Source organism: Lelliottia nimipressuralis (genome assembly GCF_004402045.1).
Taxonomy (GTDB): Bacteria; Pseudomonadota; Gammaproteobacteria; order Enterobacterales; family Enterobacteriaceae; genus Enterobacter; species Enterobacter chinensis.
Genome location: NZ_SOMG01000011.1, coordinates 401,841 through 459,511 on the forward strand (window position 1 = coordinate 401,841; position 57,671 = coordinate 459,511).

46 protein-coding genes and 1 riboswitch (1 of these 47 only partly in view) are annotated in these 57,671 nt (G+C 56.0%); of the genes, 28 read left to right on the plus strand and 18 right to left on the minus strand.

Annotated elements, in window-relative coordinates:
* The first annotated feature begins 57 nt into the window (after positions 1–57).
* Positions 58–1,299: an MFS transporter gene (locus E3U32_RS05125; RefSeq protein ID WP_134347891.1), complete on the plus strand. Its 1,242-nt coding sequence runs from the start codon at positions 58–60 to the stop codon at positions 1,297–1,299.
* 16 nt (positions 1,300–1,315) lie between these two features.
* Positions 1,316–2,749 carry a glycoside hydrolase family 32 protein gene (locus E3U32_RS05130; protein ID WP_134347892.1) on the plus strand — a complete coding sequence of 478 codons (1,434 nt, stop codon included), beginning with the start codon at positions 1,316–1,318 and terminating at the stop codon, positions 2,747–2,749.
* A 186-nt stretch (positions 2,750–2,935) separates the two neighbouring features.
* On the opposite strand, the gene E3U32_RS23740 is transcribed toward E3U32_RS05130, so the two are convergent.
* The 3 genes from E3U32_RS23740 to E3U32_RS05145 all read right to left on the minus strand — a co-directional run bounded on the left by E3U32_RS23740 (position 2,936) and on the right by E3U32_RS05145 (position 4,983).
* Positions 2,936–3,415 (minus strand): hypothetical protein, encoded by a 480-nt coding sequence (locus E3U32_RS23740; protein WP_286164170.1) that lies wholly within the window; start codon positions 3,413–3,415, stop codon positions 2,936–2,938.
* Between the two features lie 262 nt (positions 3,416–3,677).
* Entirely contained in the window at positions 3,678–4,559 is an 882-nt protein-coding gene (locus E3U32_RS05140) for a YadA C-terminal domain-containing protein (RefSeq protein WP_134347893.1), read from the minus strand.
* Entirely contained in the window at positions 4,537–4,983 is a 447-nt protein-coding gene (locus tag E3U32_RS05145; protein WP_134347894.1) for a hypothetical protein, read from the minus strand. The genes E3U32_RS05140 and E3U32_RS05145 overlap by 23 nt, the downstream gene beginning before the upstream one ends.
* A gap of 817 nt (positions 4,984–5,800) precedes the next feature.
* A riboswitch (TPP riboswitch) is annotated at positions 5,801–5,897 on the plus strand.
* A 35-nt stretch (positions 5,898–5,932) separates the two neighbouring features.
* Between E3U32_RS05145 and thiM the strand changes: the two genes are divergently transcribed.
* From thiM to E3U32_RS05160, 3 genes are read left to right on the plus strand one after another with little or no spacing between them, the layout of a single operon-like run.
* Entirely contained in the window at positions 5,933–6,703 is a 771-nt protein-coding gene (gene thiM, locus E3U32_RS05150) for a hydroxyethylthiazole kinase (RefSeq protein WP_134347895.1), read from the plus strand.
* Positions 6,700–7,500 (plus strand): bifunctional hydroxymethylpyrimidine kinase/phosphomethylpyrimidine kinase, encoded by an 801-nt coding sequence (gene thiD, locus E3U32_RS05155; protein ID WP_134347896.1) that lies wholly within the window; start codon positions 6,700–6,702, stop codon positions 7,498–7,500. Before thiM ends, thiD begins: the two co-directional genes overlap by 4 nt.
* A gap of 42 nt (positions 7,501–7,542) precedes the next feature.
* Positions 7,543–8,289, plus strand: a complete 747-nt coding sequence (locus E3U32_RS05160; RefSeq protein WP_025760289.1) for a GntR family transcriptional regulator — start codon at positions 7,543–7,545, stop codon at positions 8,287–8,289.
* Here E3U32_RS05160 and E3U32_RS05165 read toward each other — a convergent pair.
* From E3U32_RS05165 to E3U32_RS05175, 3 genes are read right to left on the minus strand one after another with little or no spacing between them, the layout of a single operon-like run.
* Positions 8,263–9,216 carry a PfkB family carbohydrate kinase gene (locus E3U32_RS05165; protein ID WP_134347897.1) on the minus strand — a complete coding sequence of 318 codons (954 nt, stop codon included), beginning with the start codon at positions 9,214–9,216 and terminating at the stop codon, positions 8,263–8,265. The genes E3U32_RS05160 and E3U32_RS05165 overlap by 27 nt on opposite strands.
* Positions 9,213–10,217 (minus strand): ADP-ribosylglycohydrolase family protein, encoded by a 1,005-nt coding sequence (locus E3U32_RS05170; RefSeq protein ID WP_134347898.1) that lies wholly within the window; start codon positions 10,215–10,217, stop codon positions 9,213–9,215. Before E3U32_RS05170 ends, E3U32_RS05165 begins: the two co-directional genes overlap by 4 nt.
* Positions 10,214–11,491 carry a nucleoside permease gene (locus E3U32_RS05175; protein ID WP_134347899.1) on the minus strand — a complete coding sequence of 426 codons (1,278 nt, stop codon included), beginning with the start codon at positions 11,489–11,491 and terminating at the stop codon, positions 10,214–10,216. Before E3U32_RS05175 ends, E3U32_RS05170 begins: the two co-directional genes overlap by 4 nt.
* 250 nt (positions 11,492–11,741) lie before the next feature.
* Between E3U32_RS05175 and fbaB the strand changes: the two genes are divergently transcribed.
* On the plus strand, positions 11,742–12,794 hold the full coding sequence (gene fbaB / locus E3U32_RS05180; protein ID WP_047346516.1) for a class I fructose-bisphosphate aldolase: 1,053 nt from the start codon (positions 11,742–11,744) through the stop codon (positions 12,792–12,794).
* A 53-nt stretch (positions 12,795–12,847) separates the two neighbouring features.
* On the opposite strand, the gene yegS is transcribed toward fbaB, so the two are convergent.
* Entirely contained in the window at positions 12,848–13,747 is a 900-nt protein-coding gene (yegS, locus tag E3U32_RS05185) for a lipid kinase YegS (protein ID WP_134347900.1), read from the minus strand.
* Positions 13,748–13,888: 141 nt separating this feature from the next.
* Here yegS and E3U32_RS05190 point away from each other — a divergent pair, with 141 nt between their 5' ends.
* Positions 13,889–14,389 (plus strand): DUF523 domain-containing protein, encoded by a 501-nt coding sequence (locus E3U32_RS05190; protein ID WP_134347901.1) that lies wholly within the window; start codon positions 13,889–13,891, stop codon positions 14,387–14,389.
* A gap of 161 nt (positions 14,390–14,550) precedes the next feature.
* Here E3U32_RS05190 and yegQ read toward each other — a convergent pair whose 3' ends face one another.
* The 9 genes from yegQ to yegD form a co-directional block, all read right to left on the minus strand.
* A complete protein-coding gene (gene yegQ / locus E3U32_RS05195; protein WP_134347902.1) occupies positions 14,551–15,912 on the minus strand; it encodes a tRNA 5-hydroxyuridine modification protein YegQ in 1,362 nt (453 codons plus the stop codon).
* Positions 15,913–16,066: 154 nt separating this feature from the next.
* The gene (locus tag E3U32_RS05200) at positions 16,067–16,399 is read right to left on the minus strand and encodes a YegP family protein (RefSeq protein ID WP_134347903.1); all 333 of its coding nucleotides are present in this window, start codon (positions 16,397–16,399) and stop codon (positions 16,067–16,069) included.
* A 134-nt stretch (positions 16,400–16,533) separates the two neighbouring features.
* The gene (baeR, locus tag E3U32_RS05205; protein ID WP_047346507.1) at positions 16,534–17,256 is read right to left on the minus strand and encodes a two-component system response regulator BaeR; all 723 of its coding nucleotides are present in this window, start codon (positions 17,254–17,256) and stop codon (positions 16,534–16,536) included.
* Positions 17,253–18,656: a two-component system sensor histidine kinase BaeS gene (baeS, locus tag E3U32_RS05210; RefSeq protein ID WP_134347904.1), complete on the minus strand. Its 1,404-nt coding sequence runs from the start codon at positions 18,654–18,656 to the stop codon at positions 17,253–17,255. Before baeS ends, baeR begins: the two co-directional genes overlap by 4 nt.
* Complete coding sequence (locus E3U32_RS05215) at positions 18,653–20,068, minus strand: MFS transporter (protein WP_134347905.1); 1,416 nt, start codon at positions 20,066–20,068, stop codon at positions 18,653–18,655. The genes baeS and E3U32_RS05215 overlap by 4 nt, the downstream gene beginning before the upstream one ends.
* The gene (mdtC, locus tag E3U32_RS05220) at positions 20,069–23,146 is read right to left on the minus strand and encodes a multidrug efflux RND transporter permease subunit MdtC (protein WP_134347906.1); all 3,078 of its coding nucleotides are present in this window, start codon (positions 23,144–23,146) and stop codon (positions 20,069–20,071) included.
* Positions 23,147–26,269 (minus strand): MdtB/MuxB family multidrug efflux RND transporter permease subunit, encoded by a 3,123-nt coding sequence (locus tag E3U32_RS05225; RefSeq protein ID WP_134347907.1) that lies wholly within the window; start codon positions 26,267–26,269, stop codon positions 23,147–23,149.
* The gene (locus E3U32_RS05230; RefSeq protein ID WP_134347908.1) at positions 26,269–27,471 is read right to left on the minus strand and encodes an MdtA/MuxA family multidrug efflux RND transporter periplasmic adaptor subunit; all 1,203 of its coding nucleotides are present in this window, start codon (positions 27,469–27,471) and stop codon (positions 26,269–26,271) included. Before E3U32_RS05230 ends, E3U32_RS05225 begins: the two co-directional genes overlap by 1 nt.
* Positions 27,472–27,677: 206 nt before the next feature.
* On the minus strand, positions 27,678–29,030 hold the full coding sequence (yegD, locus tag E3U32_RS05235) for a molecular chaperone (protein WP_134347909.1): 1,353 nt from the start codon (positions 29,028–29,030) through the stop codon (positions 27,678–27,680).
* Positions 29,031–29,160: 130 nt separating this feature from the next.
* On the opposite strand from yegD, the gene alkA reads away from it, so the two are divergent.
* Positions 29,161–30,033, plus strand: a complete 873-nt coding sequence (gene alkA / locus E3U32_RS05240) for a DNA-3-methyladenine glycosylase 2 (RefSeq protein ID WP_134347910.1) — start codon at positions 29,161–29,163, stop codon at positions 30,031–30,033.
* Here alkA and E3U32_RS05245 read toward each other — a convergent pair.
* Positions 29,998–33,327 carry a diguanylate cyclase gene (locus E3U32_RS05245; RefSeq protein WP_134347911.1) on the minus strand — a complete coding sequence of 1,110 codons (3,330 nt, stop codon included), beginning with the start codon at positions 33,325–33,327 and terminating at the stop codon, positions 29,998–30,000. The genes alkA and E3U32_RS05245 overlap by 36 nt on opposite strands.
* A gap of 343 nt (positions 33,328–33,670) precedes the next feature.
* Here E3U32_RS05245 and udk point away from each other — a divergent pair, with 343 nt between their 5' ends.
* The 3 genes from udk (at position 33,671) to asmA (ending at position 36,858) form a co-directional block, all read left to right on the plus strand.
* Positions 33,671–34,312: a uridine kinase gene (udk, locus tag E3U32_RS05250; RefSeq protein ID WP_033145985.1), complete on the plus strand. Its 642-nt coding sequence runs from the start codon at positions 33,671–33,673 to the stop codon at positions 34,310–34,312.
* A gap of 91 nt (positions 34,313–34,403) precedes the next feature.
* Positions 34,404–34,985 (plus strand): dCTP deaminase, encoded by a 582-nt coding sequence (dcd, locus tag E3U32_RS05255; RefSeq protein ID WP_028016363.1) that lies wholly within the window; start codon positions 34,404–34,406, stop codon positions 34,983–34,985.
* Between the two features lie 22 nt (positions 34,986–35,007).
* On the plus strand, positions 35,008–36,858 hold the full coding sequence (gene asmA, locus E3U32_RS05260; protein ID WP_134347912.1) for an outer membrane assembly protein AsmA: 1,851 nt from the start codon (positions 35,008–35,010) through the stop codon (positions 36,856–36,858).
* Between the two features lie 90 nt (positions 36,859–36,948).
* Here the strand turns inward: asmA and E3U32_RS05265 are convergent, their stop codons facing one another.
* Positions 36,949–38,532, minus strand: a complete 1,584-nt coding sequence (locus E3U32_RS05265; RefSeq protein ID WP_134347913.1) for a TerC family protein — start codon at positions 38,530–38,532, stop codon at positions 36,949–36,951.
* 692 nt (positions 38,533–39,224) lie between these two features.
* Here E3U32_RS05265 and E3U32_RS05270 point away from each other — a divergent pair.
* The 17 genes from E3U32_RS05270 to wzxC all read left to right on the plus strand — a co-directional run.
* The gene (locus E3U32_RS05270; RefSeq protein WP_134347914.1) at positions 39,225–40,364 is read left to right on the plus strand and encodes a polysaccharide export protein; all 1,140 of its coding nucleotides are present in this window, start codon (positions 39,225–39,227) and stop codon (positions 40,362–40,364) included.
* Positions 40,365–40,370: 6 nt separating this feature from the next.
* Positions 40,371–40,814 (plus strand): low molecular weight protein-tyrosine-phosphatase Wzb, encoded by a 444-nt coding sequence (gene wzb, locus E3U32_RS05275; protein ID WP_134347915.1) that lies wholly within the window; start codon positions 40,371–40,373, stop codon positions 40,812–40,814.
* Positions 40,815–40,816: 2 nt separating this feature from the next.
* Positions 40,817–42,979 (plus strand): tyrosine-protein kinase Wzc, encoded by a 2,163-nt coding sequence (gene wzc / locus E3U32_RS05280; protein WP_134347916.1) that lies wholly within the window; start codon positions 40,817–40,819, stop codon positions 42,977–42,979.
* A gap of 66 nt (positions 42,980–43,045) precedes the next feature.
* A complete protein-coding gene (gene wcaA, locus E3U32_RS05285) occupies positions 43,046–43,888 on the plus strand; it encodes a colanic acid biosynthesis glycosyltransferase WcaA (protein ID WP_134347917.1) in 843 nt (280 codons plus the stop codon).
* Positions 43,888–44,379: a colanic acid biosynthesis acetyltransferase WcaB gene (wcaB, locus tag E3U32_RS05290; RefSeq protein WP_059311144.1), complete on the plus strand. Its 492-nt coding sequence runs from the start codon at positions 43,888–43,890 to the stop codon at positions 44,377–44,379. Before wcaA ends, wcaB begins: the two co-directional genes overlap by 1 nt.
* A complete protein-coding gene (gene wcaC, locus E3U32_RS05295) occupies positions 44,376–45,593 on the plus strand; it encodes a colanic acid biosynthesis glycosyltransferase WcaC (protein WP_134347918.1) in 1,218 nt (405 codons plus the stop codon). Before wcaB ends, wcaC begins: the two co-directional genes overlap by 4 nt.
* Positions 45,568–46,788 carry a colanic acid polymerase WcaD gene (gene wcaD, locus E3U32_RS05300; protein WP_047346492.1) on the plus strand — a complete coding sequence of 407 codons (1,221 nt, stop codon included), beginning with the start codon at positions 45,568–45,570 and terminating at the stop codon, positions 46,786–46,788. The genes wcaC and wcaD overlap by 26 nt, the downstream gene beginning before the upstream one ends.
* 16 nt (positions 46,789–46,804) lie before the next feature.
* On the plus strand, positions 46,805–47,551 hold the full coding sequence (gene wcaE, locus E3U32_RS05305; RefSeq protein WP_134347919.1) for a colanic acid biosynthesis glycosyltransferase WcaE: 747 nt from the start codon (positions 46,805–46,807) through the stop codon (positions 47,549–47,551).
* Positions 47,552–47,566: 15 nt separating this feature from the next.
* A complete protein-coding gene (wcaF, locus tag E3U32_RS05310) occupies positions 47,567–48,121 on the plus strand; it encodes a colanic acid biosynthesis acetyltransferase WcaF (RefSeq protein ID WP_134347920.1) in 555 nt (184 codons plus the stop codon).
* Positions 48,122–48,142: 21 nt separating this feature from the next.
* Complete coding sequence (gene gmd / locus E3U32_RS05315; protein WP_063144525.1) at positions 48,143–49,264, plus strand: GDP-mannose 4,6-dehydratase; 1,122 nt, start codon at positions 48,143–48,145, stop codon at positions 49,262–49,264.
* 2 nt (positions 49,265–49,266) lie between these two features.
* A complete protein-coding gene (gene fcl / locus E3U32_RS05320; protein WP_134347921.1) occupies positions 49,267–50,232 on the plus strand; it encodes a GDP-L-fucose synthase in 966 nt (321 codons plus the stop codon).
* Positions 50,233–50,234: 2 nt separating this feature from the next.
* Complete coding sequence (locus tag E3U32_RS05325; protein WP_134348077.1) at positions 50,235–50,714, plus strand: GDP-mannose mannosyl hydrolase; 480 nt, start codon at positions 50,235–50,237, stop codon at positions 50,712–50,714.
* Positions 50,711–51,934, plus strand: a complete 1,224-nt coding sequence (gene wcaI / locus E3U32_RS05330) for a colanic acid biosynthesis fucosyltransferase WcaI (RefSeq protein ID WP_134347922.1) — start codon at positions 50,711–50,713, stop codon at positions 51,932–51,934. The genes E3U32_RS05325 and wcaI overlap by 4 nt, the downstream gene beginning before the upstream one ends.
* A 3-nt stretch (positions 51,935–51,937) precedes the next feature.
* Positions 51,938–53,374, plus strand: coding sequence for a mannose-1-phosphate guanyltransferase (gene cpsB, locus E3U32_RS05335; RefSeq protein ID WP_134347923.1), 1,437 nt, complete (start codon positions 51,938–51,940; stop codon positions 53,372–53,374).
* A gap of 111 nt (positions 53,375–53,485) precedes the next feature.
* Positions 53,486–54,856, plus strand: coding sequence for a colanic acid biosynthesis phosphomannomutase CpsG (cpsG, locus tag E3U32_RS05340; RefSeq protein WP_134347924.1), 1,371 nt, complete (start codon positions 53,486–53,488; stop codon positions 54,854–54,856).
* A gap of 46 nt (positions 54,857–54,902) precedes the next feature.
* Complete coding sequence (gene wcaJ, locus E3U32_RS05345) at positions 54,903–56,297, plus strand: undecaprenyl-phosphate glucose phosphotransferase (protein ID WP_134347925.1); 1,395 nt, start codon at positions 54,903–54,905, stop codon at positions 56,295–56,297.
* 1 nt (position 56,298) lies between these two features.
* Positions 56,299–57,671: the 5' portion of a colanic acid undecaprenyl disphosphate flippase WzxC gene (wzxC, locus tag E3U32_RS05350; RefSeq protein WP_134347926.1), read on the plus strand. It continues 106 nt past the right edge of the window; 1,373 of the gene's 1,479 nt are visible here — the first part of the coding sequence; its start codon is at positions 56,299–56,301; its stop codon lies beyond the right edge, outside the window.

Here is a 57,671-nt window from a genome sequence, read left to right on the forward strand (position 1 = left end):
TGAGCAGGCTTTAATGTTAACGTTACCATCACACCATTACTCCAACATGAGAATGTCATGATGAAAACGCATCACTCTCACAGCTACCCATTATTGAGCGCATTACTGTTTTTCTTTTTTGTCACCTGGTCTTCCTCCGGCTCTTTGCTTTCCATCTGGCTCCACCAGGAGGTGGGCTTAAAAGCGGGCGACACCGGCATTATCTATGCCGTGCTTTCTGTCTCCGCGCTTTTCGCTCAAATCTGCTATGGATTCATTCAGGACAAACTCGGTCTGCGCAAAAACCTGCTCTGGTTTCTGACCAGCCTGCTCATTCTTTCTGGTCCGGCCTTTTTGCTGTTTGGTTATCTGCTGCAGATTAACGTTTTACTCGGCAGTATTTTCGGCGGGATTTATATCGGCCTGACGTTTAACGGCGGGATAGGGGTACTGGAGTCCTATACCGAGCGCGTGGCCCGCCAGAGCCAGTTTGAGTTCGGCAAGGCGAGGATGTGGGGATCGCTTGGCTGGGCGGTGGCAACCTTTTTTGCGGGGCTCCTGTTTAACATTAATCCGAAGCTGAACTTCGCCGTCGCGAGTTGTGCGGGGCTGGTGTTTTTTGTTTTGCTGGCGCGTCTCAGGGTCTCTTCCGCCCCGCACGCCATGCAGGAAGCGGTATCCGGCGGTAAGGTCACGCTGGAAGATGCATTGCGCCTGCTGACGCTGCCGCGGTTCTGGGCGCTGGTGTTTTTCGTTATCGGCACCTGTATTTACGGCGTTTACGACCAGCAGTTCCCGGTCTATTTCTCCTCCCAGTTCCCGACGTTACAGGAAGGGAACGCCATGTACGGCTATCTCAACTCCTTCCAGGTTTTCCTTGAGGCGGCGGGTATGTTCTGCGCGCCATGGCTGGTGAATCGCCTTGGCGCGAAGAATGGCCTGATTTTCGCGGGCATGGTGATGGCGATGCGCATGGTGGCATCGGGTCTGGTTGAGGGGCCGGTGCTGATCTCCATTACCAAGCTACTGCACGCGGTTGAGCTGCCCGTATTGCTGGTCTCAATCTTTAAATACAACAGCTTACATTTTGATAAGCGGCTCTCTTCCACCCTCTATCTGGTGGGCTTTGCCTGTACAAGCTCGGTAATTGCCTCGGTCCTGTCGCCGCTGGCCGGTTACAGCTATGAGAAATACGGCTTTGCCCAGTCCTATCTCATTATGGGGCTGTTAGTTTTCAGCACCACGTTTATCTCCATCTTCCTGTTGCGCTCGGGTAAGTCCTCTTCCGACCCGCTCATGCCGCAACCTTCCACCATCTGAACGAAAGAGTAGAGAAATGACGTATTCCATTACGAAAGCAGAGCGGGAACTTCAGTCCAGACGCGAAGGGATTAACCTGCGCTGGTATCCGCGTTACCACCTCGCTGCACGCGCTGGCTGGATGAACGACCCAAATGGCCTGGTCTGGTTTGACGGCTGGTATCACGCTTTTTACCAGCATCATCCGTATTCGACCCAGTGGGGCCCGATGCACTGGGGCCATGCGCGCAGCAAGGATTTAGTTCACTGGGAGCACCTCCCGGTTGCGCTGGCGCCGGAAGGGCCAGAAGACAAGGACGGCTGTTTTTCCGGCTCGGCGGTGGTGGATGGCGATACGCTGGCGCTGATTTACACCGGACATAAATTCCACGGCGATCCCGATGACGAGGCGAATCTCTACCAGGTGCAGTGCCTGGCGACCAGCCGTGACGGCATTCATTTTGCCCGGCAGGGAATAATCGTTGACACGCCGCCTGGCCTGCATCACTTCCGCGACCCGAAAGTATGGCGTGAAGGGGAGAGCTGGTACATGGTTGTCGGCGCGCGTGACGGCGAGACGGGCCAGGTGCGCGTTTATCGTTCTGCCGATCTGCGCGAGTGGCAGGATATGGGCGTGCTTGCGGTGGCTGAAAAAGAGATGGGCTACATGTGGGAATGCCCGGACTTTTTCACTCTCAACGGCAAACGCGTGCTGATGTTTTCGCCTCAGGGGCTGGCTGCCGAAGGATTCAAAAATCGCAATCTTTTCCAGAGCGGCTATCTGGTGGGCGAGTGGCAGCCCGGTCAGCCTTTTGTGCGAGAAGGTGAGTTTGTGGAAATGGATTGCGGGCATGATTTCTATGCGCCACAAAGTTTCCTGACGCCGGATGGCCGCCGTATCGTTATCGGCTGGCTGGACATGTGGGAATCTCCCCTGCCGGAACAGGAGGACGGCTGGGCAGGCATGCTCTCTTTACCGCGCGAACTGACGCTTAGCGCGGATAACCGTCTGCAAATGCGGCCGGCCCGAGAGGTAGAAAGCCTCCGGGGAGCGTGGTTCCACTGGCCGGTAAGTACGCTGACAAATCAGCAGATGGCTCTGGTTGAACGCTGCGACGCGCTGGAGGTTATTCTGCAGTGGGATTGCGCTAGCAGCACTGCGGAACAATACGGCATCCGTCTTGGAGCGGGCCTACGCGTCTATGTTGATGCGCAGATGCAGCGCCTGGTGCTGGAGCGACACTATCCGCAGTATGCCCTGTGCGGTACACGTAGCGTCGCGCTCGATTTGAGCGGCACGCTAAACCTGCGCCTGTTCTTTGACAGCTCTTCCGTAGAGGTGTTTGTTAATGACGGAGAAGCCTGTCTTAGCAGCCGCATTTACCCTGATGCTGAGGACCGCGAGCTGGCGCTGTTTGCCTGGACCGGGACTGCGTCGCTTATCAATGCCGGGGCCTGGCAATTAGGCTAACACGGGTTATGTCAGGATAAGGGCATGCGGCGTTTCAGCCATGCCAGAAATTAAAAAAGGCGACCGGAGTCGCCTTTTTTAGCTATGATTTTTTTGCTCTTAAGTAATGTAATTGAAAAAACGCCCATCTGTTAAGGGCGGCTTTAGCAATACACTAAAGGCTTAATGAATGTGAGATATTAGAACTTATTTTGAAAGTTGAGCATTCAATACTTTCTCATTTTCAACCACAAGCGTTAATGTGTAGACTGATTTTTTCCATACTCCGTTATTAGGTTTCCAGTCTTTAGAAAGAAGATATTCAGCAGCATCAGAGATGGGCTTATTTATTACATGATCTGCTTCACTGGAAAACTGCTTAAAGCTATTGCTTGTCTTCGCTGGCTTAACATCACATTGTCCGTTTGCATCCATAACCTGGGTGCAACCTTTAGGAAGATGTTTGTATGCTGATTGAGCATGTTGTAGAGCGTTAGCAGCATTTTCAAGAGCCTGTTTTTCAGCAGCAGCATTGATAGTTGCCGTGCGGTTTTGTTCTGCTATATAACAAGCATCTTTACTAACTCCTTGTGCTTCACACTTAGCCATTCTATCAGCAGGTGAAGAACATGCAGAAAGCAGGGAGGAAATACCCGCTAACACCGCTATCATCATTAACTTTTTCATTATTACCTCATAAATTACAGTTATACGTATATGTATCTAACATCAAACCGATCCATACCCCTAACGCTATAAGACTCATGTACAGAACAGCAGAAAGAAAAACATACTTTGCCATGGTCGATATCATCAGTGTAATTAGCTGTAGCCAGTTAAATAAAATTCATGCGGTGAGTTTGTAGCTTTATCGGCGGTTAACTGGCTTCTTTATTTCAAAACTCTTAGTCAGAACCTCTAAGAAAGAGGCTGGAATTAAAAACTTTCATCACCATCCGATCGAAGCTGACGCCGCTACAATTTCATCGCCGTTAGATGTACCTGATGTAGAGAGGGTCGCGGCTACATTTTCAGCGAACTTATGACGATAGCCGATTGCGTAACCTTGTGCATCCTTGAAGTTCGCAGCACCGACAGCAACAGCGTTATCTGTATTAACGTAATGCAAACCAGCGATAGAAGCAGCACCTGCGATACCTGCACGATATTCTTTTCGATCCTCATTCTGCTGATTTTCTAAAGAAGAGAATTTAGCGTTGTTTTGATTTTCTAAAGTTGTAATACGTTGCTCATGATTTGCTAATTGTGCACTGTGATTTTGAATAGTGGTTTCTTGTGCTTGCTGGCGTGACTGAACGTTAGCAACAGCAGCTTTATTAGCTGCGGATACTGTTTCTGCGTCAACAGCTAAAGATTGAGCATATACTCCCGTATTATATCCCTGAGTAGCTTTATCAGATGTAGCTTGTATTGTCTTATCTTGTCGATCTTGATCGGCATTAAAAGTGTTTGTATCTACCTTAGTTGCTATAGCAGCGGTGTTAGCGTCTGCTTTATTGTTTGCATCGGTAGCAGTGATTTCCGCATGTTCAGCAGCTGCTTTAGCCGATGTTGCTAAGGTATTAGCAGTAGTAGCTTTAGCATCTGCAGCAAGAGCGTTAGTATTAGCTATGGTAGCTAAGGTAGTAGCAGAATTGGCTTTAGCATCTACAGCAACAATATCAGCGCCATTTTTAGCTACACCCTGTAAAGCTGTGTCTGCTTTGTTATTGGCTGTAGCTGAAAGTGCCCCCGCTTGTTTAGCTTCCTGGTCAACACTAGAAATATCGGTTTTTAGATTGCCGACATCAGTTTGCAATGTTAGAGCCATTCACAACGTTTTGTTGTAAAGCCTGATCAGCTTTATTTTCAGTGTCATTAATCAAAATATCTTGCTTGCTATCAGTGATAGTTTGACCTGCTGTGTTATCGTCAACTTTCTGATTCAGAATAGTAATAAGTTGTGCATTAGCATTAACACCAGTTTGAGCAGCATCAGCTTTAACAGCAGCGTTTTTAATTGCATCATCACGCAATAAATTTTCATTCTGCATGTTAATAATGTCAGTGCGATTAGTACCGATATCAATGCGGTTTGCATCGTCACGATCATAGTTTTGCTGATTGATTTGGGTTTGAGTCCAGCCTAAAGAATCTACAACATCATCAGTGCTTATCGTAGCAGCATTAGCTACACCAGCGCATACAACACCAAATACAAAAACAGCAATCGCTGGTTTATTTAAATATTTCATTTGTTAACTCTCATCATCAATGCAAGTAAAAATTAAAGTAAGGGCGCTATCCTGGCGTGAAGATATAACTTCTTGTAATATCTCGATAATCTGGGGATTTTGATTTAATAACTTATTTCGTGACGTGTAGTAACTATCTATGAATGTGTAGTTTTGATTATTGATCTATATCAAAAATAGCATCTATAGATAATTTGGTTTGCTGTGATGAAAATAAATTTATCTCAACAAATACAGTTAGTTATGTTTTCATTGGCATGTTGTGTGAAAAAAATCCGAAACATAAATCTATTAGTGTATCTTAAGTATTTTGGCGGAAAATGATGCAAAATGTATAAAACAGTTAATGCAAATTTATAGATTTTTTTACATTCATTATTATCGAATTCATTTTGTGTTTTGAATGAAAGCAATATTGAACCTAATAATATTTTCAGTGGGCGCTTGTAAAAAATATTTATATTGAAAATTCTATTAAAAATGTATCTCGCTTAAATTGCTATGGCTGAGTAAAAAAGATGTTACAGATAATGATAATTAAACCTGCAAACTTTAATGTAAACACTAAATAAAACTTACATAGAGGAAGGGGGAATGTATAGTGGTGAACAGGGGAATCTTATAAGAGAATCATCCTCTCTGTTTACACTGAACGGAATACAAGCGGATGCGCATACTTCTTGTGAGTCTTTACGTGATTAAGATATCCCCAGAATGATAACTGCTGTGATAAATCGAAAAATCTTGCACCCTGCCTGCGGCCCCGGTTACACTAAACGCTTACATATAGTTAATGTGTAAATGATTGTTTTAAAAGTATTTTGACTCGGGGTGCCCTTCCTTGTGAAGGCTGAGAAATACCCGTATTACCTGATCTGGATAATGCCAGCGTAGGGAAGTCAGATGCCTTCCCGGTCATCGCTTCTTCACGCAAGGCAGGAGCGAAACCATGCAGCCTGACCTGCTCGATTTACACGTTTTACACCACTTCCGAACCCGTTCTCCGCTTACCCACTGTATGACCAACGATGTCGTGCAGACCTTTACGGCCAACGTTTTGCTGGCGCTTGGCGCATCCCCCGCGATGGTGATTGAGGCCGAAGAGGCAGAACAGTTTGCCGGGATAGCCGATGCGCTGCTGATTAACGTTGGCACGCTGACGTCGCCGCGCGCCCAGTCGATGCGCCGGGCGATTGAGAGTGCGGTGGCGGCAGGCAAACCCTGGACGCTGGACCCGGTTGCCGTGGGCGCCCTGGCGTTCCGCACCCGTTTTTGCCATCAAATTCTCGCCCTGAAGCCGGCGGCCATTCGCGGCAATGCCTCCGAAATTCTGGCCCTTGCCGGCATGAGCGCGGGCGGGCGCGGTGTCGATACCACCGACACCGCCGCCAGCGCGGTGCCTGCTGCCGAGGCGCTGGCCCGCCAGATTAATGCCATCGTGGTCGTCACCGGTGAGGTGGATTACATCACGGACGGACAGCGAACCCGCACGGTCACGGGCGGTGACCCGCTGATGACGCGCGTGGTGGGCACCGGGTGCGCGCTCTCTGCCGTTGTGGCGGCGAGCTGCTCGCTGCCGGGCGATCGGCTGGATAACGTCGCTGCCGCCTGCGGATGGATGAAGCGCGCCGGAACGGTCGCCGTTGCACAGTCTCGTGGCCCGGGCAGTTTTGCCAGCGCGTTTCTGGATGCGCTCTACACGCTGGAGGAGCAGGCATGAAGCGGATTAACGCTCTGACCATTGCCGGCACCGATCCTAGCGGCGGTGCCGGTATCCAGGCCGACCTGAAAACGTTCTCGGCTCTTGGCGCGTACGGCTGCTCGGTCATTACCGCGCTGGTGGCGCAAAACACGCGTGGCGTGCAGTCGGTCTACCGTATCGAGCCTGATTTTGTCGCCGCGCAGCTGGATTCGGTGTTCAGCGACGTGCGCATCGACACCACCAAAATCGGCATGCTGGCCGAGACGGACATTGTTGAAGCGGTGGCGGAACGGCTTAAACGCTATCAGGTGCAAAACGTGGTGCTGGATACCGTCATGCTGGCAAAAAGCGGTGACCCGCTGCTCTCTGCTTCCGCCGTTGAGACGCTGCGCAAAAAGCTGCTGCCGCAGGTGGCGCTCATTACGCCAAATCTGCCCGAAGCCGCCGCGCTGTTGGGTGCGCCGCACGCGCAAACTGAACGCGAGATGAAAGAGCAGGGGAATGCCCTGCTGGCGATGGGCTGCGGGGCGGTGCTGATGAAGGGCGGGCATCTGGATGACGCGGAAAGCCCGGACTGGCTCTTCACCCGCGATGCCGAGCTACGTTTTACCGCGCCGCGGGTGCAGACCAAAAATACCCACGGCACCGGGTGCACGCTCTCTGCCGCGCTGTCGGCGCTGCGTCCACGGCATGAAAACTGGGCCGATACGGTGCGCGAAGCGAAAACCTGGCTTTCGGCGGCGCTGGCAAAAGCGGATAGTCTGGAGGTCGGTCACGGTATTGGGCCGGTTCACCATTTTCATGCGTGGTGGTAGGCCTTATACTGGCAGGACACACCACGCCTGAGAAAAACAGAGATGGAACAAGCGCATACCCGGTTAATCGCTCAACTGAATGAACGGATCGCCGCGCCCGATAACACGCCGCTGTACCTGAAGTTTGCCGAAACGGTAAAAAACGCGGTGCGCAGCGGGGTGCTGGAGCACGGGAATATTTTGCCCGGCGAGCGGGATCTGAGTCAGTTAACCGGCGTGTCGCGTATCACCGTGCGTAAAGCGATGCAGGCGCTTGAGGAAGAGGGTGTGGTGACGCGTGCCCGCGGCTATGGCACGCAAATTAACAACATCTTTGAATATTCCCTGAAAGAGGCGCGCGGTTTTTCCCAGCAGGTGGTGCTGCGTGGTCAAAAGCCGAACACGCTGTGGGTTAACAAGCGGGTGGTGAAGTGTCCGGAAGAGGTGGCGAATCACCTTTCAATTCCCCCGGAGAGCGAGGTGTTCCTGCTAAAACGTATTCGCTACGTGGACGAGGACGCCGTCTCGATTGAGGAGTCCTGGGTGCCGGTCGGGTTAATTCCCGATCCGGATGCGATAGGCATTTCGCTCTACGATTACTTCCGCAGCCAGAATATCTTCCCGCAGCGTACCCGCTCGCGCGTCAGCGCCCGCATGCCGGACAGCGAGTTTCAGGCGCACATCAAGATGGATGAAAAAATACCGGTGCTGGTGATCAAGCAGGTCGCGCTCGATCAGCAACACCGGCCGATTGAGTACAGCATCAGCTACTGTCGCAGCGATCTATACGTCTTTGTGTGCGAGGAGTAATGCCTCGCGAGTGGGGGCGCAATCACCGCCACGGTGGCTGACTACCCAGGCGGCGACCGCATTGCCGAGTTGCACCGCGTCCGCCAGTGACCATCCTGCCGCCAGCCCGGCAATCGTGCCGCCCGCATGGCTGTCGCCTGCGCCAATGGTGTCCACGACCGTAGCCGGGAATGCCGGAATAACGCCCGACGCGTCGCCGTCATACCAGGTTGCACCGTCTTTATCATGCCGCACAATCAGCGCGGCGCCGTAGCGCTGCAGCCACTGTGCTCCTAACGTTTCGACCTCTACGCCAAGCCGTTCAGCGGCAAGTTGCGCCTCCTGACGATTAAGCGAGACAATTGGCCTGCAGGCCATAATCCGCGCCATCAGCACGTCGGGGATGTCCGCGATGCGAGGGCCGAAATCGATAAACGCCGTCACGTCCCGCAACCCTTCCAGCCAGCCCGTCAGCAGCTCGCCGCACGGCGAGGCCAGCTGGTAGCCGGACAAATAGACCAGGCTGTTTTGCGGAACATGAAGCGCATCAAGCCAGCGCTGCTGCCACTGGTTTTCCACCCCGCTAAAGGACATAAAGGTGCGCTCGCCGTCAGGCTCCACCAGCGCCAGACACCAGCCGTTATCGCCGGTCTCGGCTTCCACCGCGCTGTGCAGATCCTGCTTTGCCATCGCGTTACGGATAATATCCGCCCACACGCCGTGGCCGACGGGCAGGGCGTTTTGCGCAGCGATCCCGAGCCGTTTCAGGGCGATGGCAATGTTCAGCGCGCAGCCGCCAATATTCACGCCCTGCTGTTTTAACTCGATGTCACACCCGCGCCAGGGCAGGGCGTAGGCGTCAGCGATGACGTCGATCACCGCCGCGCCCAGCACCGTGACCGGGCGCGTGGCGTGCAGGGTTTCGAGACGTTGGGCAAATGAGTTCATGCGCCCTCCCTTTGCTCCCGGTAGTGCAGGAGTTTTTCGCAGTAATGGCCGAAATCGAGCTTGTTAACGGTGTCGAGCTCGGCTTTGAGCGCCGGGTCAATGGCCTGCACGCCGTGGAGCGCCCCGCAGATGGCCGTCGCCATTGCGCCAATGGTGTCGGTGTCCCCGCCCAGGTTGGCGCATAACACCGCGCAGCGGTTCGGGTCGGTTCCCGCCAGTTCAACCATTGCGATGGCCGCCGGAACGGACTCAATGGTGCTGGTTCCCGCGCCAATAAGCTGATAAATCTGCTCGCTGGCCGAGTCTATACCGTTGGCTTCACGCACGGTCTTAAGCGCCAGCTCAATACGTGCCGCCAGCGACGCGCTGAAGGTGGTGGTTTTCGCTTCCTGCGCGTAGCGGGCGATGCCCGGCAGGGCATCGACGATGCTCTGCCAGCTTTCCCCGTCGATAGCGCGTGAAATCGCCCAGGCAATTACCACCGCGCCGGCAATCGCGAGGTCCGCTTTATGGGTCGGGCTGGAGGCCAGCGCCACCTGCGCCACAAAGTGTTCCAGCCGCGTCGCCGGAAGCAGGCAGCCCAGCGGGGAGGCACGCATCGCCGCCCCGTTGGTCACACCGTTGTTTTCCAGCTCGCTGACCGGTTTCCCGTCACGAATCGCGTTAAGCGCGATTTTTGACGTCGGGCCGAGCACGTTCTTGTTAAAGGCGTCGAAATCGAGCGCCCAGCGCAGAATATGTTTGCCGATAACATCCGCGTTAATTTCCCCCTCGCACTCAATAATCGCATCCGCCAGGCACAGCGCCATTGAGGTATCGTCGGTGAACTCTGCCCGCCTGAAATAACAGGCCGCATTATTCTCAGCCGGCCCGGGTAAGAAGCGGTCGATCCAGCCGAAGTGCGCTTTAACGCGCTTTCTCGGCCACAGTTCCGACGGCATACCCATCGCATCCCCTAACGCCTGCCCGTAAAGGGCACCGAGAATACGTTCTTGTTTCATTTAACTTCCCCTTGTGTCAGCGCAGCATCGCCATCAACCACTTCAATTGCAGTGATCTCTTTGTCCGATTCGCGGAAAAACAGCATAAACAGCACGGCAATCACGGCAATCATGATCCCGCCGAATGCCCACATTCCGGCCCAGTTGAAGGTCAACCCATTCACCGGCTCTTTGTATGCGAACATTTTTTCCATCATTACGCCGCCGAGGCGGTAGCCCAGCAGGCTACCAAACCCCTGACAGCACAGCGTAATCAAGCCTTGCGCGGCGGTGCGCATGTGCACCGGCGCTTTTTTATCCACGTAGATATACGCGGTTACGTAGTAGAAGTCGTAGCTCACGCCATGCAGCAAAATACCGAGGAACAGCAGAGCGTAGGTGAAGTACTGCTCCGCACCACCGTAAACAAAGAAACCGTAGCGGATAGCGGCGGTGATCAAGCCCAGCAGTAAGACCTTCTTAATACCAAAGCGTTTGGTGAAGAACGGCAGCGCCAGCATAAAGAAGATTTCAGAGAACTGGCCGAGCGTCATCCAGCCGGTGGCATTTTTCATCCCCACTTCGGTGAGATAACCGTTGGCGAAGATGTAGTAGAAGGCCAGCGGCATGGCGAACAGAAACGAGCAGAAGAAGAACACCAGAAAGTTTTTGTCACGCAGCAGGATCAGCGCATCCAGCCCCAGCATCACTTTAACATCCAGCTTGCCGGTACTTTTTGGCGGCGTGTTCGGCAGGAACAGGGCAAATACGCCGAGCAGGGCAGAGCTGGCGGCCGTCATCAGCAGCGGAATATTGGTATCGGAAATATCGCTATAGCCCAGCATCTGCGGCAGGAAGCCGCACGCCAGCCCGGAGGCGATCCAGCCGATAGTGCCCATCACGCGGATGCGCGGGAAATCGGCCTCGACGTCGTCCACGTTCGCGAAGGCAATACTGTTGGTCAGCGCGATAGTGGGCATATAGGTCAGGGAGTAAACCAGCAGCAGCGGGAAGAAGGTGCTGAACTGGGTTTGCTGCGCGGCGAAGTACATCAGAATCGCGCCGGCAAACATCAGTACCGCCAGCACTTTTTGCGCGGCAAAGAAGCGGTCCGTCAGCGAGCCGACAAGAATAGGTGAGAGGATTGCGGCAATCGCGGTACAGGCATAAGACCAGCCGATTTCCCCGGCGGTAAACCCGCTTTTGCTCAGCCACAGCCACAGCGGCACGAACCAGGCTCCCCAGATAAACCATTCAACAAACATCATGAATGACAGTTGGACTTTCGTTTTCATTTTTTAATCCTGCATGTCAGAGAGGGTACGCCTTTAACATACCACTGAATAATACCTTTTAAATACCTTTGTGGCGATTGTTTGATCAATGTAACAGTTTTGTTGTACACGAATCGAGCCAGCAGATTGTGCTGAAAAAAAATACAAATGGTGGAAAATCTGTTAAGTCGGTACCAAGCTTAGTCTGCCCCTAAAGAATGGGACTGGATAAACACACACCGACACGACGTCGGACTTACGGGAGTATCACATGACTGATATTGCGCAGTTGCTTGGCAAAGACGCCGACAGCCTTTTACAGCATCGTTGTATGACCATTCCAGCTGACCAGCTGTATCTGCCTGGTCACGACTACGTTGACCGCGTGATGATTGATAACAACCGTCCGCCTGCGGTCCTGCGAAACATGCAGACGCTCTACAACACCGGGCGGCTCGGCGGCACCGGGTATCTCTCTATTCTGCCGGTAGACCAGGGCGTTGAGCACTCGGCGGGCGCGTCTTTCGCGGCGAATCCACTCTATTTTGATCCGAAGAACATTGTTGAACTGGCGATTGAAGCGGGCTGTAACTGCGTGGCGTCCACCTACGGCGTGCTGGCGTCCGTCTCGCGTCGCTATGCCCACCGCATTCCGTTCCTCGTGAAGCTGAACCACAACGAAACCCTCAGCTACCCAACCGAATATGACCAGACCCTCTACGCCAGCGTCGAACAGGCGTTCAATATGGGCGCGGTGGCGGTCGGGGCGACGATTTACTTCGGCTCTGAACAGTCTCGCCGTCAGATTGAAGAGATCTCTGCGGCGTTTGAGCGCGCGCACGAGCTGGGCATGGTGACCGTGCTGTGGGCGTACCTGCGTAACAATGCGTTCAAAAAAGACGGCGTGGATTACCACGTGTCGGCAGACCTCACCGGGCAGGCGAACCATCTGGCGGCCACCATCGGCGCGGATATTGTGAAGCAGAAAATGGCCGAGAATAACGGCGGCTATAAAGCGGTGAACTTTGGTTATACCGATGACCGCGTTTACAGCAAGCTGACCAGCGATAACCCGATCGACCTCGTACGCTACCAGCTGGCGAACTGTTATATGGGCCGTGCCGGGCTGATTAACTCCGGCGGGGCAGCGGGCGGTGACACTGACCTGTCAGACGCGGTGCGTACGGCGGTTATCAACAAACGCGCGGGCGGCATGGGGCTGATCCTTGGCCGTAAGGCGTTTAAGAAAACGATGGCCGACGGCGTGAAGCTGATCAATGCGGTTCAGGACGTCTATCTGGACAGTAAAGTGACGATTGCCTAACCTGAGGGCGAAACGTAGGCCGGGTAAGGCGTAGCCGCCACCCGGCAATACATTCAGCGCAAAAGCATACAGTCAGGCGGCAGCCGACACTGCAGCGCGCCGGGCAAGACCTCAATATGGAACTGCGTCCCGCTCAACGGTTCCCCGTCGAGGTTAAACGTCATCCCGTGCGGGGCATTCACTTCAAACCATGCCGATTTTCCGGCGATGATATTCGGGCTCTCTTCCGGCTGCGTCAGCGTGGTAAACAGCGCGGGCAGCAGGCCGTCGCCCGTGAAAATACGCAGCTGTAGCTGACCGTCATTGATCAGCGCCTCCGGGCATAGCTGCTGCCCACCGCCTGCCTGACGGCCATTGCCAATGCCAATCACCAGCGCGTCACCCTGCCACTGAAAATCCTCGCCGCGAATTTCGCAGCGGTCAGGCTTAAGAGTATCCATGCGCATCAGACCGTGGATCAGATATGACACGCCGCCCAGCGCCGCCTTCAGTTTTTCGGGCGTTTCGCTGGTGATGCGCGTGCCGAACCCGCCGGTTGCCATATTGATAAAGCAGGTTTTGTCATTCACCTGAGCAATATCCACGGCGGTGGCTTTGCCGAGGATCGCCAGCTGGAGCGCTTTTTCTAACTCCTCCGGGATCCCGGCGCTGGTGGCAAAATCATTGGCGGTGCCGAGCGGTAAAATGCCCATTACCGGGCGGTCTGCCGTGGGCAGGTCGATAAGCGCAGAGGCGATCTCATTGATGGTGCCATCCCCGCCGCCGGAAATGATGGTCTTGACGCCTAACGTTATGCCTTCCTCGATATAGCGGGCGGCATCACCTTTTTCCCAGGTTACCCGTACGTGGATGCGAGCGCCGTCGTCACGCAAACCCTGAATTGCCTGGCGCAACAGATCGTTGCCTGCACTTTTGCCATTGAGAATCAATAAACTGTCTGGATAGGTTGCCATCCGCGCTGCTCCCTTTTTTAGCGTTAGTAAGAGTGTATAGCAGAGAGGAAAAAAGCGGGTAAGAACAGGATGAAAGGGAAAAAATAGGCACGAAAGCGCGTTATAATTCAGCGATGAGATTCATGTAATCACAAAAAAGCGATGATAAATAAAATTCTGGTAAGCGCATGCCTGATGGGTTTCAAAGTCCGCTATAACGGTAGTGAAAAATCCCGAATGAACGAGCAGCTCGCTCGCTGGGAACAGGAACAACGTCTGGTAATTCACTGCCCTGAACTTGCTGCCGGGCTGCCTGTACCGCGTCCTCCGGCAGAGATTATCTCTGCTGATGGTAAAGACGTCATGCACGGGCAAGCAAGAATAATTGAAAATACAGGGCAGGATGTGACTGAGCAATACCGGCTTGCAGCGTGGCTCGCGCTGCGTACCGCTCAGGAATCAGGCTGTAGCGCCGCGTTGTTAACTGATGGCAGCCCAACATGTGGCAGCGTGGTGATTTATGACGGTTCTTTTAGCGGTATACGCAAGACGGGTATGGGGGTTGCGGCATCACTACTCTCAGAGCATGGGATAGCGGTGTTTTCAGAGAAGCAAATCGACGAGCTTATTGCCTGGGTTGAGGAAAGAGAAGGCAAAAAATAAGCCCGCGTAAGGGAGATTACGCAGGCTAAGGAGGTGGTTCCTGGTACAGCTAGCATTTATGGGTTATGTTTTTCAGCGGGGGGATAATACCCTTATTGAACGAAGCGGTATGTGATCCGATTCTAAGAATTATCCCAGCTTGAAAAAATTTCCCTGATTGACTATTTGCTGTGTGGATTTCGCGTGCTTTCACCCTTGAAATTACGCATCAGCAGCGCGAACTTCAGCTCCACCTCTTCCGGAACCGGCAGCCAGACGGTATGGCCGTCACCTGGCGCCACCTCAATCATTTCGCCTTTGCCGTTTTCCAGATGCTCCAGCGTAAAGTTCATGTTGCCCTGCGGGGTCATCAGCTCCAGGCTGTCGCCTTTGGTGAATTTGTTTTTCACCGCCACAGCCGCCAGCGCACCTTTGCGCTCGCCGGTGAAGTCACCGACAAACTGCTGGCGCTCAGATACGGAGTAGCCGTGCTCATAGTTCTGGTAGTCGTCATGGGTATGACGGCGCAGGAAGCCTTCGGTATAGCCGCGGTGCGCCAGGCCTTCCAGGGTTTCCAGCAGGCTGGTATCGAACGGTTTACCCGCTGCCGCATCGTCGATGGCTTTGCGGTACACCTGCGCGGTACGCGCGCAGTAGTAATAGGATTTGGTACGGCCTTCGATTTTCAGGGAGTGCACGCCCATCTGGGTCAGACGCTCGACGTGGGCGATGGCGCGCAGATCTTTTGAGTTCATGATGTAAGTGCCGTGCTCGTCTTCAAAGGCGGTCATGTACTCGCCCGGACGTTTGGCTTCTTCAATCATAAACACGCTGTCGGTTGGCGCGCCAATGCCCAGCGTAGGCTCAACGTTGGTCACCGGGATCGGCTCGTGCTTGTGCACAATGTTGCCGATGTCATCTTCTTTGCCTTCCTGGACGTTATATTCCCAGCGGCAGGCGTTGGTACAGGTGCCCTGGTTCGGGTCGCGCTTGTTGATATACCCGGAGAGCAGGCAGCGGCCAGAGTAGGCCATGCACAGCGCGCCGTGAACGAAGATTTCGATTTCCATATCCGGCACCTGGGTGCGGATCTCTTCGATCTCTTCCAGCGAAAGCTCGCGAGACAGAATGACGCGGGTCAGCCCCATCTGCTTCCAGAACTTCACTGTCGCCCAGTTGACGGCGTTAGCCTGTACGGAGAGGTGAATATCCATCTCCGGGAAGTTCTCCCGAACCAGCATGATTAAACCCGGGTCCGACATGATCAGCGCGTCCGGCCCCATATCCACCACCGGCTTCAGGTCACGGATGAACGTCTTCAGCTTGGCGTTGTGCGGCGCGATGTTGACCACCACGTAGAATTTTTTACCCAGAGCATGCGCTTCGTTGATGCCGAGCTGCAGGTTCTCGTGGTTGAATTCATTGTTGCGCACGCGCAGCGAGTAGCGAGGCTGGCCCGCGTAGACAGCATCGGCACCATAGGCGAAAGCGTAACGCATATTTTGCAGCGTTCCCGCCGGGGAAAGGAGTTCCGGTTTAAACATGTTTGTTCTCGTTCTGATGACAGGTCAGATCCGCGTGCACCTGGTGCAGCGGTAAGGGGAGATCCCCCACTTTAAGGGCGGGCATTGTAGCGCTGCGGGGCGGGGAGGTAAAGCGCCGGGTCGCGTCACCGCTCTCCCGGCGCGCGTCGTGCTGTCAGGTGTTGTCTTTTACCGTCTGGACAGAACCGTTGGTTTTGACCGAGGCGATACCCTTATCACGCGATTGTTCCGTCGCATAAAGCTGGCTGCTGCCAATCACCTGATGATTGCCCGCCTTCAGATTGAAATGGAACTTACCGTTAGAAGCCGTTTTCTTTTCATAGCGCTCGTCCAGGGGGCTGTTCGTGCGTACGGAAGCAATGCCGTTTTCAGCAGCACTTTTGCTGGTGTAAAGTTCGCTGGTAAGGATTATCTCTCCGTTTCCAGCTTTCAGCACAAACCTGAACTGACCATCACTGCTTTTACTTAATTCGAACCAACCAGACATAGGAACTCCTTGAGCGAAAGTAAAATTATCAGCACCAGTTATAAGTAAGCGAACCGGTAAAAAGAGTATGGTTGATTCCTGGATGGATTCCAGAAAAGAAAAACCCGCCAGAGGCGGGTTTCAGAGGTGAAACGTCACACTATCCTGCACGCATCCGCTTCCCATCGATACCCCACGCCATACACCGCGCGAATAAATGACTGCTCGGCATCCAGCGCTTCCAGCTTGCGGCGCAGATTTTTGATATGGCTGTCGATGGTGCGGTCGGTCACGACGCGGTAATCGTCATACAGGCGGTTGAGCAACTGCTCACGCGAGAACACTTTCCCCGGCTCGTGGGAGAGGGTTTTCAGCAGGCGAAACTCTGCGGGAGTAAGATCCAGCAGTTTGCTGCGCCAGCTTGCCTGGAAACGGCTTTCATCCACGATCAGCGGGCTCTCCGCGTCCAGTACCTGAAGCTCGCGCTGCGGTTTACAGCGGCGCAGAATGGTTTTCACTCGGGCGACCACCTCACGCGGGCTGTAAGGTTTGCAGATGTAATCGTCTGCGCCAATTTCGAGCCCCAGCAGGCGGTCAATCTCTTCGATTTTGGCGGTGACCATGACAATCGGCACGTCGGAGAAGCGACGAATTTCCCGGCACAGGGTCAGGCCATCGGTACCGGGCAGCATCAGATCCAGCAGGATCAGGTCCGGCGGCGTCTGGCGCACGTAGGGCAGCACCTGGTCGCCGTGGCTTATCAGTGACGGGGCATAGCTGGCCGCGCGTAAATAGTCGATCAATAGCTGTCCAAGCTTAGGTTCGTCTTCGACAATCAAAATACGCGGTGTGTTTTCGTCAATCGGTAACTCGGTCATACTTCTCTCGATAAATCCCGTTCCAGAGGTAACTCTACTGTAATGCTAACCCCGCCAAAAGGCGAATGGGCGGCGCGGAGGGTGCCATTATGCGCCTCGACGATGTTAACGCAAATCGCCAGCCCCAGCCCTGAACCGCCGCTGGCGCGGTTGCGGGAGCCTTCGGTACGGTAAAAACGTTCAAACAGTTTTTCCAGCTGCGCATCCTGTACGCCAGGGGCGGAATCCGCGAAGGTGAGGGCGAAGCGTCCGTTTTCCTGTTTGCCGGAGATGTGCAGCGCGCCGCCGCTGTCGGTATAGCGCAGGCTGTTTTCCAGCAGATTATTGAAAAGCTGCATCAGACGGTCTTTGTCGCCAAACACCACCGCGCTGTCCGGCAGGGAGAGATCAATTTTCAGGTTGCGGCTGGCGAAGCGCTCGCGGAAAGCGCCGCTGGCGACCTCAAGTACGTTAATCACGTCGATGGGCGCCTTCTGGTAAGCCAGCGCGCCTTCATCTGACATAGAGAGCTGGTGGAGATCGTCCACCAGCTTGGTGAGCGTGCCCACTTCCGCCTGCAGGGAAGCCACCGATTCGGGCGTAAACTGGCGCACGCCGTCCTGAATGGCCTCCAGCTCGCCGCGCAGCACCGCCAGCGGCGTGCGCAGCTCGTGGGAGATATCGGCCATAAAGTCGCGGCGCATCTGCTGGTTCTTCTCCAGCGTGCTGGCAAGCTGGTTAAAGTCCTGCGCCAGTTTGCCCAGTTCGTCCTGGCTGCGGGTATCGACGCGGGTGGTGAAATCCCCGGCGGCCAGCTTGTGCGTGCCTTCCACCAGCCGTTTTACCGGCGCGAGCAGACCGCGTGCCAGCGGGAAGGTAGCGAGCGCGGCGAGCAGCGTGGAGAGGGCGACAATCAGCCAGCTTGTTCGGCGCTGCTGGCGGTCAAAGTTGATGTCGGTGTTGCGCGTCAGGCGCTCCACCGGGGAGGCGATAACCCAGCCGACGGTCGCGTTGTTGACTTTGATCGCACGGCGGGTGCCGTCCGGCGGTATCGGCGCGCGCGGGCCAACCAGCGTGCGCATGTCCTGGTCGATCACCCAGAACTGGGTGCGCCAGCCGTGCGGCGGCATACCCGGTCCTGGACGATCGTCACCGGTATCGTGCTCAAGCGAGCGCAGGATCTGGAAAATGAACCGGTCATTGTTGCGCAGAAAACGCCAGTTGCCATGCTGGGCGTACTGTTCACCCAGCGCATCGCTCAGCCCCTGCAGGCGCTGCTCATTGCCGTGCTTGATGTAATCAATAAAACCACGCTCAAAGCTGACCCGCACCGCCCAGTGCATGGTAACCAGCAGAACGATACAGGTGGCAAATATCGCCACAAAGAGCTTGCCGGTAATGCCCGGTCGCCAGAATTTCATGATCTACTCCTTTTGCCGCGCCTAATCACGACGTTCTTGCTGGTATCATCCGGCACTCTGGCGAAGATGAAAGCGGGCAGGGCGATGATGACCGCCATGCTGATATAGGTATATAAAAAGACCTGATGCGCCACCGGCGTGTCGACGCTGAGGTGGTGCTGACCGTACATGCCGAGCAGCAGGCCGGCAATCGTGACGCCCACGCTCATGGAGAGCTGCATAATCATCGACAGCAGGCTGTTGCCGCTGCTCGCCAGCTCGTCCGGCAGGTCTTTCAGCGTCAGGGTATTCATCGATGAGAAGCGCATGGAGTTGACAATCCCCTGGCAGAACAGCACCAGCGGCAGGATGTAGTACCAGCCCATCAGCGCCACGGCCATAAACAGCAGGCTGACCAGCGCCAGCCCCAGCGTGGCGGTCACCAGCACGTGTCGATAGCCAAAGCGGTTGACGACCTGTACTACAATGCGCTTCATACCCATGCTGCCGAGCACCATTGGGATCATCATCAGGCCCGCGTGAAACGGCGAGAAACCCATGCCAATTTGCAGGAATACGGGCGTCATAAACGGCAGCATGCCGCTGCCGACGCGTCCGGCGAAGCTGCCGAACAGACCAAGACGGTAGGTGGGGTTTTTAAACAAATTCAGGCTGAACAGCGCTTTGTCGTTTTCTCTGGCATGCCAGAGGTACCACAAAATGGCGGTGAGGCCGAGGGTGACCAGAATACCCAGCGTCAGGGACGAAATCCCCAGCCCTTTTTGCCCGTCGAGCGCGAGAGTGAGCGTTGCCATGCCCGCCGCCAGCAAGACAAAGCCAAAGAAATCAAAGCGACGCGTCTGCATTTTGTAATTCGGCATCAGCGTCAGGGTGGCGATCGCGCCGATGATACCCACCGGCAGGTTGATTAAGAAAATCCAGTGCCAGGAGGCGTACTCCACCAGCACCCCGCCCAGCGCCGGGCCCAGCAGCGGCCCCACCTGGCCGGGCAGGGTCACAAAGGTCATCGCCGCCATGTACTGTTCGCGCGGGACAATCTTCATCACCGTTAGCCGCCCGACGGGCACCATCATCGCCCCGCCAACGCCCTGCAGCACGCGCGCCATCACCAGCTGGTCGAGGGTATTGGCCTGGGCGCAAAACAGCGAGCCGGTGGTAAACAGCACGATGGCGGTGAAAAATATGTTACGCACGCCGACTTTGTCGGCCAGCCAGCCGCTGGCAGGGAGCATCACGGCCACCGTCAGCACGTAGGAGACAATCACCATATGCATATGCAGCGGGCTCTCCCCCAGGCTTTTCGCCATCGAGGGGAGGGCGGTGTTAACGATGGTCGTATCCAGCGACTGCATAAAAAAGCCGAAGGCGACTATCCATAATTGCCAGCGAACGTTGCTGGGAAGCTCAGTCATTTACCCGGTTACCGTGGTTCTGTTTTTACGCGAAAAACGCAGCCGCAGGCGGTCAAAGAACAGATAGACCACCGGCGTGGTGTACAGCGTCAGCAGCTGGCTCATCACCAGGCCGCCGACAATGGTGATCCCCAGCGGCTGGCGCAGCTCAGAGCCGTCGCCGCCGGAAATCACCAGAGGCAGCGCGCCAAACAGCGCCGCCAGAGTGGTCATCATGATCGGACGAAAACGCAGCAGGCAGGCCTGGAAGATTGCCTCTTCCGGCGACAGGTTGCCGTTGCGCTGGGCGTCCAGTGCGAAGTCGACCATCATGATGGCATTTTTCTTCACAATGCCGATTAATAGCATGATTCCGATGAGCGCGATAAGGCTGAACGGCGCGCCGAACAGCTCCAGCGCCAGCAGTGCCCCCACGCCCGCCGACGGCAGCGTCGAGAGGATGGTCAGCGGGTGCACGTAGCTCTCATACAGAATGCCAAGCACAATATAGACCGTGGCAATGGCGGCCAGAATCAAAATCACCTGCGAGTTCATCGTCTCCTGGAACACCTGCGCGGTGCCGGCAAAGCTGCCGCGCACGGTGGACGGCACGCCAAGCTGCGTCATCGCGCGGTTGATTGCGTCGCTGGCCTCCGAAAGTGACGAACCGGCGGGCAGGTTGAAGGAGATGGTCGACGCCGCCGACAGCCCCTGATGGTTCACCGACAGCGGCGCGTTGGCCGGCTGCCAGCTGGCAAAGTAAGAGAGCGGTATCGCCTTACCGTCGCTGTTGATCACAAACATTTTGTCCAGGGCGCTGATGTCCTGGGTATAGCGCGGATCAACCTCCATCACCACCTTATACTGGTTCATCGGCTGATAAATGGTGGAAATCTCGCGCTGGCCGAAGGCGTTGTTCAGCAGGCTGTTGGCGGCTTCAACGTTAATGCCCAGCCGCGACATGGTTTCGCGGTCGTACGTCAGAGCCATTTCGGCGCCGTTGTCCTGCTGATCGGAGTTCACGTCCGCCAGCTCCGGCAGGGCGGCCAGCGCCTTGCGGATCTTCGGCTCCCACTCGCGCAGGGCGGCTAAATCATCAGAAAGCAGGGTGTACTGGTAGCTGGCGTTCGCCTGTCGCCCGCCGACGCGGATATCCTGAACGGCCATCAAAAACAGATTGGCGCCCGGCTCTTTGGCGAGCTTCACCCGCAGGCGGTCAATCACCTGCTGCGCCGTTTCGTTGCGCTCGCCGCGCGGTTTCAGGGTAATAAACATCATGCCGCTGTTAACGCGTGACCCGCCGGTAAAGCCGGTCACGTTATCCACGGCTTTGTCTTCACGAATGATCTTCATAAAGTCCTGCAGCTTGCCGCGCATCGCCTGGAAGGAAATGCTCTGGTCCGCCTGAATGCCGCCCATCAGCACGCCGGTATCCTGCTCCGGGAAGAAGGTTTTCGGGATGGTGATATACATCCAGACGTTGAGCACGATGGTGCCGATCAGCACCAGGCCGACAAGCCGGGTATGGTTCAGCACCCACTTCAGCGATTTTCCGTAACCCTCCTGCATTGCCATCAGGAAACGACCAAAGCCTTTACGGCGCGGCTGCGAGTGCGGCTTGCTGCGCTTGAGCATCCAGCCGCACATCATCGGCGTGAGCGTTAAGGAAATAACCAGCGAAATGCCGATGGCGACGGACAGCGTGACGGCAAATTCCCGCAGCAGCCTGCCCGGCAGTCCGCCCATCAGCAGCAGCGGCAGGAACACCGCCACCAGCGACAGGCTCATGGAGAGCACCGTAAAGCCCACCTCGCGCGAGCCCTGAAGCGCGGCCTGCAGCGGCTTCACGCCCGCTTCCAGGTGGCGGGAAATGTTTTCCAGCACCACGATGGCATCATCCACCACGAAGCCCGTCGCAATCGTCAGGGCCATCAGCGACAGGTTGTTGAGGCTAAACCCGCACAGATACATGGCGGCAAAGGTACCGATTAGCGATACCGGCACGGCCACCGCCGGGATCAGCGTCGCCCGGCCGGAGCGCAGAAACAGGAAGACCACCAGGATCACCAGCGCGACGGAGATAATCAGCGTTTGCTCCACCTCTTCAAGCGAGGCCCGGATGGTCGGGGAGCGATCCTGGGCAATTTGCAGATCGATCGCAGCCGGAATGGTCTGCTGCAGCTCCGGGAGGCGGGCGCGAATGCTGTTCACCGTCTCGATAATATTGGCTTCCGGCAGCTTGCGGATCATCAGCAAAATCGCCGGCTTGGCGTTGGTCATCCCGGCGTTACGCACGTCCTGCACCGAGTCGGTGACGCTGGCAACGTCGCTTAAGCGCACCGCCGCGCCGTTGTTGTAGTGAATGATGAGCGGCTGATATTCCGCTGCGGTTTTTAGCTCGTCGTTGGTGTGGATCTGCCAGCGATGGCTGTTGTCCTCAATTGCCCCCTGCGGTTTGCGCACGTTGGCATTGCTAATGGCGGAGCGCACATCATCCAGCGACACGCCCTGGTTGAACAGCGCCTGCGGGTTTAACCCCACGCGCACGGCGGGCAGGGAGCTCCCGCCAACGCTCACGTCACCGACGCCGTTAATTTGTGAGAGGGTCTGCGCCAGCTGGGTAGATGCAAAGTCGTACAGTTGACCCTGCGAGTAAGTGTCCGAGGTCAGCGTCAGGATCATGATCGGCGCATCGGACGGGTTGGCCTTGCGATAGGTCGGACGGCTCGGCATCCCACTCGGCAGCAGGCTTTGCGCGGCGTTGATGGCGGCCTGCACGTCCCGCGCCGCACCGTTAATATCCCGGTCGAAGCTGAACTCCAGAATGATGCGCGTGCTGCCGAGCGAGCTGCTGGAGGTCATCTCGTTGACCCCTGCAATCCGCCCGAGCGAACGCTCCAGCGGCGTGGCAACGGACGAGGCCATGGTTTCCGGTGACGCACCCGGCAGCGAGGCGCTGACCATGATCACCGGGAAATCCACCTGCGGCAGGGGCGCTACCGGCAGCAGCCGGAAGCCCAACACGCCGCAGAGGGTAATGGCGAGCGAGATTAAAATCGTCGCCACCGGACGATAAATGAAGAGGGCGAAAAACTTCACTTATGCCTCCTCTTCACGTTTTGGAAAACGGCTTTTGGCCCACAGCGCCAGGCGGTCAAACAGCAGATAAATCACCGGCGTGGTGAACAGCGTCAGCACCTGGCTCACCAGCAGACCGCCGACCATGCCGATCCCCAGCGGACGACGCAGCTCCGCGCCGACGCCCATGCTGAGCATCAGCGGCAGCGCGCCCAGCAGGGCCGCCAGAGTGGTCATCAGGATCGGACGAAAACGCAGCAGGCAGGCCTGGAAGATGGCATCGCGCGGCGACATGCCCTGCTCGCGCTCGGCGGCCAGGGCGAAGTCGATCATCATGATGGCGTTTTTCTTCACGATCCCGATAAGCAGGATGATGCCGATAATGGCAATCACGTCCAGCTCGCTGCCCGCCAGCATTAACGCCAGCAGCGCCCCCACGCCCGCCGTCGGCAGGGTGGAAAGGATAGTGATCGGGTGGATAAAGCTTTCGTACAGTACGCCGAGCACGATGTACATCGCGACCACGGCAGCGACAATCAGCCAGATGGTGTTGCCCAGCGCGGCCTGAAACGCCAGCGCGCTGCCCTGGAACTGGGTCTGAATATCGGACGGGAAGCTTACCGCTTTTTCAGCCGCCTGAATGGCCTCCACCGCTTCGCCGAGAGAATAATTGTCCGGCACGTTGAAGGAGATGGTGGTGGACGGGAACTGATCCAGATGGTTAATCGACAGCGGGGTATAACGCTCTTCCACCGTCGCGATGGCGCTCAGCGGCACAATACCGCCGTCTTTGCTGGTCAGGCGCACCGAGTCCAACCCCGCCAGGCCGGGCGTGTTCTCGGTGTTGTGCTCCAGCACCACGCGATACTGGTTCGCCTGGGTGTAGATGGTGGAGATTAAACGCTGCCCGAACGCGTTATACAGAGCGTTATCCACGTCCGCCATGGTAATGCCAAGACGGCTGGCGGCGTCGCGGTTGACGTTCACATACGCCGCCAGCCCTTTGTCCTGCCAGTCGCTGCTGACGTCGGAGAGCTGCGGCAGGGTTTTGAGCTTATCCACCAGCTGCGGTACCCAGGTGCTGAGTGCATCCAGCGATGTGGCCTGCAGCGTGAACTGATATTGCGTGCGGCTGACCTGGGTATCAATGGTCAAATCCTGAATCGGCTGCAGGTAAAGCTCAACGCCCGGCACGCGCGCGACGGCGCTTTGCAGACGTTCAATCACGGCGTTGACGCGATCGTCGCGCTCATCCAGCGGCTTGAGGTTAATCTGCAGACGCGCATTGTTCAGCGACGGGTTGGTGCCATCCACACCCACGTAGGAGGTCAGGCTTTCCACCGCCGGATCTTTCATTATTATCTCAGATACCTGCTGCTGGCGCTGCGCCATATTGGCGAAGGAGACCGACTGCGGGGCCTGAAGCGTGCCCTGAATAATGCCGTTGTCCTGGATCGGGAAGAAGCCTTTCGGGATAAAAATCCACAGCATGACGCTGAGTGCCAGCGTGCCGAGCGCCACGCCGAGCGTCGCCCACGGGTGGTTGAGGACTTTCGCCAGCACCCGGCCATACGCCGCAATAATGCGTTCGAACATTCTCTCGGAGGCACGGGAGAAACGGTTTTGCTTGCGCAGGGATTCATGGCTCAGCATGCGGGCGCACATCATCGGCGTCAGGGTCAGCGACACCACGGCGGAGATCAAAATGGCGACGGCCAGCGTCACGGCAAACTCGCGGAACAGACGCCCGACGATATCACCCATAAACAGCAGCGGGATCAGTACCGCAATCAGCGAGAAGGTCAGCGAGATAATGGTAAAGCCGATCTCGCCAGCGCCTTTCAGGGCAGCCGCCAGCGGTTTTTCGCCTTTCTCGATATAGCGCGAGATGTTCTCGATAACGACGATGGCATCATCCACCACGAACCCGGTGGCGATGGTGAGCGCCATCAGCGTCAGGTTGTTGATCGAGAAATCGAGGAACACCATCACGGCAAACGTCCCCACCAGCGAGAGCGGTACGGCGACGGCGGGAATAATGGTTGCCGGAACGTTGCGCAGGAACAGGTAAATGATCATGACCACCAGCGCAATCGCCAGCATCAGCTCAAACTGGGTGTCGGTGACCGACGCGCGAATGTTAGTGGTGCGGTCGGAAAGCACCTTCACGCTGACCGATTTCGGCAGGCTTTCAATCAGCTGCGGCAGCATGGCGCGAATGCTGTCGGCGGTTTCGATGATGTTGGCGCCCGGCTGGCGCTGCACGTTCATCACGATCGCCTGCTGTTTGTTGGCCCAGGCCCCCAGCCAGCTGTTTTCCGCGCCTTGCTCCACGGTCGCCACATCGCCCAGACGCACCGGGGCACCGTTCTGGTACGCAATAATCAGCTGACGGTATTCATCGGCGGACTGCATCTGGTCGTTGGCGGAGAGTGTGACCGCGCGGGTTGGGCCGTCCAGCGAACCTTTCGCCGAGTTGACGTTGGCATTGCTGATGGCGCTGCGGATGGTTTCGCTGGTCAGACCCAGCGCGGCAATCGCCTGCGCGTTAAGCTTGACCCGAACGGCCGGGCGTTGTCCGCCCGCCAGCGTGACGAGCCCGACGCCGGAGACCTGAGAAATCTTCTGCGCCACGCGCGTTTCGACCATGTCTTCGACCTGGGTCATCGGCATGGCGGAGGAGGTGACGGCAAGCGTCATGATCGGCGGATCCGCCGGGTTCACTTTGCTGTAGACCGGCGGGTTAGGCAGGTCCGACGGCAGCAGGTTGGTGGCGGCGTTAATCGCGGCCTGAACTTCCTGCTCGGCGACATCCAGCGACAGCGTAAGCTGGAACTGTAACGTCACGACAGAGGCCCCGCCGGAACTCTGGGAGGACATCTGTTTTAGCCCCGACATCTGGCCGAACTGGCGCTCCAGCGGGGCGGTGATGGCGGACGTCACCACATCCGGGCTGGCGCCGGGGTAGAGCGTCACCACCTGAATGGTTGGATAATCTACCTCAGGCAGCGCCGATACGGGCAGGAAGCGATAGCCGATAATCCCGGCGAGCAGGATCGCCACCATCAGCAGCGTGGTGGCGACAGGGCGGAGAATAAACAGGCGTGACGGCCCACCTGTAGAGCCTGGCGGCAGCACCTGCATCAGGAGGTCGCTCCCTGTTTCGCCGGTTCCACCACTTCTACTTTGGCCCCTTCGGTCAGACGGTCAATGCCGTCGGTGACCACGCGGTCGCCTGCGGAAAGGCCTGCGGCGATCACCACCGTCTGGCTGTCCTGAATCCCGGTTTTCACCAGATGCTTGCTGACTTTATTGTCGCTGTTCAGCACCCAGACGAAGTTGCCTTCGTTACCCATCTGCAGCGCGGCGGTGGGGATCACCACCGCGTTTTCTTCGGTAGCGACCAGCATTCGCGCGTTGACGAACTGGTTCGGGAACAGGGCATCGTCCTGGTTATTAAAGCGCGCTTTCAGCTTGATGGTGCCGGTGGTGGTGTCGATCTGGTTATCCAGACTGAGCAAGGAACCTTCGCTCAGTTTCTGCTTGTTGGTGCGGTCCCAGGCTTCCACCACCAGACCTTTACCGGCTTTTTGCGCCTGTACCACCGTTGCAATGTCGCTTTCCGGCAGGGTAAAGACTAAATCAATCGGGTGGGTCTGGGTGATCACCACGATGCCCGTGGTATCACCGCTCGAGATCTGGTTGCCGGTATCGACCTGCTTCAGACCGACGCGCCCGTCAATCGGCGCGGTGATGCGGCTCCAGTCCAGCTGCAGCTGGGCGCTGGCCACGGCGGCTTCGTCAGCTTTGATGGTGCCCTGCGTTTCGCTGACCAGCGACTGTTGGGTGTCCAGCTCCTGACGAGAAACGAGGTTGGTTTTCACCAGCTGCTGGTAGCGCGCTAAATCGCGCCGGGCATTGGCGAGCGTGGCTTTGTCTTTCGCAAGCTGTCCCTGCGCCTGGGCGAGGGCGACCTTAAACTGGCTGGGGTCGATTTCTGCCAGCAGATCGCCCGCTTTCACCTGCTGACCTTCCTGGAAGTGAATAGCCATCAGCTGGCCGTCAACGCGGCTGCGCACCGTCACGGTGTTGGCGGCGGTAATGGTTCCGAGACCGGTGAGGTAGCGAGGAACGGCTTTATTGACCGCCGTCGCCGCCTGGACCGGCGCCAGCGCGCCGCCACGCATACCGTGACGCCCACCGCCTGCCGGGCGCTGTGGCTGGGTGGTGGCACCGGCGGGTGCTGCGGAATTCGCGGATTGACTGTGCCAGTACCAGGCGGCGGCAAGGACCACCACAATGATGCCAGCGGCGATTGCCCAGCGGGATTTATGATTGCCTTTCATCGTTATACGTTCTCATCCTGAATACTTCGGGGAATGATACTAGTTTAGTCAGGCAACACAGCGGAAAAATGGAGGAAATATGGAAGACTGTCAGGAATGGTCTGAGTGTGGTGCTCTTTTTAGCCGGGTGACGCTTCGCTTACCCGGCCTACACTCGAGGGTTTTGTAGCCCGGGTAAGGCGAAGCCGCCGCCCGGTGCAACGACATTAACTAAACATCACCTGCGCCCAGCGTGCCAGCCCTGCGGTAACGGAGCCAAAGTCATCCCTACCGGCAATCGGAATACCTGGCAGCTGTTCCGCCAGCGCTTTTTTAATCAGCGGCGAACGAGCGCTCCCCCCGGTCAGATAAATCACGTCGGGCTTCTCTTTGCCGTTTTCCAGCGCCAGCTGCACCTGTTCCAGAATGCGCTGCAGCGGCTGAGCAAGTGCGGTTTCCAGCCCGTCCTGCGAAATCGCCGTAGCCAGATCGTCACTGATAAACGGCAGCGAGACCGCATGCTCTGTGCGGTCGGAAAGCGCTATTTTACTCTCTTCCGCAGTACGTACCACGCGGTAGCTCAGGCGCTGACGCCATACTTTATACAGCAGGGCGACCTTCTCGGCGTCCTGCGCGTCGCGCACCAGATCGTTCAGGAAGCGGCCGTTTGCGGTGCTGTAAAAATCACTTTGTGCAGGCACGTCGTTGATGGCAATCGCGTTCCACCATGGCAGGATCGGCAGAGCGATCCCTTTTTCCGTTTGCCCACCCATGCCCAGCAGCGGCATCAGGCTCTTGAATGCCAGCGCGATATCGAGATCGTTACCGCCTACGCGGCAGCCGCTGTGCCCCAGCAGGCTGTTTTCGCGGTCACGACGGTTATGCCACTGCGGCCCCATCAGCAGCAGCGAGCAGTCTGTGGTGCCCCCGCCGATGTCGACCACCAGCACGCGCTTCTCTTCCGACAGCGTGGCTTCAAAGTCAAGCCCCGCCGCAACCGGCTCGTACTGGAATACCACGTCGCGGAAGCCTGCGCGGTGCGCCGCGCGCTCCAGGATCCCCTGCGCCTGCTGGTTGGCCTCATCGCCCCCCAGCCCCTGGAAGTTGATTGGTCGACCAATCACCGCCTGGGTAATCGCCTCTGGGACCTGCGTCTGCGCCTGATTGCGGATGTGCAGCATCATCGCGCAAACCAGATCTTCAAACATCGCCACCTGCTGCGGCTTCAGGCCGCTGGCGCCGAGGAAGGATTTTGGCGACTTAACGAAGTAGACCTCTTCAGGGTCTTCAATGTAGTGCCCGAGCGAAGAGAGGCCGAACTGCACGCTGGACGGCGAAACGTCGATGTCTTCCTCGCGGTTGAAACTGACCGCCCGGCGCAGCAAGGCCTGCGATTCTGCCGCCGTGGCCGGAACCTGATGGTGGCGGAACAGCCATTCGCTGACCGCTTCGCGGGTGGGCGCGCAGAGCATTGACGGCAGCAGCGTGCTCTCTTTTTCCATTTTCAGGAGCTGTGGTTGCCCGTTTTGCATAATCGCAACCGAGCAGTTTGCCGTACCGTAGTCGAATCCAATAAACACGATGAATCCCCATGCCAGTGAGAAGGGGCGAGACTTTAACGAAATGTCTTCATGGCGACAACAGGAATATGAAAGCAAGGCGAAACAGGACCTTTCCGTTTATGCTGTGGAGAACCCAAAAGGAGCAACGATGTATACCCTGACCTGGCTTCCCCCTTACGACTGGCAGTGGATGTTTGGCTTTCTTGGCGCGCGTGCGGTGACGGGCATTGAAACCGTCACGAGCGACTACTATGAGCGCAGTTTTGCCTGCGAAGGACATCAGGGGATCTTTCGCGTTACGCCGGATATTGCCACCCATACGCTGAGCGTGACGCTCAGTCCGGGGTTAATCCCGGTTGCGCAGACGTGTCTTAAGCGCATAGAACGCCTGTTCGATCTGGCCTGCAACCCGCAGCACATCCTGGATACGCTGGGCGATCTCGGCGCGGCGCGGCCGGGCTTGCGTTTGCCGGGGGCGATGGATGCGTACGAGCAGGGCGTCCGGGCGATTCTTGGGCAACTGGTGAGCGTGGCGATGGCGGCGAAGCTGGCGTCACGGGTGGTGGCGCTGTGCGGTGAACCCTTAGCGGATTGTCCCGGCTATCTCTTTTTCCCCACGCCGCAGGCGCTGGCGGCCGCGGACCCGCTGGCGTTGAAAGCGCTGGGCATGCCGGTAAAGCGCGCAGAGTCATTGATTCATCTGGCGCAGTCGGTCATCGAGGGGACGTTTCCGCTTTTCCCGCCCGCGAATATTGAAGAGGGGATGAAGGCGTTACAACAGCGGCCGGGAATTGGCCGCTGGACGGCAAACTACCTGGCCCTGCGCGGCTGGCAGGCGAAAGATGTGTTTCTGCCGGATGATTATCTGGTTAAGCAGCGCTTCGCCGGAATGACGCCGGCGCAAATTCGTCGCTACGCCGAGCGCTGGCAGCCGTGGCGCTCTTACGCGCTGCTGCACATCTGGTATACCGACGGCTGGGCGCCGTCAGTTGATGGCGAAATAGCTGGTATTAAGAAGTAGATCCAGCGGCTGCGGCTCGGCGATGGTGTCGCCAAAGATAAAATCAATGCCGATGCCGGAGAGCGTATCCATCATGATGGGCTGGTTACAGGGGCCGGCTATGGTCTTCATGCCCAGACGCTGGGCATGGCCCTGAACGATAGTGACCATCATTTCATCCATCAGATTGCCATAAACGTTGGTTACCACTTCCGCATCCAGCAACAGATAGTCGGCCATATTCGCGCTCAGGTGGGTAAAGACGTTCATGTCGCGCCCCACCTGGCTGAAGATCACGCGGCAGCCCGCCTGGCGAAGCTTTTGCAGACCCCGCTGCAGGTTCTTATCCGGGTTGCACACCACGTCGGCTGAGATAACCAGATGCAGGAGACGGCCCGGCATCGGGCTTTTATCCAGCAGATCGAGAAGTTCATCGACCAGCGTCACGCTGGCCAAACCGGCCTCAGAAAGCGGAAGAGCGACGCCCATACCTTTACTGGCGATCTGTGCCGCAGAGGCGCGGAAAAACTCACTAAAGATACGTCTGTCGAGCGCGTGCAAGAGCTCAGGCTCCGCCAGGCCCGAGCGGAAAGCGTGCTCTTCCTGGACTTCGCCCTGACTGGTCCACAGGCGTAATGAAATCAGCCAGAAATTGCTGCTTTCCGGGATGCGCGGGGAGGCGACGCTGCGGGCAATCATCATCAGGTGATTGTCTTTAATCATGTGCCACTGTTCATCAAGCGACATCATGCTGCGCGTGTTGTGATCCCGCTCCTGCTGGGGTTCGTAAACAGTCACCATGCCGCGTCCGCTGTTTTTCGAGGCGTAACAGGCAATGTCCGCCTGCGACATGACCTCCGACGCCTGATGGTTATTTTCATCAATCAGCGTGATACCTGCGCTGGCGCCGATCCGGTGCAGACGGCCTTCCCATATAAAGTGATACTCATTGATCGTCTGAATCAGGCGACCGGCGATATAGCGTGCGCTTTCAATATTGCAGTCCGGTAACAGTAACCCGAACTCGTCGCCGCCCAGGCGCGCCAGCACGTCGCTGGAGCGAAGCATGGTCAGCATTAAGGACGAGAGTTCCCGCAGCAGCGCATCACCGGCGGCATGGCCTGCCGTATCGTTGACGGCTTTAAAACGATCGAGGTCGATAAAGACCAGGGCGTGACGCTGGCGCGTTTCACGCACGGTCTGCAGGAGCCGTTTGAGATGGTTTTCGAAGCTGACCCGGTTGGCGAGGTGGGTCAGGGCATCGTGGGAGGCGCTGTAGCTCAGCTGGCGCAGCATTTTGCGCGACTCGGTCACGTCCTGAATCACGATAACGGAGCCAATACTCTGCCCATCCAGCGTGCTGAGCGGTGTAATACTGTAATGAATATCGAAGTTTCCGCCAGTGCGGCAGTTCAGCACGACGTCCTGATCGATATCGGAACGGGACATGTCGCCGCTGTGGATATTCTCCATCAGCGGCCCTTTTTCACCAAAGGTGATGTGTAACACCGTCAGGACCGGCTGGCCAATAGCCTCGGTCTGCAACCAGCCGCTCATTTTCTCGGCGACCGGGTTCATAAAGGTGACATTCATGTTGATATCGGTACACAACACCGCTTCACCGATGGAATCAAGGGTAATGTGAAGACGCTCTTTTTCCTGGAAGAGGGCTTCGTTGAGCTGCTTTACCTCGGTCATGTCCATGTTGATACCGAGCAGTCGTTCAACTTCACCCTGCTTATTCAGCACCTGGTTCGCCAGGGAGCGAATGTGGCGCACGCCTTCCTTCACGCGGATGCGGAATTCCAGCTTAAACGGCAGACGGGAGATCAGTGAGTCCCGCAGGACCTGCTCAGCGTGGGCGCGATCCTCGGGCAGCATAGTTTCATGCCAGAGCTGCCAGGTGGGCTTGATGTGCGGCGGAATTTCATACAGCTCAAACATCCGCTTATCCCAGCTAATAATATCTGGCTCCAGATCCCACTCCCAGATGCCGATCCCGCCCGCTTCGTTAGCAAGCGTAATGCGCTCCATCAGGCGTTTGTTGACCCACTCGGTCTGCTTCAGGTCGTTAATATCTTCAATCTGGGCGATAAAATAGAGCGGTGAGCCGTCGGCATGACGCACGACGGAGACAGCAAGGAGCGCCCAGACCACTTCCCCATTACGGGTGTAATAGCGCTTCTCGAGGGTGTAGGTGTTGATTTCGCCATTGACCAGCTGTTCCAGTTGCTCCAGATCGGTATGGAGATCTTCCGGCCAGGTGAGCTGCTGAAAGGTCAGTGCCTGAAGCTCCGTCTGGCTGTAACCGAGAAAATTGCACAGCGCCTTGTTGGCCTGAAGCCATTTGCCCTCAATGCTGACCAGCGCCATACCGATGGCGGAATACTCCATCGCATTACGAAAACGCTCCTCGCTTTCGGTGATGTGCTTGCGTTCGGCGCGGAAGGCATACATCACCATGGTCATTACGTTGGCTGGCAGAAGCAGCATCAGGAACGGCAGCCACGGTGCGTTCAGCATCGCCCCGGCGTGCTGGGTTGTCAGCGCCACCGGGTTCCGGGCAATCATCAGCGACACGACCATCACGGTGACCAGAAACACCATGAACGCTTCCATCCGCGGCAAGCGCACCGCGCTCCACATCAGCAGAACGATAACGCAGGTAAAGGGCCACGGCAGCCAGGTGATGGCTGCCCAACTGAGGGCTAACGTCACGGCCAGCGTGGTCAGCGTTTCCAGCAGCAATCTTGGGTCACGGTGGCGCAGCAGATAATGCGGTTTAAACAACAGTCCCAGTGGCACCAGCGCCAGCGCGCCAATGGCCTCTGACAATACCCAAACGAAGAAATTACGCAGTGGCTCAGTGCCGGGTGCCAGCAGCGATACCAGAACGCCGCCCACCAGCGGCGGAATCAGTGCGCTGCCGATGGCCACGCGGATCCAGTCATTCAGATTTTGCAGCGGGTTGTACCACGGGAGCAATTTACGCAGGAGTAACGCACCGATGACGGCCTCAATCACGTTGATTGAGGGGAAGATGAGGCTTATCGACCCCCATGAAAACAGCATCCAAGAGGCCAGAATATTGCCGAACGAGCAGGCCAGGGCAATGCCCGGCCACATTTTTCCGGCATGGCGGTAAAACGCCACCATCATAATGGCGGTGGGAAACCAGAGCGGGGCCAGCAGCGTGCCGAAACGGGTGAGCTCCAGCGAAAATAAAGTAAAGATAAAGGTGACCAGGCCCAGACAGACGAGTCGTAATAAAGGATGTGGGGTGGTAACCAAAACCCGCTGGTATTGTTTATTCATTACCGCTTTATCCAGAAACGCCATGCCGGCAGGAAAGATGTCCAAACGCGTGAATTTGATAATTTGGTTTATGCTAGTACAAACAATTTACAATTCATATGGCGACTGCTCAGAATTTGACACCATAGCCTTATTAAATAGTTACTCCGTGAAAAAAATGGGTTAAACGCTGAAAAAACGTTCATTTTAATTTCACTCAGGGAGTAACGCGTCACTTTTCGGGCAGTCTCGCAGAACCTGCGCATTCGACTGGTATCACGCCCGCGAAATCCCTATAATTGCCGCGTTTGACGCTCCGGCGTCGTCCTTCCTTAACATCCAGGTTAATCAGGTCGCTAAATTTATGACTGATAAGTCTCATCAGTGCGTCATTATAGGCATCGCCGGCGCATCGGCTTCAGGTAAAAGTCTAATTGCCAGTACGCTTTATCGCGAACTGCGTGAACAAGTAGGTGATGAGCATATCGGCGTCATTCCCGAAGACAGCTATTACAAAGATCAATCCCATCTGTCGATGGAAGAGCGCGTCAAAACCAACTATGACCACCCGAATGCGATGGATCACAGCTTGCTGTTCCAGCATTTAGAAGCGCTTAAGAGTGGCCAGGCGATTGAACTGCCCGTTTACAGTTACGTAGAACATACCCGTACCCGGGAAACGATCCGCATTGAGCCGAAAAAGGTCATTATCCTTGAAGGCATCCTGCTGCTGACCGATGCCCGTCTGCGTGAATCCATGAACTTCTCGATTTTCGTCGATACCCCGCTGGATATCTGCCTGATGCGCCGCATCAAGCGTGACGTTAATGAACGCGGCCGTTCGATGGATTCCGTTATGGCGCAATATCAGAAAACAGTCCGCCCGATGTTCCTGCAATTTATTGAACCTTCCAAACAATACGCCGATATCATTGTGCCGCGCGGAGGCAAAAACCGCATCGCGATTGATATCTTAAAAGCGAAAATCAGCCAGTTTTTTGAATAAGCCGCGTGAATTGTGTACCGTTCAGAGATAACCTGGTTTTACCCTGAGCGTTTACCGCCTCAGGGTACGATGCATGAAAGGAGAAAGTGCCATGCGTCTTTGCGATCGTGATATTGAAGCCTGGCTGGATGAAGGCCGTCTGTCTATTACCCCTCGTCCACCGGTGGAACGTATCAATGGGGTGACCGTTGATGTTCGGTTAGGAAATAAATTCCGCACCTTTAGCGGCCATACCGCACCGTTTATTGATCTTAGCGGGCCGAAGGACGAAGTCAGCGCCGCGCTCGATCGCGTGATGAGTGACGAAATCGTTATTGACGAAGGCGAAGCCTTTTATCTGCATCCGGGTGAACTGGCGCTGGCGGTGACGTATGAATCCGTCACCCTGCCTGCGGACCTGGTCGGCTGGCTTGATGGCCGTTCTTCACTGGCGCGACTGGGGCTGATGGTTCACGTGACTGCGCACCGTATCGATCCAGGCTGGTCGGGTCGTATCGTGCTGGAATTCTTCAATGCCGGTAAACTGCCTCTGGCGCTGCGTCCCGGAATGATGATTGGTGCGTTAAGCTTTGAACCGCTGTCAGGCCCGGCAGACAGGCCTTATAACCGCCGGCAGGACGCAAAATATCGCGACCAGCAGGGCGCGGTTGCCAGCCGTATTGATAAAGACTGAACGCGAGTCCATTGAGGTAGCCATGAGAAGAGTTCTGACGACGCTGATGATTTTGCTGGTGGTGCTGGTTGCTGGCCTTTCGGCGTTGGTTCTGCTGGTTAACCCTAATGATTTTCGCACTTACATGGTGCGGCAGGTCGAAGCACGCAGTGGTTATCAACTGAAGCTTGATGGATCGCTGCGCTGGCACGTCTGGCCGCAGCTCAGCATTCTCTCTGGCCGCATGTCGCTTACCGCGCCGGGGGCTTCCCAGCCGCTGGTTTCCGCAGACAACATGCGCCTTGATGTGGCGCTGATCCCGCTCATTTCCCATCAGCTGCAGGTTAAACAGGTGATGCTGAAAGGCGCGGTGATTCAGCTCACCCCGCAAACCGAAGCCGTGCGTGATGCAAATGCGCCGGTTGCGCCACGCGAAAATACCCTGCCGGATGAACCGTCTGATACAGGCTGGTCCTTTGATATCGGTAAACTGAAAGTCGCCGATAGCGTGCTGGTTTTCCAGCATGAGGATGAGGAACAGGTTACCGTTCGCAACATCAACCTGCAGATGGAACAGGACGCTCACCATCTTGCCTCGGTGGACTTTAGCGGGCGCATGAATCGCGATCAGCGCGATCTCACTCTGTCGCTAAATGCCAACGTCAATGCTTCAGACTATCCGCATCAGCTCACCGCCGACATCCAGCAGCTTAACTGGCAGCTGACGGGTGCCGATCTTCCTGCCCAGGGGATTACCGGACAGGGGACGCTGCAGGCCGTGTGGCGCGAAGAACAAAAGCAGCTCGAGCTGGATAATCTCAACCTGCAGGCGAATGACAGCACTCTGAAGGGGCAGGCGAGCGTCACGCTCGACGAGAAACCGAAGTGGGTGCTGAATCTGCAGTTTGACAAGCTCAATCTGGAAAACCTGTTGCCACCTCTGCCAGCAAGCGCAACGGACACCGATGCCGCGCAAACGGGACAAAGCCAGGCGCCGGTATCACGTCCGGTTATCTCGTCGAATCTTGAACAACCTGACTATAACGCCCTGCGCGGATTCACGGCGGATATTCTGCTGAAAGCCAATAGCCTGCGCTGGCGCGGCATTGATTTTACCGACGTAAGCAGCCAGATGTTTAACCATAACGGTTTGCTGGTGATCTCCGAACTGAGCGGCAAGATGGGCGAGGGGCACCTCTCACTGCCCGGCACGCTGGATGTCCGCAAAGACACTGGCAGCGCCGAATTCCAGCCGCGTCTCGACAACGTTGAGATTGGTACCATCCTGAAAGCGTTTAACTACCCGATAGCACTGACGGGTCAGCTGTCGCTGGCGGGTGACTTCTCGGGCACAAAAATTGATGCCGATGCCTTCCGCCGCGAGTGGCAGGGGCAGGCGCATATCGACTTAAAAGACTCACGTATGGAAGGGCTTAACTTCCAGCAGCTGGTGCAGCAGGCGGTGGAGCGCAGCAGCGACGTGAAAGCCCAGGAAAACTACGACAGCGCCACGCGCCTCGACAGCTTCACCACAGACCTGACGCTGGATAACGGACTGCTTACTCTGGTCGATATGCAGGGAACCTCGTCCATGCTCTCGCTGACGGGAGATGGCTCGCTGGATCTGGTAAAAGAGACGGCGGACACGCGCTTTAATGTGCGGGTGCTTTCCGGCTGGCAGGGCGAAAGCACGCTCATCGACTTCCTGAAAGAGACGCCGATTCCGCTGCGCGTTTACGGCAAATGGCAGGGGTTGAATTACAGCCTTCAGGTGGATCAGATCCTCCGTAAGCATCTGCAGGATGAAGCCAAACGTCGGCTTAACAGCTGGGCGGATCGTAATAAAGATTCACAGACAGGGAAGGATGTGAAAAAGCTGTTAGATAAGCTCTGATACCTGTAGTGCCGGGTGGCGGCTTTGCCTTACCCGGCCTACAAAAGCCAGACACCGTAGGCCGGGTAAGCGAAGCGCTACCCGGCTTTTTTACACCTCAAAATCCAGTTCTTCCTCATCCCGCAGCGGGATGAGCTGAACCTTCTGCACGCGATGGTTTTCAATCTGCAGGGTTTTAAGCAGATAGTCGCCCACCTGAACCTCTTCCCCCGGCTGCGGAATACGCTGCAAATATTCCATCAGCAGGCCGGCAATGGTGTGATATTCCCGTTTTTCATCCAGCGGCAGCGGCACATATTGCACCAGGTCCTCAAGCGGCATATGACCGTTGGCCGTCCATGAGCCGTCTGCGTTTTTCTGAATATCATGGCGGGCATCAATCTCATCCACCTCATTGGGCAAATTACCGGCGATGGTTTCCATCACGTCGCTGAGCGTGACCAGCCCTTCAACCGACCCAAACTCATCCACCACAAAGGCAAAGTGCGTGCGCGCGTTACGGAACTGCTCAAGGGCCGAAAGCAACGGTAGCCCTTCCGGGAAAACCAGCGGCTGGCGCACCAGGGCGCGGAGGTTGAGCGCCTCGCCGCGCAGCTGCTGTTGCAGCAGGTCGATGACGTGCACTACACCCAGCAGCTCCTCTTCCTCTTCTCCGCCGGTCACCACCACGCGAGTGTGCTGGTTTCTGTCCAGCAGGGCGCGAATTTGCACTTCCGGGGCCGTCAGGTCGATATGCTCAATGTCATGGCGCGACGTCATGATGCTGCTGACCGTGCGCTGATTCAGATTAAGCACCCGCTCAATCATCCGTCGTTCCTGCGGATCAAAGATCAGCCCGTCGCTGTGATCGGCCAGCATGGCGGAGGATTCGGCGTCCAGCTCCGCATCCTCTTTCTTCCCGCTTAACAGGCGCATGACCGTGTCGGCCGTGCGCTGACGCAGGGTCTGATTCGCGGAAAGGAAGCGGCGGCGGTTAAAGATCGCCAGCTGGTTAAGCGCTTCAATCATCACCGAGAAACCGATGGCGGCATACAGATAGCCTTTCGGAATATGGAAGCCAAAACCATCGGCCACCAGGCTAAAGCCAATCATCAGCAGGAAGCTCAGACAGAGGATGACGATGGTCGGGTGACTGTTCACAAACCGGGTCAGCGCCTTGCTGGCCATCACCATCAGCGTGATGGCGATAATCACCGCCGCCATCATCACCGCCAGATGGTCCACCATCCCAACGGCGGTGATCACCGAATCCAGGGAGAAGACCGCATCCAGCACCACAATTTGCGCCACCACCGGCCAGAACTTCGCTCCGCGGCGCTGGGTCGGGTTCTCGCTGTCTTTGCCTTCGAGCCGCTCATTCAGTTCCACGGTGGCTTTGAACAGCAGGAACAACCCGCCGAAGAGCATGATCAGATCGCGGGCGCTAAAGCTTAGCCCGTGAACGGAGAACAGGGGCTGAGTCAGCGTCACCAGCCAGGAGATAGAGGCCAACAGCAATAACCGCATCACCATCGCCAGCAGCAGACCCGTTACGCGCGCGCGGTCGCGCTGGGATGGGGGCAGTTTTTCAGCGAGGATGGCGATAAAAACCAGATTATCAATCCCGAGCACTAACTCGATGACGACCAGCGTAACCAGCCCGGCCCAGATTGAGGGATCGGCAATCCATTCCATAGTAATAGCAATACCTTCTGTTATATGACGAATGTCACACTTCGATCATGGATAAAGCCGGGATAAATTGCAATGCCGGGCTGAGATTTCTCTTAATACGATACGCTAAAAAGAGAGCAATCTGATGACGCTGTAAATAAGGCAAATACGTATATTTAATTACAGAAATATCATTTTAGGATATATCGCAGTTAATGGTTTTTACTCTCTTTTTGTCAATATAAAGAAAATCCTAAAAGGTTAAAACTTTGCTCTTAATATTAATCTTAAAAACCGATATTAGGACAGTTGTCTCCTTGCCTGCTATTAGGTTAGCTGCAACAATTCTCCCAGCATCAAATGTTAAATCTCGGTGTTGCTATTATTGTTCGGTCTTCAGGGATGGCTATTCATTATCTGCCGGGTTTCTCAAGCGGCTGATATATTTCCAGAAGACCTTACTCAAGAGGGTGTCTATCCATAACACATTGTTTAGTCAGTGGATTGGTAACTGAAAGCCAAGGGCGGTAGCGTGCCTGAAAGCGTGTGAATCAGCCTCGATTATTCTGTCAATAGCCAATGGATGAATAAGCTTTTTTTAGGACTGATGCCAGTTATATTTCTAATTGATTAACTGCATGCTGAAAACCAATACGACTCGAGCTTATTTAAATTGCACAGGATAATTACTCTGCCAAAGTGATAAATAATCAATGATGAAATCCAAAATGAAATTGATGCCATTATTGGTGTCTGTGACCTTGATGAGTGGTTGCACGGTCTTTCCCGGCAGCAATATGTCAACAATGGGTAAGGATGTGATCAAGCAACAGGATGCCGATTTTGATCTCGACAAAATGGTGAATGTTTATCCACTTACGCCACGTCTGGTCGAACAATTACGTCCACGTCCGAATGTAGCCCAGCCGAATATGTCGCTGGACCAGGAAATTGCCTCTTACCAGTACCGCGTGGGGCCGGGTGACGTGATTAACGTGACCGTCTGGGACCACCCCGAGCTGACCACGCCAGCGGGCCAGTACCGCAGCTCAAGCGACACCGGTAACTGGGTGCAGTCAGATGGCACCATGTTCTATCCCTACATTGGTAAAGTCCATGTTGTCGGGAAAACGCTTGCCGAGATCCGTAGTGATATTACCGGCCGCTTAGCGCAGTACATCGCCGACCCGCAGGTGGACGTTAATATCGCCGCATTCCGCTCGCAAAAAGCCTATATCTCCGGCCAGGTGAATAAATCGGGCCAGCAGGCCATCACCAACGTTCCTTTGACCGTGCTGGACGCCATTAACGCCGCGGGCGGCTTAACCGACGGTGCTGACTGGCGCAACGTGGTGCTGACGCATAACGGGAAAGAGCAGCGCATTTCCCTGCAGGCGCTGATGCAAAACGGCGATTTGACCCAGAACCGCCTGCTTTACCCGGGCGACATTCTCTACGTACCGCGCAATGACGATCTGAAAGTCTTCGTGATGGGTGAAGTGAAGAAACAGAGCACCCTCAAAATGGACTTCAGCGGTATGACCCTGACCGAAGCGCTGGGCAATGCTGAAGGTATCGATCTGACGACCTCTAACGCGACCGGTATCTTCGTCATCCGTCCGCTGAAAGGTGAGGGCAGTGCGAAAGGCAAGATTGCCAACATCTACCAGCTGGATATGTCCGATGCGACCTCTCTGGTGATGGCAACGGAGTTCCGTCTCCAGCCGTACGATGTGGTGTACGTCACCACCGCGCCGGTCGCCCGCTGGAACCGTCTGATCAACCAGTTGCTGCCAACCATCAGTGGCGTTCGCTACATGACGGATACGGCGCGCGACATTCATACCTGGTAATCCGCGATGTTTAACAAAATTCTGGTGGTATGCGTGGGGAACATCTGCCGTTCCCCAACGGCTGAGCGGCTGCTGAAACAGTATCAGCCCGACCTCACCGTTGATTCCGCAGGGCTGGGCGCGCTGGTCGGTAAAGGTGCCGATGAGCGCGCAACGAGCGTGGCGCGGGATCATAACCTCTCGCTCGACGGCCACGTTGCCCGCCAGGTCACCAGCCGCATGTGCCGGGAGTATGACCTGATCCTGACAATGGAAAAACGCCATATTCATGCGCTATGCGATATCGCACCGGAGATGCGCGGCAAAGTGATGCTGTTTGGTCACTGGGACAATGAACGCGAAATCCCCGATCCGTATCGCAAAAGCCATGAGGCCTTCGAGGCGGTTTACACCTTACTTGACCAGTCTGCCCAACAATGGGCGCAGGCACTGAAAGCTCAGCAGGGATAACAATGACAGAAAAAACAAGACCTTCTGCCGCCCCGACTTCGGGCAGTGATGAAATTGATATTGGGCGCCTGGTCGGCACTGTTGTAGAGGCAAAGTGGTGGGTACTTGGTATTACCGCCGTATTTGCCGCTGCGGCTGTCGTCTACACGCTGTTCGCCACCCCTATCTACAGCGCCGACGCGCTGGTGCAGATCGAGCAGAATACCGGGAACTCGCTGGTGCAGGACATTGGTTCTGCGCTGGCGAACAAGCCACCGGCATCTGACGCTGAAATACAGCTCATCCAGTCACGCCTGGTACTGGGTAAAACGGTTCACGACCTCGGGCTCGATATCTCCGTCACCAAAAATACCTTCCCGATCTTTGGTGCCGGCTGGGATCGCCTGATGGGCAGAAACAACGACACGGTGAAAGTCACTGATTTCGTGCTGCCGAAAGGGGCCGCCGATCAGACCTTTACTTTGACGGTGCTTGGCCCGAAACAGTATCAATTGACCAGCGACGCGGGCTTTAGCGCGCGCGGTGAAGTCGGGCAGATGCTCACCAAAGACGGCGTCAGCATGATGGTCAGCGCGATCAACGCCCATGAGGGTGGTGAATTCACCGTCACTAAATTCTCCACGCTGGGGATGATCAACAATCTGCAAAATAACCTCACCGTCACCGAAAACGGTAAGGACACCGGCGTGCTGAGCATGACCTTTACCGGTGAAGATAAGGATCAAATCCGCGACATCCTGAACAGCATTACCCGCAACTATCTTGAGCAGAACGTTGAGCGTAAGTCGGCTGAAGCGGCGAAAAGCCTGGCCTTCCTCGCCAAACAGCTCCCGGAAGTGCGCGCCCATCTGGATGATGCCGAGAACAAGCTGAACGCCTATCGTCAGGATAAAGACTCCGTTGACCTGCCGCTCGAGGCGAAATCGGTTCTCGATTCGATGGTCAACATTGATGCGCAGCTCAACGAGCTGACCTTCAAAGAAGCGGAGATTTCCAAGCTTTATACCAAACGTCATCCGGCCTACCGCACGCTGCTGGAAAAACGCCGTACGCTGGAAGAGGAAAAGGCGAAGCTCAATGACCGCGTAACCGCGATGCCGAAAACGCAGCAGGAAATCGTGCGTCTGACCCGCGACGTGGAATCCGGACAGCAGGTTTACATGCAGCTGCTGAACAAACAGCAGGAGCTGAAAATCACCGAAGCCAGTACCGTCGGTGACGTGCGCATCGTCGACCCGGCCATTACCCAGCCAGGCGTGCTGAAGCCGAAGAAAGCGCTGATTATTCTTGGCAGCATTATTCTGGGCCTGATGCTCTCCATCGTGGGCGTGCTGCTGCGTTCGCTGTTCAACCGTGGAATCGAAAGCCCGCAGGCGCTGGAAGAGAGCGGTATCAATGTTTATGCCAGCATCCCGCTGTCCGAGTGGCAAAAATCCCGTGACAGCGTCAAAACCATCAAAGGCGTTAAGCGTTACAAGCAGAGCCAGCTGCTGGCGGTGGGTAACCCAACCGATCTCGCCATCGAAGCGATACGTAGCCTGCGTACCAGTCTGCACTTCGCCATGATGCAGGCCAAAAACAACGTCCTGATGTTGACCGGGGTTAGCCCGTCAATCGGTAAAACCTTTGTCTGCGCCAACCTGGCGGCGGTGGTCAGCCAGACCAACAAGCGCGTGCTGCTGATCGACTGCGATATGCGTAAGGGCTACACCCACGAGCTGCTGGGCACCAACAACGTCAATGGTCTGTCAGAGATCCTGCTTGGCAAAGGTGAAATCAGCCAGAGCGCGAAACCTACAACGGTGCCGAAATTTGACCTGATCCCTCGCGGCCAGGTGCCGCCTAACCCGTCCGAGCTGCTGATGAGCGAGCGCTTCACCGAACTGGTTGAGTGGGCGAGCAAGAACTACGACCTGGTGCTGATCGATACGCCGCCAATTCTGGCCGTGACCGATGCTGCCGTTGTGGGTCGTCTGGCGGGTACCACGCTGATGGTGGCGCGTTACGCTGTGAACACATTGAAAGAAGTGGAAACCAGCCTGAGCCGCTTCGAGCAGAACGGCATTGAGGTGAAAGGGGTGATTCTGAACTCCATCTTCCGCCGCGCGACCGGGTATCAGGATTACGGTTATTACGAGTACGAATATAAATCTGACAGTAAATAAAAATCCCCCTCGCCCTAACCCTCAGCCCACAGGGAGAGGGTCGGGGTGAGGGATCAGGGGAAGACCATGACCACACAACGCCCTTTAGTTTCAATCTATATGCCGACATGGAATCGTCAGCAGCTGGCGATCCGCGCAATTAAATCGGTGTTACGTCAGGATTACGATAACTGGGAACTGATCATCGTCGATGACTGTTCTTCCTCGTATGAACAGCTGCAAAAATTTGTGACTGACCTCAACGACCAGCGGGTGGTTTATACGCACAACGCGATGAACTCCGGCGCCTGCGCGGTGCGTAATCAGGCGATTATGCAGGCCAAAGGGCAGTATCTTACCGGCATTGATGACGATGACGAATGGACGCCGAACCGCCTGTCTATCTTCCTGTCGCATAAAGAACAGCTGGTCACGCACGCTTTCCTGTATGCCAACGACTATGTCTGCCAGGGGGAGGTTTACTCGCAGCCTGCCAGCCTGCCGCTGTATCCGAAATCACCGTACTCCCGCCGCCTGTTCTACAAGCGCAACATTATTGGTAACCAGGTGTTTACCTGGGCGTGGCGCTTTAAAGAGTGCTTGTTCGATACCGAACTGAAGGCCGCGCAGGATTACGACATTTTCCTGCGCATGGTCGTGGAGTACGGCGAGCCCTGGAAAGTGGAAGAGGCCACGCAGATCCTGCACATCAACCACGGGGAGATGCAAATCACCTCCTCGCCGAAGAAATTCTCCGGCTACTTCCATTTTTACCGCAAGCATAAGGACAAGTTTGACCGTGCCAGCCGTAAATATCAGCTCTTTACCCTCTATCAGATCCGTAATAAGCGCATGAACTGGCGCACGCTGCTGACGCTGTTTTCCGTGCGTAACGGCAAGCGCCTGGCTGATGGGCTTCGGGGGAAATAATGTTTCTGGAAGATTGCCGCGCAAACAGCTGGAGCCTGCGACCGTGCTGCATGGTTCTGGCCTACCGCATCGCGCATTTTTGCTCGGTGTGGCGTAAGAAAAACGTACTGAACAACATCTGGGCGGCTCCGGTGCTGATCCTGTATCGCATCATCACCGAATGCTTTTTTGGTTATGAGATTCAGGCCGCTGCCACCATTGGTCGCCGCTTCACCATCCACCACGGCTATGCGGTGGTGATCAACAAGTTTGTGGTCGCCGGTGATGATTTCACCATTCGTCATGCGGTCACCATTGGCAACCGCGGGCCTGACAGCCTGGCCTGCCCGGTGATCGGCAACAACGTCGAGCTGGGCGCCAACGTGGTGATCATTGGTGATATTACGATAGGTAACAACGTCACGATTGGTGCTGGCAGCGTGGTGCTGGACAGCATTCCGGATAACGCGCTGGTGGTGGGAGAAAAAGCCCGCGTGAAGGTGATTAAATGAACATTCTGCAATTTAACGTACGCCTCGCAGAAGGCGGAGCAGCAGGCGTAGCGCTGGATCTGCACCAGCGTGCGCTGCAAAAAGGGCTTCAGTCCCGGTTTATTTACGGCTACGGCAAAGGCGGCAAGAAAAGCGTTAGCCACGATAACTATCCGCAGGTGCACAAGCACACGCCGCGTCTGACCTCGATTGCCAACATTGCCTTGTTCCGTCTGTTTAACCGCGATCTGTTTGGCAACCTGAACACGCTTTATCGCACGGTTACCCGCACCGCAGGCCCGGTCGTGCTGCATTTTCACGTGCTGCACAGCTACTGGCTGAATCTGGAAGAGGTGGTGGCGTTTTGTCAGAAGGTGCAGGCCCACAAGCCCGACACCCGTTTCGTCTGGACGCTGCACGATCACTGGAGCGTGACGGGGCGCTGCGCCTTTACCGATGGTTGCGAAGGCTGGAAAGATAACTGCCAGAAATGCCCGACGTTAAGCAACTACCCGCCGGTGAAAGTGGACCGTGCCCATCAACTGGTGGGGGGAAAGCGCCAGCTGTTTCGCGACATGCTCTCGCTCGGCTGTACCTTCATCTCCCCGAGCCAGCACGTGGCCGATGCGTTCAACAGCCTGTACGGGGCAGGGCGCTGTCAGATTATCAACAACGGCATCGACGTGGCGACGGAAGCCATTCTTGCCGAGCTGACCCCGGTGGCGGAAACTGCAGGCAAACCGAAAATCGCTATCGTAGCGCACGACCTGCGTTACGACGGTAAAACCAACCAGCAGCTGGTGCGCGACATGATAGCGCTGGGAGACAAGATAGAGCTTCACACCTTCGGCAAGCTTTCGCCGTTCGAAGGGGCCAACGTGGTGAACCACGGGTTTGAAACCGACAAGCGCAAACTGATGAGCGCGCTGAATGCCATGGATGCGCTGGTCTTCAGCTCGCGCGTGGATAACTATCCGCTGATCCTCTGCGAAGCGCTCTCCATCGGCGTGCCGGTGATTGCCACCCACAGCGATGCGGCGCGTGAAGTGCTGGAGAAATCCGGCGGGAAAACCTTTGCGGAGCAGGAGGTCTTGCCTCTGGTCCAACTGCCGAAGGCGCAGATCGCTGAGGCTGTTTTTGGCACTGACCTGGAATCGTTCCGCAACCGCAGCCGCAAGGCCTACAGCGGACAACAGATGCTGGAGGAATATGTCTCGTTCTATCAGAATCTGTAGTTATCTGCTGCTGCCGCTGATCTACCTGCTGGTCAACGTCAAAATTGCCCAGCTCGGCGAAAGCTTCCCGATAACCATCGTCACCTTCTTGCCCGTTCTGCTTCTGCTGTATGTCGATAAAATCAACCTAAAGAAGCTGATGATTGCCCTGGGGTTGGGCACGGGCCTGACGCTGTTTAACTACATCTTTGGCCAGTCGCTGGATGCCAGTAAATACGTCACGTCGACCATGCTGTTTGTTTATATTGTCATTATTATCGGAATGGTCTGGAGTATTCGGTTTAAAACGATTTCTCCGCACAATTATCGGAAAATCCTCAGGTTCTTTTATATTGCCGTTGCGTTAATTGTTATGCTTGCTGCAATGGAGATGGCGCAAATTATTCTCACCGGTGGCAGTAGCCTGATGGAGATAATTTCGAAATATCTCATTTACAGTAACAGCTATGTATTGAACTTCATTAAGTTTGGCGGGAAACGAACCACAGCCCTCTATTTTGAACCGGCGTTTTTCGCTCTGGCGTTAATCTCAATTTGGCTCAGCATCAAACAGTTTGGTATCAAAACGCCTAAGACCGATGCTATGATTCTTGCAGGAATTGTTCTGTCTGGATCGTTCTCAGGGGTAATGACATTTATCCTGTTTTACCTGCTGGAGTGGGCGTTTCAGTACCTGAACAAAGATGCGATTAAGAAAAAACTGCCGCTGGCGATTATCTCCCTGACGGTATTTATGGTAGGCGTGATATTTGCCTTCCCGTACATCTCAGAACGTCTGGGTGATTTGGGAACGGAAGGGTCCTCGTCCTATTATCGCATCATTGGTCCGCTGGTCATGGTGGGTTATTCCTTAACCCATATTGATGGTGTAGTAAGATTCGGCTCACTTTACGAATATGTTGCATCATTCGGAATCTTTAACGGTGCGGATGTCGGTAAAACCATAGACAATGGTCTGTATCTGTTAATTATTTATTTTTCGTGGTTCGCCGTACTGTTGACGCTGTGGTATCTGTTTAAAGTTTTCAAAATGATGATTAACGCGTTTGGGGATAACCAGAACTTTCGCGTGCAGCTTTATCTGTTTACACCGGTGTCGCTGTTTTTTACCGGGTCAATATTTAGCCCGGAATATGCTTTCTTGATTGTCTGTCCGTTTATTCTGCGCAAGGCGCTTAATATTACGAACGCATGACGAAATGAGGTGATTTATGTTTCTTAGCGTCATTACTGTCGCTTTTCGTAATTACGAAGGGGTGGTAAATACCTGGCGCTCGCTGCGTAACCTGGCGCGCGACCCAAGCCTCACCTTTGAGTGGATTGTGGTCGACGGTGGTTCGAATGATGGCACGGCGGAGTTTCTGGAAAAACTCAACGGTGAGTTCAACTTACGCTACATCAGCGAGAAAGATAAAGGCATCTACGATGCGATGAACAAAGGCATCAGCATGGCGCAAGGCCGTTATGCCATTTTCCTGAATTCCGGCGATATTTTCCACGACGATGTGGCGCTGTTTGCCCGTCAGCTGGCGCGCCAGAAAGAGGATGCCATGTATATTGGCGACGCGCTGCTCGATTTTGGCGATGGACATAAAGTATGCCGCAGCGCGAAGCCAGGCTGGTATATCTACCACAGTTTACCCGCCAGCCATCAGGCCATTTTCTTCCCGGTAAAAGGTCTGAAAAAGCAGCCTTACGATTTGCAGTATAAAGTGTCATCAGATTATGCCCTGGCCGCCAGTCTGTATAAATCTGGCTACCCGTTCCGTCGCATGAAAGGGCTGGTATCTGAATTTTCGATGGGTGGCGTATCAACGTCTAATAATCTCGAACTGTGTAAGGATGCAAAAAATGTGCAGCGCAGAATATTACGCGTGCCGGCATTCTGGGCAGAATTATCTTATTTATTACGCGTGCGCACCACGGGTAAAACGAAAGCCTTATATAACAAAGTCTGAATATAAGGAAACGTAATGCAGGATCTGAATGGTTTCTCCGTACCGAAAGGTTTTCGGGGCGCGGGCGGTATTAAAGTGCAGCTATGGTGGGCCGTTCAGGCCACCTTATTTGCCTGGTCACCGCAAATACTTTACCGCTGGCGAGCATTTTTATTGCGTCTGTTTGGCGCAAAAATCGGAAAAAACGTAGTCATTCGGCCTTCGGTAAAAATTACCTACCCCTGGAAATTAACGCTCGGGGATTACGCATGGGTAGGGGATGACGCGGTGTTATATACCCTGGGCGAAATTACGATTGGCGCAAATTCGGTGGTTTCACAGAAATGCTATTTGTGCACCGGCAGCCACGACTTTATGAGCCAGCATTTTGATATTACCGCTTCGCCTATTGTGATTGGCGAAAAATGCTGGCTGGCAACGGATGTTTTTGTTGCACCTGGTGTTTCTGTTGGCGATGGCACGGTAGTCGGTGCCCGCAGCAGCGTTTTTAAATCGCTACCGGCAAATAAAGTTTGCCGTGGCAACCCCGCAGTGGTGATACGCGAACGCGTTGAAACTGAAAAACTTTGATAAGTACAGAGGAATATAAACATGTCTAAAGTCGCTCTCATCACCGGCGTTACCGGACAGGATGGTTCTTACCTGGCAGAATTGCTGCTGGAAAAAGGGTATGAAGTTCACGGTATCAAACGTCGTGCCTCTTCATTCAACACTGAACGCGTGGATCATATTTATCAGGATCCGCATTCAGCTAACCCGAAATTCCATCTGCATTACGGCGATCTGACCGATTCCTCCAACCTGACCCGCATCCTGCAGGAAGTGCAGCCGGATGAAGTGTACAACCTGGGTGCGATGAGCCACGTAGCGGTCTCCTTCGAGTCTCCGGAATACACCGCCGACGTTGATGCCATGGGTACGCTGCGTCTGCTGGAAGCCATTCGCTTCCTCGGCCTTGAGAAGAAAACCCGCTTCTACCAGGCATCCACCTCTGAGCTGTATGGCCTGGTGCAGGAAATTCCACAGAAAGAGACCACGCCTTTCTACCCGCGCTCTCCGTACGCGGTTGCGAAACTGTACGCTTACTGGATCACCGTGAACTACCGTGAATCCTATGGCATGTATGCCTGTAACGGCATCCTGTTCAACCACGAGTCTCCACGCCGCGGCGAAACTTTCGTTACCCGCAAAATCACCCGCGCTATCGCTAACATCGCGCAGGGTCTGGAATCGTGCCTGCACCTCGGCAACATGGACTCCCTGCGTGACTGGGGCCATGCCAAAGACTACGTGAAAATGCAGTGGATGATGCTGCAGCAGGAACAGCCAGAAGATTTCGTGATCGCGACAGGCGTTCAGTACTCCGTTCGTCAGTTCGTGGAAATGGCTGCCGCGCAGCTGGGTATCAAACTGCGCTTTGAAGGTACCGGCGTGGAAGAGAAGGGCATCGTGGTGTCCGTGACCGGCCATGACGCACCGGGCGTGAAGCCGGGCGACGTTATCGTTCAGGTTGACCCGCGCTACTTCCGTCCTGCTGAAGTGGAAACCCTGCTGGGCGACCCAACCAAAGCGCACGAGAAACTGGGCTGGAAACCAGAAATCACTCTGCAGGAGATGGTTTCTGAGATGGTGGCCAAAGATCTTGAAGCAGCGAAAAAACACTCCCTGCTCAAGTCTCATGGCTACGAGGTTGCCATCGCGCTGGAGTCCTGAGAATGACAAAACAACGTATTTTTGTCGCCGGTCATCGCGGAATGGTGGGTTCCGCGATTGTCCGCCAGCTTGAACAGCGCGGCGACGTCGACGTGATTGTCCGCACCCGCGACGAGCTGAACCTGCTCGACAGCAGCGCGGTGCAGGACTTCTTTGCTAACGAACGCATTGACCAGGTGTATCTGGCGGCGGCAAAGGTGGGCGGCATTGTTGCCAACAACACCTACCCGGCGGATTTCATCTACGAAAACATGATGATTGAGAGCAACATCATTCACGCGGCGCATCTGCACAACGTGAACAAGCTGCTGTTCCTCGGATCGTCCTGTATTTACCCGAAAATGGCAAAACAGCCGATCGCCGAAAGCGAGCTGCTGCAGGGTACGCTGGAAGCGACCAACGAGCCTTACGCCATTGCCAAAATTGCCGGGATCAAGCTGTGCGAGTCCTACAACCGTCAGTACAACCGCGACTATCGTTCGGTGATGCCGACCAACCTGTACGGGCCGCACGACAACTTCCACCCGAGCAACTCGCACGTGATCCCGGCGCTGCTGCGTCGCTTCCACGAGGCGACCGCCGAGAACGCGCCGGATGTAGTGGTGTGGGGCAGCGGCACGCCGATGCGCGAATTCCTGCACGTGGACGACATGGCTGCCGCCAGCATTCACGTGATGGAGCTGGATCGCGAAGTGTGGCAGGAGAACACCGAGCCGATGCTGTCGCACATCAACGTGGGCACCGGCGTGGACTGCACCATTCGCGAGCTGGCGCAGACCATTGCGCAGGTGGTGGGCTACAAAGGCCGCGTGGTGTTTGACGCGACCAAACCGGACGGCACGCCGCGCAAGCTGCTGGACGTGACCCGTCTGCATCAGCTGGGCTGGTATCACGAGGTGTCACTGGAGCAGGGGCTGGCCAGTACCTACCAGTGGTTCCTGGAAAACCAGCACCGCTTCCGGGGGTAATGATGTTTTTAAGTCAGGAAGATTTTGCCACGGTAGTGCGCTCCACTCCGCTCATCTCAATTGATTTGATCGTGGAGAACGAACGCGGCGAGTTCTTGCTGGGGAAACGAACCAACCGTCCTGCACAGGGATTCTGGTTCGTGCCCGGCGGGCGCGTGCAGAAGGATGAGACGCTGAGCGATGCGTTTGAGCGTCTCACTCTGGCGGAACTGGGCCTGCAGCTGCAGCTGGCAGCGGGCCAGTTTTACGGGGTCTGGCAGCACTTCTATGACGATAACTTTTCGGGCACCGGGTTCACCACGCACTACATCGTGCTGGGGTTCCACCTGAAGGTGAGTGAGGCAGACCTGCGTCTGCCTGATTCTCAGCATGACGACTACCGCTGGCAGACGCCAGAGGCGCTGCTGGCGAGCGACAATGTGCACGACAACAGCCGTGCCTATTTCCTGGCCGATCGTCAGTCTGAGGTGCCGGGACTATGAAGATCCTCGTATACGGAATCAACTACTCGCCGGAATTGACCGGTATCGGGAAATACACCGGCGAGATGGTCGAGTGGATGGCGAGCCAGGGACATGACGTGCGGGTCATTACCGCGCCGCCGTACTACCCGGAATGGAAAGTAGGGGAGCGCTACTCAAGCTGGCGCTACCGTCGCGAAGAGGGTGCGGCGACCGTCTGGCGCTGCCCGCTGTATGTGCCTAAGCAACCCTCGACGCTGAAACGGTTGATTCATCTCGGCAGCTTTGCGCTGAGCAGTTTCTTCCCGCTGATGGCGCAGCGTCGCTGGAAGCCGGATCGCATCATTGGTGTGGTGCCGACGCTGTTTTGCACGCCGGGCATGCGCCTGCTGGGCAAACTCTCCGGCGCACGCACCCTGTTGCACATTCAGGATTATGAAGTGGACGCCATGCTCGGCCTGGGAATGGCAGGCAAGGGCAAGGGCGGCAAAGTGGCGAAACTTGCCAGCGCGTTTGAGCGCAGCGGTCTGCATAACGTGGATTACGTTTCGACCATCTCGCGCTCAATGATGAACAAGGCGCAGGAGAAAGGCGTCCCGGCCCAGAAGGTGATCTTCTTCCCGAACTGGTCTGAAGTCGCGCGTTTTCGTGACGTGACTGAGCAAGACGCTCAGGCGCTGCGCGCTCAGCTCGGTTTGCCTGATGACCAAAAAATCATTCTTTATTCGGGCAACATCGGCGAAAAGCAGGGGCTGGAGAGCGTGATTGAAGCGGCCCAGCAGCTAAGCGAACATCCGTGGACGTTTGTGATAGTCGGGCAGGGCGGTGGGAAAGCGCGGCTTGAGAAGATGGCAAGCGAACGCGGCCTGACCAACGTGAAGTTCTTCCCGCTTCAGTCTTACGAGGCATTGCCTGCGCTGCTGAAGATGGGCGACTGCCATCTGGTGGTGCAAAAACGCGGCGCGGCGGATGCGGTGCTGCCGTCCAAGCTGACCAACATTCTGGCAGTGGGCGGTAATGCAGTGATTACGGCAGAAGCCGAAACAGAATTAGGCCAGCTGTGTGACAGCTATCCGGGGATTGCGGTGTGCGTGGAGCCGGAATCGGTCCCGGCGCTGGTCACCGGCATTGAACAGGCACTCGCCATGCCAAAACTGAACACGGTGGCACGTGAATATGCCGAACGCACGCTCGAGAAAGAGAACGTGCTGAGCCAATTTATTGCAGATATACGGGGATAAATCATGAGTCAAACCACTTTGTATCCGGTTGTGATGGCTGGTGGCTCTGGTAGCCGGTTGTGGCCGCTGTCCCGCGTGCTCTATCCAAAACAGTTCCTCTGCCTGAAAGGGGAACTCACCATGCTGCAAACGACGGTTAACCGTCTGCACGGCGTGGAGTGTGAAAGCCCGGTGGTGATTTGTAACGAACAGCACCGCTTTATTGTTGCCGAGCAGCTGCGCCAGCTGAATAAACTCACAGAAAACATCATTCTGGAGCCTGCCGGACGTAATACCGCGCCTGCTATCGCCCTGGCGGCGCTGGCGGCAAAACGCAGCAGCCCGAATTGTGACCCGCTGATGTTGGTCCTGGCGGCTGATCACGTCATCCAGCAGGAAGACGCGTTCCGCGACGCGGTTCGTGCGGCTATTCCTTACGCCGATAGCGGCAAGCTGGTGACCTTCGGCATCGTGCCGGATCTGCCGGAAACGGGCTATGGCTATATTCGCCGCGGCAGCGTGACGCCGGGTGAAGGCGACAGCGTGGCGTTTGACGTGGCGCAGTTTGTTGAAAAGCCGAATTTGGAAACCGCGCAGGCGTATGTCGCCAGCGGTGAATATTACTGGAACAGTGGGATGTTCCTGTTCCGTGCCGGACGATACCTGGAAGAATTGCAGAAGTATCGCCCGGACATTCTCAGCGCCTGCGAGAAAGCGATGGCCACGGTTGATCCGGACCTCGATTTTATCCGTGTGGATGAAGAGGCGTTCCTCGCCTGTCCGGAAGAGTCTATTGACTACGCGGTGATGGAACGCACGGCAGATGCCGTCGTGGTACCGATGGATGCGGGCTGGAGCGATGTTGGCTCCTGGTCGTCCCTGTGGGAGATCAGCGCCCATACCCCGGAGGGTAACGTCCATCACGGTGATGTCATTAGCCACAAAACGGAAAACAGCTACGTCTATGCCGAGTCCGGCCTGGTGACCACCGTCGGGGTGAAAGATCTGGTGGTGGTTCAGACCAAAGACGCCGTGCTGATTGCCGACCGTAACGCCGTGCAGGACGTTAAAAAAGTGGTGGAGAAGATCAAGGCGGATGGTCGCCATGAGCACCACATTCACCGCGAAGTGTACCGTCCATGGGGGAAATATGACTCCATCGATGCCGGCGAGCGCTACCAGGTGAAACGTATCACCGTGAAGCCGGGCGAGGGGCTGTCTGTGCAGATGCACCACCACCGCGCTGAGCACTGGGTGGTGGTAGCGGGCACGGCAAAAGTCACTATCGACGGTGAAGTCAAACTGCTGGGTGAAAACGAGTCCATTTATATTCCTCTGGGGGCGACGCACTGTCTGGAGAACCCGGGGAAAATTCCTCTCGACTTAATTGAGGTGCGCTCCGGCTCGTACCTGGAAGAGGACGATATCGTGCGCTTCCAGGACCGCTACGGGCGGGTGTAGTACTCCGCATTATGCCCGGTGGCGCTGCGCTTACCGGGCCTACGAATGACAAAAAAATCAATTTGGCCATTTAGTGGTCAGGGCCGACTGTTGCCTGAAAAAGGGGTCATCATGGAAAAATTAACCTGTTTTAAAGCCTACGATATTCGCGGCAAGCTGGGCGAAGAGCTGAACGAAGACATCGCGTGGCGCATTGGTCGCGCGTACGGTGAATATTTAAAACCGCAGACCATCGTGCTGGGCGGTGACGTGCGCCTCACCAGTGAATCCCTGAAGCTGGCCCTGGCGAAAGGGCTGCAGGACGCGGGCGTGGACGTGCTGGATATCGGCCTTTCCGGGACCGAAGAGATTTACTTTGCCACCTTCCACCTCGGCGTGGACGGCGGTATCGAAGTAACGGCCAGCCACAACCCGATGGACTACAACGGCATGAAGCTGGTGCGCAAGGGCGCACGTCCTATCAGCGGCGACACTGGCCTGCGCGACGTGCAGCGCCTGGCGGAAGCCAACGATTTCCCGCCGGTCAACGACGCGAAGCGCGGCAGCTACAGGCAGATTAACCTGCAGAAAGAGTACATCGACCACCTGCTGGGCTACATCAACGTGGCGAACCTGAAACCGCTGAAGCTGGTGATTAACTCCGGTAACGGCGCGGCCGGCCCGGTGGTGGACGCTCTCGAAGCCCGCTTTAAAGCACTGAACGTGCCGGTGACCTTCGTCAAAGTGCACAACACCCCGGACGGCAACTTCCCGAACGGTATTCCTAACCCGCTGCTGCCGGAGTGCCGCGACGATACCCGTAACGCGGTGATCGAGCACGGCGCGGATATGGGCATCGCCTTTGACGGCGATTTCGACCGCTGCTTCCTGTTCGACGAGAACGGGCAGTTCATCGAGGGCTACTACATTGTCGGCCTGCTGGCGGAAGCGTTCCTTGAGAAAAACCCGGGCGCGAAAATCATTCATGACCCGCGCCTTTCCTGGAATACCGTCGACGTGGTGTCCGCGGCAGGCGGCACGCCGGTGATGTCCAAAACCGGTCACGCCTTCATCAAAGAGCGTATGCGCGAAGAAGACGCCATCTACGGCGGCGAGATGAGCGCCCACCACTACTTCCGTGATTTTGCCTACTGCGACAGCGGAATGATCCCGTGGCTGCTGGTGACCGAGCTGCTGTGCCTGAAGGGTAAAACCCTGGGTGAGCTGGTGCGTGACCGTATGGCGGCATTCCCGGCGAGCGGGGAGATCAACAGCAAGCTGGCGCAGCCGGCCGAGGCCATTGCCCGCGTGGAGCACCACTTTGCGCTGCACGCGCTGGAAATTGACCGTACCGACGGCATCAGCATGGCGTTCCCGCAGTGGCGCTTTAACCTGCGCTCGTCCAATACCGAGCCGGTGGTGCGCCTGAACGTGGAGTCCCGCGCTGACACCGCGCTGATGGAAGCCCGAACGAAGGACATTCTGGCGCTGTTGAATCAGTAATATTTACCCCTCCCGGTGGGAGGGGAAACTGAATACAGGAACAACGATGACGAATCTAAAAAAACGCGAACGAGCGAGAACGAATGCATCGTTAATCTCTATGGTGCAGCGTTTTTCTGATATCACCATCATGGTCGGTGGATTGTGGGCGGTGTGTCGGATCAGCGGGCTGCCGTTCTTATACATGCATCTGCTGATGGCACTGATTGCGCTGGTCGTGTTTCAGATGATCGGCGGGATGACCGATTTTTACCGCTCGTGGCGCGGCGTCAAAATGACCACCGAACTGATGCTGTTGTTGCAGAACTGGACCCTGAGCCTGATCTTCAGCGCGGGTCTGGTGGCGTTCAGCCATGATTTTGACAATCGTCTGGTGACCTATCTCTGCTGGTATCTGTTGACCTGCGTCGGCATGGTGGTGTGTCGCTCTCTTATCCGCTTTGGTGCGGGCTGGTTGCGCAACCGGGGTTATAACCGTCGCTTCGTTGCCGTGGCAGGGGATTTGCCTGTCGGGCGGGTGCTGCTCGACAGCTTCCGCAACGAGCCATGGTTAGGTTTTGAAGTGGTGGGGATTTATCACGACGCGAAGCCTGGCGGCGTGCCTGCGGACTGGGCGGGCAATTATGAGCAGCTTATTGAAGACGCGAAAGCCGGCAAAATTCACAACGTCTACATCGCCATGCAGATGAAAGACGAATCCCGCATCAAGCAACTGATGCGCGAGCTGGCGGATACTACCTGTTCGGTGATCCTGATCCCGGACGTGTTTACGTTCAACATCCTTCACTCCCGCATTGAAGAGGTGAACGGTGTGCCGGTCGTACCGCTGTACGACACGCCGCTGTCAGGTATTAACCGCGTGCTGAAGCGCGTGGAAGATATCGTGCTCTCTTCGCTGATTTTACTGCTCATCTCCCCGGTGCTGTGCTGCATCGCCCTGGCGGTGAAGCTGAGCTCTCCTGGCCCGGTTATCTTCCGCCAGACCCGCTACGGTATGGACGGTAAGCCGATTATGGTGTGGAAATTCCGCTCCATGAAGGTGATGGAAAACGACAAGGTGGTGACCCAGGCAACGCAGAACGATCCGCGCGTCACCCGCGTGGGGAACTTCCTGCGCCGTACCTCGCTGGATGAACTGCCGCAGTTTATCAACGTCTTTACCGGCGGGATGTCGATTGTCGGGCCTCGTCCACACGCGGTTGCTCATAACGAACAGTACCGCTCGCTGATTGAAGGCTACATGCTGCGCCACAAGGTGAAGCCGGGCATTACGGGCTGGGCGCAGATCAACGGCTGGCGCGGTGAAACCGACACGCTGGAAAAAATGGAAAAACGTATTGAGTTCGATCTGGAGTACATCCGTGAGTGGAGCGTCTGGTTCGATATCAAGATTGTTTTTCTGACCATCTTCAAAGGTTTCGTGAACAAAGCGGCGTACTAAGATGAGCTTACGTGAAAAAACCATCAGCGGCGCGAAGTGGTCAGCGATGGCGACCATCGTCATCATTGGCCTTGGTCTGGTGCAGATGACCGTGCTGGCGCGCATTATCGATAATCACCAGTTCGGTCTGCTGACCATTTCGCTGGTGATTATCGCGCTGGCCGATACGCTGTCTGACTTTGGTATCGCCAACTCGATTATCCAGCGCAAAGAGATTAGCCATCTGGAGCTGACCACGCTCTACTGGCTGAACGTGGGGCTGGGGATTTTCGTGTTTGTGCTGGTGTTCCTGCTGAGCGACACCATCGCCAGCGTGCTGCACAACCCGGATCTCGCGCCGCTGATGCGTACGCTGTCGTTTGCTTTTGTGGTGATCCCGCACGGGCAGCAGTTCCGCGCGCTGATGCAGAAAGAGCTCGAGTTCAACAAGATCGGCATGATCGAGACCAGCGCCGTGCTGGCGGGCTTTACCTTCACCGTGGTGAGCGCCCATTTCTGGCCGCTGGCGATCACGGCCATTCTGGGATACCTGGTTAACTCCGGCGTGCGCACGCTGCTGTTCGGCTATTTTGGCCGCAAAATTTACCGTCCGGGACTGCATTTCTCTCTGGCTTCCGTCTCCTCCAACCTGCGTTTTGGCGCATGGCTGACGGCGGACAGCATCATTAACTATGTGAACACCAACCTCTCAACGCTGGTGCTGGCGCGTATTCTCGGCGCGAGCGTGGCAGGGGGCTATAACCTGGCCTATAACGTCGCGGTCGTTCCCCCGATGAAGCTGAACCCGATTATTACCCGCGTGCTGTTCCCGGCGTTTGCAAAGATTCAGGACGACACCGAGAAGCTGCGCGTCAATTTCTACAAGCTGCTTTCGGTAGTGGGGATTATCAACTTCCCGGTGCTGCTGGGGCTGATGGTGGTGTCCAGCAATTTCGTGCCGCTGGTGTTTGGCGAGAAATGGAACGGTATTATCCCGATCCTTCAGCTGCTCTGCGTGGTGGGGCTGCTGCGCTCCGTGGGGAATCCGATTGGTTCCCTGCTGATGGCGAAGGCGCGCGTGGATATCAGCTTTAAGTTCAACGTATTTAAAACCTTCCTGTTTATTCCGGCGATTATCGTCGGCGGGCATATGGCGGGCGCTATCGGCGTTACGCTGGGCTTCCTGCTGGTGCAGATAGTCAACACCGTTCTGAGCTACTTCATCATGATCAAGCCGGTGCTGGGCTCCAGCTACCGCCAGTACATCCTGAGTCTGTGGCTGCCGTTCTATCTCTCATTGCCGACCCTAGTGGTGAGCTACGGCCTGGGCATCATCCTCAGCGGTCACCTGCCGCTGGCCGCGCTGCTGGCGGTGCAGGTGGCTGCAGGTGCGCT

Excerpts from the sequence above, each read along its gene's own strand:
- E3U32_RS05265 (WP_134347913.1), bottom strand. The coding sequence starts at position 38,532 with ATGGAATGGATTGCCGATCCCTCAATCTGGGCCGGGCTGGTTACGCTG.
- yegQ (WP_134347902.1), bottom strand. The coding sequence starts at position 15,912 with ATGTTTAAACCGGAACTCCTTTCCCCGGCGGGAACGCTGCAAAATATG.
- fcl (WP_134347921.1), top strand. The coding sequence starts at position 49,267 with ATGACAAAACAACGTATTTTTGTCGCCGGTCATCGCGGAATGGTGGGT.
- E3U32_RS05245 (WP_134347911.1), bottom strand. The coding sequence starts at position 33,327 with ATGAATAAACAATACCAGCGGGTTTTGGTTACCACCCCACATCCTTTA.
- cpsG (WP_134347924.1), top strand. The coding sequence starts at position 53,486 with ATGGAAAAATTAACCTGTTTTAAAGCCTACGATATTCGCGGCAAGCTG.
- yegS (WP_134347900.1), bottom strand. The coding sequence starts at position 13,747 with ATGGCAACCTATCCAGACAGTTTATTGATTCTCAATGGCAAAAGTGCA.
- E3U32_RS05225 (WP_134347907.1), bottom strand. The coding sequence starts at position 26,269 with ATGCAGGTGCTGCCGCCAGGCTCTACAGGTGGGCCGTCACGCCTGTTT.
- asmA (WP_134347912.1), top strand. The coding sequence starts at position 35,008 with ATGAGAAGAGTTCTGACGACGCTGATGATTTTGCTGGTGGTGCTGGTT.
- wcaA (WP_134347917.1), top strand. The coding sequence starts at position 43,046 with ATGACCACACAACGCCCTTTAGTTTCAATCTATATGCCGACATGGAAT.
- E3U32_RS05325 (WP_134348077.1), top strand. The coding sequence starts at position 50,235 with ATGTTTTTAAGTCAGGAAGATTTTGCCACGGTAGTGCGCTCCACTCCG.
- wzb (WP_134347915.1), top strand. The coding sequence starts at position 40,371 with ATGTTTAACAAAATTCTGGTGGTATGCGTGGGGAACATCTGCCGTTCC.
- thiD (WP_134347896.1), top strand. The coding sequence starts at position 6,700 with ATGAAGCGGATTAACGCTCTGACCATTGCCGGCACCGATCCTAGCGGC.
- cpsB (WP_134347923.1), top strand. The coding sequence starts at position 51,938 with ATGAGTCAAACCACTTTGTATCCGGTTGTGATGGCTGGTGGCTCTGGT.
- E3U32_RS05170 (WP_134347898.1), bottom strand. The coding sequence starts at position 10,217 with ATGAAACAAGAACGTATTCTCGGTGCCCTTTACGGGCAGGCGTTAGGG.
- wcaI (WP_134347922.1), top strand. The coding sequence starts at position 50,711 with ATGAAGATCCTCGTATACGGAATCAACTACTCGCCGGAATTGACCGGT.
- E3U32_RS05160 (WP_025760289.1), top strand. The coding sequence starts at position 7,543 with ATGGAACAAGCGCATACCCGGTTAATCGCTCAACTGAATGAACGGATC.
- E3U32_RS05130 (WP_134347892.1), top strand. The coding sequence starts at position 1,316 with ATGACGTATTCCATTACGAAAGCAGAGCGGGAACTTCAGTCCAGACGC.
- E3U32_RS05190 (WP_134347901.1), top strand. The coding sequence starts at position 13,889 with ATGATAAATAAAATTCTGGTAAGCGCATGCCTGATGGGTTTCAAAGTC.
- fbaB (WP_047346516.1), top strand. The coding sequence starts at position 11,742 with ATGACTGATATTGCGCAGTTGCTTGGCAAAGACGCCGACAGCCTTTTA.
- thiM (WP_134347895.1), top strand. The coding sequence starts at position 5,933 with ATGCAGCCTGACCTGCTCGATTTACACGTTTTACACCACTTCCGAACC.
- wcaF (WP_134347920.1), top strand. The coding sequence starts at position 47,567 with ATGCAGGATCTGAATGGTTTCTCCGTACCGAAAGGTTTTCGGGGCGCG.
- E3U32_RS05270 (WP_134347914.1), top strand. The coding sequence starts at position 39,225 with ATGATGAAATCCAAAATGAAATTGATGCCATTATTGGTGTCTGTGACC.
- dcd (WP_028016363.1), top strand. The coding sequence starts at position 34,404 with ATGCGTCTTTGCGATCGTGATATTGAAGCCTGGCTGGATGAAGGCCGT.
- baeS (WP_134347904.1), bottom strand. The coding sequence starts at position 18,656 with ATGAAATTCTGGCGACCGGGCATTACCGGCAAGCTCTTTGTGGCGATA.
- E3U32_RS23740 (WP_286164170.1), bottom strand. The coding sequence starts at position 3,415 with ATGAAAAAGTTAATGATGATAGCGGTGTTAGCGGGTATTTCCTCCCTG.
- E3U32_RS05140 (WP_134347893.1), bottom strand. The coding sequence starts at position 4,559 with ATGGCTCTAACATTGCAAACTGATGTCGGCAATCTAAAAACCGATATT.
- gmd (WP_063144525.1), top strand. The coding sequence starts at position 48,143 with ATGTCTAAAGTCGCTCTCATCACCGGCGTTACCGGACAGGATGGTTCT.
- E3U32_RS05165 (WP_134347897.1), bottom strand. The coding sequence starts at position 9,216 with ATGAACTCATTTGCCCAACGTCTCGAAACCCTGCACGCCACGCGCCCG.
- E3U32_RS05230 (WP_134347908.1), bottom strand. The coding sequence starts at position 27,471 with ATGAAAGGCAATCATAAATCCCGCTGGGCAATCGCCGCTGGCATCATT.
- udk (WP_033145985.1), top strand. The coding sequence starts at position 33,671 with ATGACTGATAAGTCTCATCAGTGCGTCATTATAGGCATCGCCGGCGCA.
- wcaB (WP_059311144.1), top strand. The coding sequence starts at position 43,888 with ATGTTTCTGGAAGATTGCCGCGCAAACAGCTGGAGCCTGCGACCGTGC.
- wcaE (WP_134347919.1), top strand. The coding sequence starts at position 46,805 with ATGTTTCTTAGCGTCATTACTGTCGCTTTTCGTAATTACGAAGGGGTG.
- E3U32_RS05125 (WP_134347891.1), top strand. The coding sequence starts at position 58 with ATGATGAAAACGCATCACTCTCACAGCTACCCATTATTGAGCGCATTA.
- alkA (WP_134347910.1), top strand. The coding sequence starts at position 29,161 with ATGTATACCCTGACCTGGCTTCCCCCTTACGACTGGCAGTGGATGTTT.
- wcaD (WP_047346492.1), top strand. The coding sequence starts at position 45,568 with ATGTCTCGTTCTATCAGAATCTGTAGTTATCTGCTGCTGCCGCTGATC.
- wcaJ (WP_134347925.1), top strand. The coding sequence starts at position 54,903 with ATGACGAATCTAAAAAAACGCGAACGAGCGAGAACGAATGCATCGTTA.
- E3U32_RS05200 (WP_134347903.1), bottom strand. The coding sequence starts at position 16,399 with ATGTCTGGTTGGTTCGAATTAAGTAAAAGCAGTGATGGTCAGTTCAGG.
- E3U32_RS05215 (WP_134347905.1), bottom strand. The coding sequence starts at position 20,068 with ATGACTGAGCTTCCCAGCAACGTTCGCTGGCAATTATGGATAGTCGCC.
- wzc (WP_134347916.1), top strand. The coding sequence starts at position 40,817 with ATGACAGAAAAAACAAGACCTTCTGCCGCCCCGACTTCGGGCAGTGAT.
- E3U32_RS05145 (WP_134347894.1), bottom strand. The coding sequence starts at position 4,983 with ATGAAATATTTAAATAAACCAGCGATTGCTGTTTTTGTATTTGGTGTT.
- E3U32_RS05175 (WP_134347899.1), bottom strand. The coding sequence starts at position 11,491 with ATGAAAACGAAAGTCCAACTGTCATTCATGATGTTTGTTGAATGGTTT.
- baeR (WP_047346507.1), bottom strand. The coding sequence starts at position 17,256 with ATGACCGAGTTACCGATTGACGAAAACACACCGCGTATTTTGATTGTC.
- wcaC (WP_134347918.1), top strand. The coding sequence starts at position 44,376 with ATGAACATTCTGCAATTTAACGTACGCCTCGCAGAAGGCGGAGCAGCA.